The organism is Nocardia sp. NPDC003963 (assembly GCF_053605105.1).
Window position 1 is genome coordinate 1 of the sequence record NZ_JBSGIP010000037.1, and the last position, 55560, is coordinate 55560.

The following is a 55560-nucleotide window of genomic DNA, read 5'->3' on the forward strand; positions in this document are numbered from 1 at the left end:
CGTGGTGTTCCTGGTTTTCACCATCCGGCTGCTCCTGCTCAAACCCGCGATCGAACAGATCCGCACCCCCGGCAGATGGTGAGTCGTCGGCCGAAGGCGAACCTCCGGCCGAGGGCGAACCATCCGGGGAAGGTGAGCCCCCCGCGGAAGATCCCGGCACCAGCTCGGGGCAGGGGCTGTAGGAAGAGCCTTGGGCCGAATCCGCGCACCGCACACATCGGCCTGCGCGGATCGACCGGCTGTTCGTCGTGAGTGTGGAGATCGTCGGGTCGACGGATGCCGCCAGCGGCTCTCGGGTAGCGAGCGGGGAGGTCGCGGTCGGGGCGCAGGTGATGCTGCGTGCCTGGGAATCGCTCGACGGCGCCCGGCGTCGATCCGCGAGGGTCGGCCGTGTAGCGCCGAGCCGACCCGATGGCGCGGCAGCCGCGGCGGTTGTTCCGCCGGTCGTATCGGACGCGCGTTATCGATGACCGCCGCCGGCGGCGACGGCCACGCGGTGATCGCGAAGTCGGCAATCGCTCGCGAGCGGGCGGTGATTCACTGTGCGGGGCACGCCCAGCCGGGCCGGCGTCTGCGGGACTCCGATGCCCGGGCGAGCTACGATGGTGTCGCGCGCTGAACGGTTTGCCGGCTGGACGGTCAGCGGCGACGGCCCGCGCAGGGGGCGGCCTTGGCGGTTTTCGCCTGGTCGACCTCGTCGTCGGTGAGGGCGCGGACCGGGAGTTCCTGGCGGGCGACATTGTCGGCGCGGATGCCGTTGAGGGTGATCGCCATATAGCGGCGCCAGATCTCCGGGTTGATCGGTTTGGCGAATTCGGCCAGGCCGTCGACCATATGGATCATCGCGAACAGGTCCGACGGTTCGATATCGGGTTGCAGGACCCCGGCCTCGCGGGCGCGGTCGACGATCGCGGCGACGGCGGGTTTGATCCGGTCGCGCAGGCCGTGGAAACGTTCGGTGTCGAGGTCGAGTTCGAGGATGACCTCGCTGAAGCCGCGGTTGACGGCGAGATGGCGGCAGGCGTATTCGACGAACTGGACGAGGCCCTGCCAGGGATCGGGGTCGCGCAGGCTTTCCTCGGCGGTATCGGCGAATGCGCCGAGACTGTGTTCGAAGACCTCGGCGATGAGTTCCTTCTTGTTCGCGAAACGGCGGTAGACCGTGCCGACGCCCACGCCCGCCTGTTCGGCGACGTCGTCGAGGGTGATCTCCAGCCCGCGGTCGGCGAACAGTTCGCGGGCCGCCTCGACGATGCGTTGCTGATTGCGTGCGGCGTCGGCGCGCAGACGCCGGGGTGCGCGCAGGGTCGTGGCGTGTTTCACATCGGCATTCTATCAATGACGGGATTAAGTGGAGGCTATTCCTCCGTTATTGTGTTAGCGTTCATACAAGCGGAGATGATACCTCCGTTTCTCTTTCTTCCTCCCAATCCAACCTTCTTCCAAGGGGCGAGATGACTACCACGATCGATCGCGGTCCATCCGCGCAGGAAATACCGTCGGGAAGGCGCGGTTCGCATGCGCTGCGGTGGTGGGTTCTCGCCGTGCTCGGCGTCGCCCAGCTCATGGTCGTACTGGATGCGACGGTAGTGAACATCGCGCTACCGGAGGCCCAGCGTGACCTGGGGTTCGACGATGCGAGCAGGCAATGGGTCATCACCGGCTACGCACTGGCCTTCGGCAGTCTGCTGCTGCTCGGCGGCCGGCTCAGCGATCTGTTCGGCAGGCGGACCACCTTCATCGTCGGCCTGATCGGCTTCTCGGTGGCCTCCGCCATCGGCGGGGCCGCCGTCAACTTCGAAATGCTGGTCGCGGCACGAATCGGCCAGGGTGTGTTCGGGGCGGTGCTCGCGCCGGCCGCGCTGTCGCTGTTGACCGTCACCTTCACCGAACCGTCCGAACGGGCGAAGGCCTTCGGTATCTTCGGCGCGGTCGCCGGCACCGGCGGAGCGATCGGGCTGCTGCTCGGCGGTGCGCTCACCGAATGGGCCTCGTGGCGCTGGGTGATGTTCGTGAACCTGGCGTTCGCCGCTGTCGCGCTGGTCGGGGCGGTGCTGCTGCTGGCCAAACATGTCGCCACCACGCGACCGAAACTCGACCTCCCCGGTACGGTGGTCGTCACCGCGGCCCTCTTCGGCATCGTCTACGGGTTCTCCCACGCCGAGAGCGACGGGTGGACCGATCCGGTCACGCTGACCTTCCTCCTCGGCGGCGCGGCACTGCTCGGACTGTTCGTCTGGCTCGAGACGCGGGTGGCGCACCCCCTGCTGCCGTTGCGCATCGTGCTCGACCGCACCCGTGGCGGGGCCTACCTCGCGGTATTCGTCATGGGAATCGGGATGTTCGCGATCTTCCTGTTCCTCACCTACTACATGCAGCTGACGCTGGGCTACTCGCCGATCATGACCGGGGTGGCGTTCCTGCCGATGGTCGCCGCCATGGTCGTGTCCTCCACCACCACTCCGTCGCTGCTGCTGCCGAGGTTCGGCCCGAAAGTGATCGTCAGCACCGGATTCGCGATCGCCGCGCTCGGGATGGCCTGGCTGACCCGGATCGGTCTCGACACCGGGTACGCCTCGCATATCCTGCCCGGACTGATCCTGCTGGGCCTCGGCCTCGGTGGGGCGATGTCGACGGCGTTCCAGAGCGCCACCGCCGGAGTGAAGCACGACGACGCCGGAGTGGCGTCCGCGATGATCAACACCAGCCAGCAGGTGGGTGGTTCGATCGGGACCGCGCTGTTGAGCACCATCGCGGCCTCGGCCGCGAGCGACTATCTGGCCGGCCGGACGCCGAACCAGATCACCGTCGCGCAGTCGGCCATCGAAAGCTACACCACCAGTTTCACCTGGGCCGCAGGCGTTTTCGTCGTCGGTGCGGTAGTGCTGGCGCTCCTACTGCCGAATACGGTCCCGGCTCCGGCCGAAGGAGAACCGGTACTCGCGCACTGAGCCCCGCACAGCGAACCGCCCGCCCCCGCGATACGCGGAGGCGGGCGGTTCTCGTATCGGAGCCGGTCGGCGGCGAATCTTCGGTACATCCGAAGCCGGGGACTACCCGCCGGGAATGCTTCGCAGGGACCGGGTTCCGGGATATGGTGCCGGTCGATCTACTACGGGCTCATCCGGCCGGACGGGTGGCCCGCCGCGGACGCCGCCGGCTCCCCGCCGAGTCGAACTGCCCGGCGGCGGGCTTCCCGCCACCGGACCGGGCCGCACCCGTACCGCGGTCGGCACCGGATACCGGCTGTTTCCGCGCCGAGCCGGCGGACTGCCGGGCTTCGTGGCCCGATGCGGTGGTCCGGTTCCCGGCCCGCCCGGCGGCATTACCGCGCCGGCCGCTCGATCCCCGGGCACCGGCGTGTTCGGCGGCGCCCGAACGTTCGCCCTGCCTCGATCGTTTACCGGCGCCCTCCGGCCGGTTCCGTTCGCCGACCGTCTCGCGGCCGCTCGACCGCGTCGCGGCCGTGTGGTCACCGGCGCGGGCACCCGATCCGCCGCGTCGGCCGCGTTGTCCGCGCCGGCCACCGCTCGCGGTCCGCGGCGCCGCGGGTTCGGCGGTGGTCCGGTGCGGCTGAGTGGGTGCGGGCCCGGCGGATACGGAGTAGTCCGCGAGACCGGCGAGAACCGGTGAATCGGGGGTCACCGGCCGCGGGCTCACATCGATACCGGCCTTGCGCAGCAGCGCCGCGACATCCTTGCGCTGCTCGGGCAGTACCAGCGTGACCACGGTGCCGGCGGTGCCCGCGCGGGCGGTACGACCGGAACGGTGCAGATACGCCTTGTGTTCGGCGGGCGGATCGACATGGACGACCAGCTCGAGATCGTCGACGTGGATACCCCGGGCCGCGATATCGGTCGCGACCATCACGCGGGCGGTACCCGCGGCGAAGGCGGCGAGGTTGCGGTCGCGCGCCGGCTGGGAGAGGTTTCCGTGCAGGTCGACGGCCGCGATACCGGCGCGGGTCAATTCGCCGGCGAGCCGCCGGGCATGGTGTTTGGTACGCATGAACAGAATGCGCCGGCCGCCACCGGCCGCCAGGGCCCGGACCAGATCCTTCTTGGCCGCGGCACCGTCGACCTCGAAGACGTGATGTTCCATCTTCGGCGGCGGTGCGGCCGCATCGTCGACCGAATGCTCGACTGGGGAGTGCATGAACCGGTCGACCAGTTTCCCGACGCCGTTGTCCAGCGTGGCCGAGAACAGCAGGCGCTGACCGTCGCGCGGGGTCGCGTTGAGGATCCGGGTCACACCGGGGAGGAACCCGAGATCGGCCATATGGTCGGCTTCGTCGAGCACCGTGATCTGTACCGCGTCCAGTGACAGCGCGCGCTGCTTCATCAGATCTTCGAGCCGGCCCGGGCAGGCGACGACGATATCGACACCCTGTTTGAGAGCCTTGATCTGCCGGTTCACGGGTACGCCACCGAATACGGTGGTGACCCGCAGGCCGTAGACCTCGGCCAGCGGGGCGACGGTGGCGGCGATCTGGGTCGCGAGTTCACGGGTGGGTGCGAGGATCAGCCCGGTCGGCAGACCCGGCGCGCGCCTCGCGTCGGCGAGCAGCGCGACCACCGGAATACCGAACGCGAGGGTTTTCCCGCTCCCGGTCTTTCCGCGGCCGAGGACGTCCCGGCCGGCGAGGGTCTCGGGCAGGGACGCGCTCTGGATGGGGAAGGGCTGGGTGATACCGCCGTCCGCGAGCGTGCGGACGATATCCGCGGGTACGCCGAGTTCGGCGAAGGACTGCGCGGCAGCAGTGTTGGCAGGCATGAAGATATGGGCGCCTTTCGGCATCGGAGGTGATACCGCGACGTCCGTTCGGACCGTCTGTCCGCGCCTACTCGAGGTGGCGGCGTCGCGGGTCCCGACGCGAAAGGCTGTAATCCGCGACGGAGAGTACGTCTGTGCGCAGCTGGCCCAGGTACTACAGAGACACTACCGTACCGCGCGTTCCTGTCCGGTGCGGTGACCTGCGGCACGTTGTGACACATCTCCGTCCGGTCCGCCGGTGCGCGGGAGTCGGTGGCCGGCGGCGTTCAGGGGTGGGGCCGTAGTGCGCTGAGGAGTGTGTCCACCGTTCTGTCGGCGAGGTCGTCGGTCACCGGGAGATGTCCGAACAGCGCCCGGAAGTAGATCGGCGCGGCCACCGCGTCGAGGGCGAAATCGATATCGGCGGTCGCGTCGATCTCCCCGCGATCCATCGCCGAACGCAGGGCGCGCGCCGTGCTGTCCCGGCGCGGGCCGAATACGGTGGACCACAGCTGTTCACGCAACTCCGGATCGGCGGCGAGGTCGGCGACCAGCGCGGGAAGTACCCGGCCCAGCGAGGTATCGCGTAACGCGGCGACCAGCTCCCGCATGGAGCGCACCAGATCCGCGCGCAGATCGCCGGTATCGGGGGTCGGGGCGAGTCCGAGCAGATCGGCGACCACCTCGACCACCAGATGCCGTTTGGAGGGCCAGCGCCGATAGATCGCCGGTCGATGGATACCGGCGGCGGCGGCTACCTGTCCGATGGTCAGTCCCGCGTAACCCGCCGAGTCGAGCAGGGACCGCGCGGCGGCGAGTACCGCGGTGTCGATCCGTTCGTCGCGGGTGCGGCCCGCCATCAGAACACCGGCCGCGGGACGAGGACGACCTGCCAGCCGTCGGGATCGGGGAAGGCCAGGGCGCCGTGCGCGGCCCAGTACGGGTTCTCGGTGGGCTCCGGTTCGGCGCCGAACTCGCCGAGCCGGAGCACGGTCTCCGACATCCGCTCCGCGGATTCGAAGTACAGCACCAGCAGGTTCTCCTTGCTCGGCGCGTCGCCCGGGCTGCCGTCGGCACAGGTGGTGAATTCGAGGTGGTAGTCGGTACCGGGGAGGCCGAGCATCACCCCGTCGTAGCCGGCGTGGTTCTCGAACCGGTACAGCTCGCGCAGGCCCAGGCCTTCGACGTAGAACCGGGTCACCTCGTCGAGACGGTCGGTGGGGCGGGCGAATCGGATCTGGACCACGCCCAGGTTTCCGGGCCGATCGGTGTCTGCGCTCATACGATAACAGTACAGTACGTACCGTATCGAATTCCGCCTCGGCCGAGCCCGGGGAGCCGGCTCGCGGCCGCCGGGACTTTCTCCGGCCGGGCTCCCGATACCACCTGTCCGGTCCGGACCCATGAAAAGTCAAAGGGCGCCGTATTTTTGGATATCCCGCCGTCGAGCACGGAAAATTCGAATCGGGTGCGGGCGAGCCGGACAATCGGGTGCGGCGCTCCAATTCCATCGTCTCGCCCGGCGTGGTATATCTCTGCTGCGGCGCCCGGCCGGGCTCCGTCGAGATCCGTCGAAGAAGAGTGTGCGCGTGTCCAACCCAACCGAACCCACTCGCGGGCCGATCCCGCGCCCCAATTCGCTCGCGACCAACGCCGAGCCCGGTAAGAGCGCCCGGGGCACAGAGCGTGGGATAGTGCTCGTATCGGGAGCGGGTGTCGTGCTGGCGGTGGTCGGTTTGGTGGTCTCCCTGCTCGTCGGGGCGGGTTCCACGGATGCGGAATCCGATACCGCACAATCGATTACGACCAGTGAAAGCCCCGCCACGCCGGCCGCCGCGGTCCCGCCGCCGGCCGCCCCGCTGCCCAAGCAGTATCTGGCGGATATGTCGCCCACCAGCGGAACGGCATATACCGGAACGATGCCGGTCAACGGCGCCTCCTATCCGCATTCGATCTATCAGCAGTTCAGCGGATGCGATACCGAAGTGAGTCATACCTACAACCTGAGTCGTGAATGGTCGCGGTTCTCCTCGACAATCGGCATCGCCGACGGCGGCAATTCCCAATCGGTACTCCAGTTCGAGGTGATCGCCGACGGGAAGTCGATCTATTCCTCCGGCAACGTTCCGGTGGGACAGTCCCCGGCAGTGGATGTATCAGTCGCGGGGGTGCAGAACCTGACGATCAGTTTCCTGTTCGTCGGCGGGAATCTGGAGAGCTGCAGTCAGGCGGGCAACGGTGTGTGGGGAGAAGCGGGGCTCACGAAATAGACCCGCGCCGGGCGGTGCGCGCCGCGGATGCGCGGCGCCCGCTCGGCTCTCTGCCCCGCGACGGTTTGCCGCGACGCGCGGCGGCGGTTTTCGAATCGGCCCGCGCACGGCCGCAATCGGGTACCGGACCCAGTGCCGCCAGCAATTCCGCGCGGCGGGCGGAGGAGACGTAGCGGTAGTTGCTGCCCGAGATCGCGCAGTCCATCGCCCACAGCATGCGGGTGTCCGGGTCCGCCCCGGCCGCCAGCATCCGGCGGTAGGCCTCGGCCGCGCCCATCCGCCGCAGATCCTCGAACTCGCGCACATCGGCCTTCGCGAGCAGATCGGCGGCGTACCGGCCCACTCGCCACTGCCCGTCCCGCCATTCGCAAATCTTCAGATGTGCCCGGCCGCGGAAGGCATCCGCGACCTCCCAGATCTCCGAGCGCAGCGAGCCGGGATCAGCGGCGGGGCCGGCGCGGTGCAGAACGACCCCGCGGGCCCGCCGGGCCGTCCCGACCATCTGCCGGAACCGGCGGAAGGTCTGGACCTCGCCGCTCACCCACCCGCTGTGGTGGTCGAGGTAGTTGTAATCGGTGCCCGCCGAGCCCGTATCCATGGCCGCGGTACTCAGCGCCCAGTCCCGGCATTCTCCGGGGGACGACGGTGTCACCACGATCGCACCCCGTACCCGTTCGGTGCGGCCGCGCCCGCGCTCCCAGTGCGGTGAACCGGCCGCGTCGGCGGCGGTGGTCAGTCCATGGGTCCGCCAGCGCACCGTGCCGTCCGGTCCGTCGCGCAACGGCAACCGGCGCAGCAGGTCTCGGGTGGCCCGCGGAGTGAGCCGGGTACACCAGCCGGGGACCAGCAGGATCGGGTCGGCGGGGTCGGCCTCGAAGGGAGTTGGGATGAGGAACGGCCGGTCGATCACCAGTACCGTCCCGGGGCGCGCCTGATAGGCCAGTCCCCACAGCAGGGTGGCCAGCAGCCGGGAGCCGTGGTCGTCGGAGAGCAGATGCCAGGTGCCGTGGAAATAGTTGGTGCTGAAACGGGCGGTCGTACCGGGGCGCAGTGAGATCACGGTGTGGATACGGTGATCCAACCGCAGCGACCGGCGGTGCAGTTTCAGTCCGTCGCCCACGAAGCGCGCGGTGCGCGGATACTGCTGTCTGGCTCTGTTCATCGCCTTTCATGAAGCCGCATAACGGCATCCGGACTCAACCGATTTTCCGCCGACGGTCCGGTGGCACCGCCGGGTACGTCCCGGAATCGGATGGTGCGGGGACGGTCGCCGGGGTCCGCTATCGTTCCCGGGGAGAACCAGTGGGGGCGTATGCGACCGGATCGGTGCGAATCGGCCTCCGTATACGAGGAGTCGCAGGTGGGGAAAGTTCCGTTCGTTCGTCCGGCGATTCTGGCCGTCACGTTCCTCGCGACAGCGGCCGGCTGCTCCGCGGAGTCACCGGAGTCGCCGGAACGATCAGCGGGGCCCGCGACGGTGACCGTGCGGAACGAGTCGCCATGGTATTCGCCGCCCGTGGCATTCGAGCAGCTCGATCCGTGTTCGCTCGTGGCGGCGGCCGAGGTGGCCGCGCTGACCGGGCAGCAGACCACCGAGGCGGCTCGGAACCGGGGGCTGGAACCCGATATGTCGATCGCCGGGAAAGCCGATATGTGTGAGTGGGGTGCGGCCCCGGCCCCGCTGTCGGTGATGCTGTGGGCGAACGACGATTCCACCGGCAATGTAGAGCAGCAGTCGAATCCGGTGTCCGAATGGATGGCCGGGCAACTCGGGCATCCCGCGAATCTGACCTACGACCTGTTCCAGGGTCAGGACGGGGACGGTTCCGAGGTCGCTGTCGAGGACTGCACCGCGTTCGTGGGGTTCGGCGCCCACCGCAGCGTCCGGGTCGGACTGCAGGCCCGGCGCCCGCTGGATACCGCCGAGCCGACCGATACGGAGAACCTGTGTCAGCGGTACCGCGACACCATCCACATGATCTACTCCCGGGTGCCGTGGAAATGATCGCGATACCGGCGGTGCGAATCCACGATCCGGTCGGTGATCTCCCGGTTGTCACGGCGGCAGGATGGTCACCGCGGCTTGCCATCTGCTCCCGTCCGGCCGCAGATCGCTGAGATCGAAATCCAGCTCCCGTGCGACAAGGAGCTCCGCCTCTTCGGGGGTGGCGGAAAGGTCGCCGACGTAGAAGGCGGGCGTCCCGGGCGGTACATCGATGGCGACATCGACATTCCGGCCCTCGACATTCTTCAGGCCGTTCACTCCGTCGGGATACATCGAGGTGCTGACGAAATCGCGGAAAGTCCCCCGGTACCCGGGGGTGACGTCGGCGATATCGCGGTCGGGGACGAGTCGGCGGGCCTGGATGGTCTTGGTGACCCGGATCCATTCGGGAGTTGTTCGCATCCGCACGATCTCGTCCAGGCCTTCGGCCTGTCCCCGGGGCCCGGGGCCCAAGGGGAACCCCTCGCGGAGAAAATCGTTGATCAGAGTGCTGTCACCCCGGGTGTAGTTCCAGAGCAGCTCGCGCTGCGCGGGTGTGAGGCGTGCGGCTGTCGCGCCCCAGATCCTGGTGCCATACGCGTGTGCCTCGTCGGCGGTGGTGAAAAAACGCGGCGCAGCGGTACCGGACCCCGACGCGCTGACAATTCTCGGTGCATCCGTGCCATCGGGAACGAGGAGTCTGCTTTCCCGGTCGGCGCCGGGGATCGTTCGGGGAGCTTTGTGCAGTGGAACATCGGCGATTCCGTGGATGTGCGCGGCGTCGACGGCCCCGAATTTTTCCAGGTCGCTCGCCAGCTTTTCGGCCAGGCGGCGTAGCGCAGCCGCCATCTCGTTGTGCGCGCTGTGCACTCGGTACCTGTCCTGCCTCTGCCGCCCGGGGTGTCACGCAGAGCTCGGCCGGTGACGTCTGTGGCAAATTATGGCAGGCGGTCTCGCGGTCGTGCCAGTCGCGACGATATCCCGGCCACCATCCGTGGGAATGCTCGACACCCGAGGCCTGTGCGCAGGATTTCGACGATCTCGTGCGTACCGTGGCCGAACCCGTGTAAATCGCTGGGGATTTCGCGTAGTAATTTCATGCAAATACTTTCACGCGTGCGTCGGCTGCAGTGAGCCGGAGCTCGGGGCAATTCGACAGAGAGTTTTCCAGGGCCGATCCGCCCACGGGCTACTGGTTTCGGATGGACCTTCCGGAACTCGGTCGAACCTCTGTGACTTGCCGGTTCATTCGAGTTTCTCGCGAATCGACACGCCGACAGGCGAGTCCGTATCGAGGATGCGCTCTGTTAATCTTCCGCCCATGAAATCTCCCGCTAAAAGGCTTCTGCCGGGTGTTCTGGGGGCAGGATCTCTTATTCTCTCTATTATTTCCACCGCACCCGCGGCGAGCGCGGAGATGGTCTATATGGCGTCGCACGAGAGAACATTCGGATCGGCAGGGGGACCGGCGTTCGTCGTGGGGCATTCCGGTGAGACGGTGAACAAAGTCCCGCCGTTGAATGCTTCGGGAACCGTCCGTGAGGTTTTCGTCTCCGGTACCGCCTACAGCAGTGTCGGCGAGGGTGGTGGCGGTGAACTCCATGTGGGCTATCACGTCGGATGCGCGGTCGAGCTCACCGGAGCCTCCGGGGGAGCGGGAGTGACCTACGATTCCCCGGGCTATTCCATCGGGATCGCGCCCGGCGAGGTCGTCGATGTTGCGTTGGTGGACAAGGACATCGTGCCGGGAGTGCCCGGCAGGGTGGTCTACCACGATGTCCATCTCGTCATCAACGGATGTATCGGGCCGGCGGTGATCAGGCAGTACACCGAGATCCAGATGAAATCGGACGCGGTGGACGAGCGGGGCATCGTCTACGGGGATCCGCTCTGGATCTGATCGCGCGCTGCCTCGTACGCATGTCCTCCGTAATCGGCCGGAGCCTCCGAATTTCCGGGACCTGCCCGGCGAACCGGCCGAAGTGGGCGCCGCGGGCCCGGGGGTTCCCATAGACTGAGGGCCTCCTTATCGATGCAGTGGGATCTACGTGCAGTTTCGTCGGCGGAGGACCGGAATGCTGGGCCGGATCGTTTCCGAGATGCACCGGCGGGTCCGCAATGTCATCGCAGGTGCCGGAGACGTTTCCGAACGACCCTTGCGGAATACCGGTGAGCGGCTCGGCCGGATCGCCGACGACAAAGCGGATATCGATCAGCGGATCGGGCAGGATTTTCCTGGGCCCGAGGGGGCCGGTCCGGGATCCGGCGGCGCGGAATCGGCCGGCGATCTCGACGCCCCACTGGTCGTAGCGGATACGCTGCACCGGATCCATCTGTCCGGTGCGCAGGCGATGTGGGCGAACTTCCTGCCGAGATTCTGGCCCTATCGCAGTTTCGAGCGCTGGGCCCTGGCGAAAACCGAGGGCCCACTGCCTCGGCTGGGACCGCGATCCGCGATGAACTGCCGGGAGATGATCATGTGGGCGGCGGCCGAGTCGAAAGTACTCACCCATGCGCAGATCCGCGCGCACTATCGGTCGATCTCGGGACGTAGGGCGCAGCGTGCCCGGCAGCGAGGTTTCCTGCCGCACGATTTTCCGCAGCAGATGCAGCAGGCGACTCTGCCGCACGGAACCCGGGATCTCGTCATGGCCGAACCCGATGGGGCACGCCCGGAGCGGGGTGACCTGATCATGTGGGACGGATGGGGGGAGGGGAACGCGCATACCGCCATGGCGACCGGGCGGCTGATCGGACCGGACCGGGACCCGGAGGTGTACTCGTTCTGGCCGCCGCCGAAAGGCCGGGATATTCCCGGAGCCGTGACCGATGCCGTCCAGATCACGACGGTCGGCGCATTGACACCGTTCGTATCCGGTCCCGATTCGCCCGCCCTGCCGATCCGGTACGGCCGGGGCCCGTGGTGACCCTCGACCCACGGCCCGGCCGCCGCCGGTGTCGGGACAATTCCGTCAGCGCGGAGTGAAGGTCAGGCAGCGGGCGGAATGGACGGCGTCGCCGGGGCCCACCCGTATCTCGCCGGCCGTACATTCGAGGTCGGTGTTGTGGGTGCAATCGGCGCGCTGGCAGGCGCCGACCATACTCGTGACGGTGTCCAGGCCGCCCCGGACCGCCAGCGGGATGAAGGTCGCGCAGTCGGCACCGTCGTACTGGCCGGTGACACTGATGGCGTAGGCGTGGCATCCGTCGTGGTTGTAGGAACAGCTGTTCACTGTGCATTCGCTGACGTGCGGCATTTCCATGGTGGTCATATGCTTCGTCCTCCGGAGGGGTCGGGAGTCTTGCTCATGCGGCTACCGCGGTCGGACTTTTCATGGACTGAACACTCGAGTATGCGGTGCTGACCGGTGTCGGCGCAGCTCGATGTGGGCAGGCGGGGAAAAGTAGCGAAAAATTAGCCTACAGGTCACGATCGGATGGCTGCGCTATTTTGTGAACGTCATTTACTAAAACCTGTTCACAAAAGCTCTGTGGTGTGGTTCACTCTCGGTGATGCGATACCTCCGCCTTCCCCGCGGGCCGCGGGGATCAGCTTCGGCAGGAGGGCCGCGCGGCGATCTCCCCACGGTCGCCACCGCCGCCGCGGATCAGATGTACCGGCTTTGTAAGGAGCACCGATGACCACGTCTCTCTCGCACGAGTTCGACTTCACCGATCCCGATCTGCTGGCGACCCGGCTGCCCATCGAGGAATGGGCCGAACTGCGCCGCACGGCTCCGGTGTGGTGGGTCGACCAGCCGGACGGGGTGAGCGGGTTCGACGACGGCGGCTACTGGGTGGTCAGCAAGCTCGAACACATCAAGGAGATCTCGAAGAATTCCGAGGTCTTCTCCACCAACGCCAATACCGCGGTGATCCGCTTCAACGGTGAGATCACTCGCGACGAGATCGATATCCAGCGCGCCATGCTGGTCAACACCGACCCGCCGGAGCACGACAAACTGCGCCGCATCATCTCCCGCGGCTTCACCCCGCGTGCGGTGCAGAGCCTGCGTGAGGCGCTGCACGAACGGGCCGAGCGGATCGTGCACGAGGCCAAGAAGACCGGCGGTGGCGATTTCGTCGAACAGGTGGCGTGCGAACTGCCGCTGCAGGCGATCGCCGAACTGCTCGGTGTGCCGCAGGAGGACCGCGGCAAACTCTTCGAGTGGTCGAACCAGATGATGGGCTACGACGACCCGCAGTACGCCGACAGCTACAAGATGGCCAACGCGCAGGTCATGGGTTACGCCTGGAATCTGGCCGAAGAACGCCGCGGCTGCCCCGCCGACGACATCATCAGCCAGCTGCTCAGCGCCGATATCGACGGTGAGGCGCTGAGTTCGGAAGAATTCGCCTGGTTCGTCATCCTGCTCGCGGTGGCCGGGAACGAGACCACCCGCAACGCCACCACCCACGGCATGAAGGCCTTCGTCGACAACCCGGAACAGTGGGAGCTCTACCGGGCGGAACGCCCGCGCACCGCCCCCGACGAGATCGTGCGCTGGGCCACTCCGGTCATCGCCTTCCAGCGCACCACGCTGCAGGACACCGAAATCGGCGGACAGGCCATCGGCAAGGGGCAGCGCGTCGGCCTGTTCTACGCCTCCGCCAACTTCGACGAGGACCACTTCACCGAGCCGTTCGAGTTCGACGTCACCCGCAATCCGAATCCGCACGTCGGTTTCGGCGGCACCGGTACCCACTACTGTGTCGGCGCGAACCTCGCCCGCCTGCAACTCGACCTCATCTTCAACGCGATCGCCGATGTGATGCCGAACCTGCGTCAGATCTCCGAACCCGTTCGGCTACGGTCGGGTTGGCTCAACGGAATCAAGAACTGGCAGGTCGCCTACGAATGACACCACCCGCGCGGCGGGGCCGGATGCCCGCGGTCAGCGATGCGGACATCCGGCGCGTGGCCGCGGAACTCCTGGTCGCCCAAGGCGCCGAGGCGCTGACCCTGCGCGCCATCGCGCGTGCGCTCGGCATCACCGCCCCAGCTCTCTACCGCTACTACGCGTCCCGGGAAGAGCTACTGGCCGCCCTGCGCCGTGATATCTGCAGACGGCTGGCCGACGATCTCGCCGCGCAGGTGGCCGAACTCCCCGACGACGGGGTGGTCCGGCTCTTCGCCATCTGCCGGGCGTTCCGGCGCTGGGCACTGGACCACCGGAACGAGTTCACGCTGGTCTTCGCGTCGCCCGCGGCGGGCGGGCCGGATACGGTGCGGCGGTTCGACGAATCGTTCGGGCTGGTCTTCCTGGAAGCCGCCGGTAAGCTGCTGGCGGCCTACGATCTGGCGACCCCGCCGGTCGAATCCATTCCGGAAGCGCTGCGCACGGACCTGCTGGCGTTCCAGCGGGAACTGATGGCGCTGCTGGCGGGGTCGGATCAGAAGTTTCCGGCCGAGAAGTTCGATCTCGGGGTGGCGTATCTGATGATGACGGTATGGGTCCGGCTCTACGGCCATGTGACGCTGGAAGTGTTCGGGAACTACCCGATGCCGGTGAGCGATCCGGACGTGCTCTTCGACGCGGTACTCACCGACCTCGCCGCCGGGATGGGTCTCACCACGGGCGGAGCCGGGTAGGTCCCGTTCGTCCGGCGGTCAGGCCATTTCCGGGACCCGCAGGTGGGCGAGTGCCAATTCGAACTCCCGCACATCGAGCGCTTCGACACCGGTGCGCCGGGCGGCATCGACCCGTAGTGACGCGGACTGTTCCCGCCCGGCCCGCATCGTCTCGGCGCTGTCGTAGCTGGTGCAGGATACGGCGCGGCCGGACCTCCGGTTGATCATCAGACTCGCGCTGCAGAATCCCGGCAGGTCCTCCATGGCGGGCAGGGTGCCGGCCTTGTAGATCTCGACGGCCGTATCGAGACGGCTCGGATCGGTCTTGACCCAGGTCGCGCGGACGCAGGCACCCTCGCGCGCGTGGTGGGCCCGATGCAGGCCCGCGATCTCCCATTCCTCGATCTGGGCGCCACCGCCGAACTCGGCGAGCGCGCGCTCACGTATCGGGCCGACCCGTTCCGCGCTGTCGTGCATCGTTTCCGCGGACTCCCACGCGCTGGTGGCGATACAGTGTCCGGTATCCCGGTCGACCAGCAGCGATATCCCGATACATCCCGGAATCTCGTGTAGCGCGGGCAGAACGACATCTCGTATATGCGCAATCCCGGTATCTATCGCCGCGGGTTGCGCCTGGATAGTGGTAGATCGCGCGAACACGATCCGCCTCCTCTCTGCTCGAGGCGGCGCCCCGGCGGCGCCACCGGTGTCTTTCACCCTGCTCTCCCGAGGTCGCGGTGGCAAGAGGATCGGAGTCCCGCCACTGGGCCTGGCCTCCGGCCGATCGGTGACGAGATGGTTTCCGTACCTGCTGGAGGCCGCCGCGCCGAGTCCGTCACATCCTTCGGGTTCCGTCGTCCGCGCGTAACCATCATGTTTCCTCCTTGCTCGATCCCCTTCCCCGGCTCGCCACCCTGTGTTAGAACTCATGTCAGTTGTCATACAAATTGGAGGCACTGTGCAGGCTGCTCTTCTGATCACGGACGTCGATATCGTCGACGAGACCGGCGTCCGGACCGCTGATGTCGCCGTCGAAGGGGATCGGATCGTCGCTGTGGGTCCGCGGCTGCCCATCGAGTCGGCAGGAGAGCGGATCGACGGCGCCGGGCGATTGTTGCTGCCCGGGTTCGTGGATCTACATGCGCATTCCGCGCTGCGGGTATTCGACGAACCGCTGCTCACACCGAAGATCGGACAGGGGTTCACCACCGAACTGATCTGCCCGGACGGGTTGGGGCCGGCGCCGGTGACCGATGTGACGGTGGAAAGCCGACGACGGTATCTGCAGGGGCTCGAGCCGAGCGTCGGGGCATCCTGGCAGTGGCGGTCGATGGGCGAGTTCCTCGACGCGCTGGCGGCGGCGCGGCCGGCCGCGAATATGGTCGCCTGCGTTCCGCACAGTGCCGTGCGGGAAGCGGTGATGGGGAACGCCGACCGCCGGCCGGACCGGCGGGAGATGGCCGCGATGCAGGATTTGATCGAGGAATCGCTGGCGGCGGGATGCCGGGCGGTGTCGTTCGGGATGATCTACGCGCCGGGGCTCTACGCCGATACGGCCGAACTCGTCGGAATCGCGGAGGCGGCGGCGAAATTCGATGTGCCGCTGGTACCGCATGTGCGGAACGAGGCGGCGGGGGTGCTGGAGTCGATCGGGGAATTCGTGCGCGTCGCCGAGCTCACCGGAGCGCCGCTGCACATATCGCATGTGAAGTTGGTGGGGGTCCCGGAACTGCTGGCCGACCTCATCGACCTGCTCGGCCGTGCGCAGGACCGGATCCGGCTCAGCTTCGATCAGTACCCGTACGGGGCGGGGAGCACGCTGTTGAGCGCGCTGCTGCCGCCGTATGCGTTCGACGGGGGACCGGCGGCGACCCTGGAACGGATCCGCGATCCCGCCGAACGGGAGCGGATGGCACGCGATATGCAGCGCGGGCTGCCCGGGTGGGAGAACCTGTTCGGCGCGTGCGGGCCGGACAACATCGTGATCACCCAGGCAGCGGGGGCCAGGAGCGCGGATATGAGCAAGACGGTCGCGCGGATCTCGGCGGAGACCGGCGCCGATCCCGCGTTCGCGGTGCTGGATCTGCTGTCCGATACCGACCTGGATGCCGCCATGATCGACCACTACTCCGCGGAGGAGGTGGTGCGGGAGATCTTCGTGCGGTCGGGGGCGCTGGTCGGGTCCGACGGGGTCTTCAATCCGCATCCGCATCCGCGGCTGTACGGGACGGCGCCCAGGGTGCTCGGCCGATTCGCGCTGCGGGACGGGCTGATCACGCTGCCCGACGCGGTCACCCGGCTCGCCGCCGGGCCCGCCCGCCTGCTCGGGCTCGACGACCGGGGAGCAGTCGCCGAGGGGCTGCGGGCCGACCTGGTGTTGATCGATCCCGACCGGTACTTGGACAACGCGACCTACGCCGATCCGCATCGCACACCCGACGGTGTGGAACTGGTGACAGTGGGCGGGGAACCGGTCTGGCGGGCGGGTGCAGCCACGGGCCGGCGGCCCGGGACCGTGGCCGGCGGCACCGCGCGGGGCGATTTCCGATGAGCGGCTCAGGGCGAGCCCTGCCCGATCGGATCGATCGGGAAGCATTGTGCGACCTGCTGTTGCGACTGATCGGTGCGCGTAGTCCGGCGACCGCGGAGGAAGCCACGGTCCGGGTGCTGGAGGCGGAACTGCACCGGTTCGGTTTCGAGGTCACCGTCGACGACTGGGGCAATGTGATCGGCACCCTGCGGCTCGGTCCGGGGCCGGTCGTGCTGGTGGATTGCCATCTGGACACGGTGGAGGTCACCGATCCCGGCCTGTGGTCGCACGATCCGTGGGGTGAGGTGGCCGGCGCGGCAGTGTACGGCCGGGGCGCGGTCGATATGAAGGGTGCGCTGGCGGCCTGTGTGCACGGTGCGGCGGCCCTCGCGGACGGCCGCCGCGGCACGCTGGTGATATCGGGAACCGTCTGTGAAGAGCTGGTCGAAGGGCCCGCGCTCGGCCGGGTGATCGAGCAGGTGGACCCCGATATCGTGATAATCGGTGAGCCTTCGGCGAACCGCCTGATGCTGGGCCAGCGCGGACGGGCGGAGGTACGCGTCGAGGTGGCCGGGCGGTCGAGTCATTCGGCGTATCCCGAGGCCGGGGTGAACGCGGCCGAGGCGATGGCCGATGTGATGACCGCGCTGCGCGGACTCGAATTTCCGCAGCACCCCGAACTCGGGGCGGCGATGATGGTCCTGACCAATCTGAAATCCGAACCGCATCCGAATGTGTCCGTGGTGCCGGACCGCTGCGTCGCCGTCTACGACCGTCGAACGGTGCTGGGGGAATCGGCCGCCGCGGTGCTCGAGCCCGTGCGTGCGCTGGCCGAACCCGTCGCGGCCGCGGCCGGAGCGCGGGTCACTGTCGGGTTCGCGCGTAGTGACTTCACCACCTGGACCGGAGTCGAGGTGGGTGCCGAATCGTTCGCCCCGGCCTGGTGTGTCCCGGCGGACCGGTGGCCGGCGGCACCGGCGATCCACGCACTGGAAGCGGCGGGGCTGGATCCCCGGCCGGGCTTTTACCAGTTCTGCACCAACGGGTCGGCCAGCGCGGGCCGGCACGGAATTCCCACGCTCGGTTTCGGGCCCGGCGATCCCGGCCTGGCCCACACCACCGACGAGTCCATCGACCTCGACGATCTGTACCTGGGCGCATGCGGCTATGCCGTCCTGCTGCAGGCACTGCTCGTCGCGGACATCGAAAAGCCTGCGCCCGAGCAGCACTGAACATCTAAGGATCGACGATGAACGCGACCGTTATCACCATCATGGTGGTCTATCTGGCCATCATGATCGGGATCGGCCTGTACGCACGAACCCGGATCAAGGACGCCACCGACTACCACCTCGCCGGGCGACGGCTCGGGGTGATGATGATGGCCGGGACGCTGGCCGCGACCGAGATCGGGGGCGGCAGTTCGGTCGGTGTGGCGAGCAAGGCATACGGCGACTGGGGACTCTCCGCCGGCTGGTACGTCGTCGCGGCCGGAATCGGCATTCTGCTGGTCTCCTTCGTAGCGCCGGCGATGCGGCGCACTATGGCGGTAACGGTTCCGGAAGTGATCGGGCGGCGTTACGGCGCGGCCGCGCAGACGATGTCGGCAGTGCTCGGCAGTGTGGCCCTGGTGGCGCTGACGGCGGTGCAGATCACCGCGACGGCGACGATTGTGTCCACCCTCGGTGGGGTGAATCTGCGCTGGGCGATCCTGTTCACCGGTGTGGCGGTCATCTTCTATACCTGGATCGGGGGAATGTGGAGTGTCACCCTCACCGATTTCGTCCAGTTCTTCCTGATCGTGGGCGGATTCGCCATCGCGGTGCCGTTCGCCCTGCACAATGCCGGCGGCTGGGGCGCCGTGGTGGACAACCTTCCCGAAGGCCAGCTCGGGTTCACGAAGATCGGATGGCCGACCATCATCGGTCTGGTCGTGCTGTATTTCATGACCTTCTCGACCGGGCAGGAGGCGGTGCAGCGGTACTACTCGGCGCGGACGCCGCGGACCGCGGTGCTCGGATCGGTGCTGTGCGGATCGCTGATGTCGGTGTACGCGTTCATCCCGGCCGTTCTCGGATTGATCGCGCTGGCGGTGTATCCGGATATCGACCCGAACAACGCGCTGGCCACCGTCTCGGTCGGGCTGCTGCCGCCGATCATCGCCGGATTACTGCTGAGCGCGGTGGTTTCGGCGACGCTGTCCAGCGCCAGCGGCAATATGCTCGGCTCGTCGACCATTTTCATCAAGGATCTGCTGCCCCGGATGGGCCGCACGGTCACCGCCGACAACGAGGTCGGATACAGCCGGATCGGCGTGCTGGTGGTGGGTGTGCTGGCCACGCTGATCTCGCTCTGGAGCCAGGCCATCATTCCGCTGCTGGTCTTCGCGTTCACCATGCGCTCGGCGGGGCCCTTCTCCGCCTTCCTCTTCGCGCTCGTCCTGAAGAAGACGAGCCGGATGGCGGGCGTCGTCTCGATCATCGTGGGCACGATCTGCGGGTTCGTCTGGCAGCTGGCCGATGAGCCGTTCCAGGTCGCGGCGATCATCTTCGGCAGTGTCTGCGGACTCGCCTCGTTCCTGCTGATCCATGTGATCGACGCGCGGCGCGGGCGATTGGTCGGCGACGCCTACGGTCCGGACGCCGACGAGCAGCCGCTGCCCGCCGAGATCCCGGCGCGCTGACGGTGCTGCCCCGCGGCCGACCGGCCGCGGGGCAGCCCTCAGCTGTCGCGGCGGCGGCGCAGCTGGAAACGGAACGCCTCGGGCGAGAGCCAGGCCTCGCTCCGATTCACGACCGCACCCACCGAATCGCGGGTGAGCTCGCTGAGTTGCAGTAGCGGGCTGCCCTTCTCGCACGCCAACCGCTCCTGCACATCGTCCGCCGCCACCACCGGTGTGAGGGTGGCGTCGGAATACTCGGCCAGCCCCTCGGCGAGCAGCAGATCCAGCACCGAACCGTCGAAGCGGCGCCGGATCAGATCCGTGGGCAGCACCGACTCCGGAACGTAGTCGACGATCAGGGCGACCTTACGGTCGTCGAGGATCTTCGTGCGGCTCACCACGGTGATCGAGCCCGGTGCGAATACTTCGGCCAGTGGGTCGTCGTCGCGGTCGATCACGGTGAATACCAGGTCGCCGGTGCGAATTTCCTTACCGGACCGGGTGGCGAAGGTATCGAAGGAGGAGAGGCGGTCGATACCCGAACTGATCGATTCGGGCAGCGGGAGCACGATCGAACCGGAACCGCGGACGATGCGGATGTACCCCTGATCCTTGAGGCTCTGCAGCGCGGCCCGGATCGTGACTCGGGAGGCGCCGAACAGGCGCGACAATTCGCTCTCCGAAGGCAGCCGGGCGCCGGCCGAAAGCTGTCCGGACAGGATGAATTCGTTGAGGATCGCGTCTCGGATCTCCGCGTGCAATTGGCGCCGGGCCCGGATTCGGGAGATGTCGTCGCCGGTTCGCACGGATTCGCCGGGGGCGCTGGTGGCCATCGCGGAAGCCCTTTCGCTCGGCTGTTCGGAGATATGTCCGGAGACGCTCCGCGCAGCCTATCAGGGCGATTTGGCTTAAGTCACTTGACAGTTGTCATACAAGTTAATACGCTGAGGCCCTCATCAGCCGGCCGGGAGGAACGCAATGTCAGAACCGCGACTGGTACGGAATCCGTTGGTAGCCAAGGACGCCGTGCGCACATTCGGGGACGGGAGCCGGGACTTCCACAGGTCTATGCCGGACTACCGGCCCACCCCGATCTCCGCGCTGCCCGCGGCCGCCGCCCGGCTGGGTGTCGCCTCCGTACACGCGAAAGACGAATCCAGCCGGATGGGTATGCCGTCGTTCAAGATCCTCGGCGCTTCCTGGGCCACCTACCGGACATTGCTCGCGTATCTGGGCCACGGCATCGACAGCCGAATCGACCTCGCCTCCTTGCGAACCGAACTCGCCGACCGGCCGGGACTACGCCTGGTCTCGGCCACCGACGGAAACCACGGCCGCGCGGTCGCCCGGATGGCGGCACTGCTCGGTCTGTCCGCCCATATTCTCGTTCCCGAGGATATGGTCCCGGCGCGGGTCGAGGCCATCGCCGGCGAGGGTGCCGAGGTCGAAATCGTGCGTGGCGGTTACGACGACGCCATCCGGCGCAGCGCCGAACTCGCCGGCCCGCGTGCGCTGGTCGTCTCCGACACCTCGTGGGAGGGGTATACGGAACCACCCTCCTGGGTGATCGACGGATACTCCACGATGATCGGTGAGATCCTGGACGATATCGCCGCCGGAACTCTGCCCCGGCCCAGTATCGTGCTGGCCCAGATCGGGGTCGGGGCATTCGCGGCCGCGGTGGCCCGGGGATTCCGGGACCGGGCCAGGCTGGTCGGGGTGGAACCCGTCGACGCCGACTGTGTGACGGCCAGTATCGAAGCGGGTGGGATCACCACTATCGCGGGACCACAGCGGTCGATCATGGCCGGGCTCAACTGCGGCACTCCGTCGGTCATCGCCTGGCCCGACGTCTCCGCGGGCTACGACACCTTCGTCACCGTCACCGATGCCGCTGCCGAAGAAGCGATGCGTCTGATGTACGCCGACGGTGTGGTGTCCGGAGAAAGCGGTGCGGCCGGACTGGCGGGCGCGCTGAGCCATACCGCCGGATTGGATCTGGGCCCCACGGATCACGTTCTGGTGATCTCCACCGAGGGTGCCACCGATATCGCCAACTTCAATCGCGTCACCGGTGCCGCGCTCGCGGCCCGCTGATCGGAGGAACATATGACCACACCCCCGTCTGCCGTCCGGATCGACGCCGCGCGGCTGTGGCGATCACTCGATGAATTGGGGGAGATCGGCGCGTATTCCGATACCGACACCGGGCTGCGGGGTGTCCGCAGGCTCGCGCTGACCGATGCTGACCGTGCCGGGCGAGACCTGGTCACCGGCTGGATGCGGGAGGCCGGACTGCGTGTCTCGACCGATCGGATCGGCAATATCTACGCGCGCCGCGCGGGCAACGACGAGACGCTCGCGCCCGTCGTGGTCGGATCCCATATCGACACGGTGGCGACGGCGGGCCGGTTCGATGGATGTCTGGGCGTTCTGGGCGGTCTGGAGGTGGTGCGCACTCTGAACGATCACGGGATCACTACCGAGCGGCCGATCGAGGTGGCCGTCTTCACCGAGGAAGAAGGAGTGCGCTTCGGCACCGATATGCTCGGCAGCGCCGTGGCCGCGGGCCGGATCACCCTGGACGACGCCCGGGCCCGTACCGATCCCGACGGCGTCACCGTCGGATCCGAACTCGACCGGCACGGGTTTCCCGGCGCGGTCGAAGTCCCTGTCCGCGCGCCGTACGCCTACCTCGAATGCCATATCGAGCAGGGGCCGATTCTGGCGGCCGAGCAGACCCGGATCGGCGTCGTCGACGGTGTCCAGGCGATCACCTGGCTCGAACTGCAGATCACCGGTCGCGCCGCGCACGCCGGTGCCACCCCGCATCATCTGCGCCGCAACGCCGGCCTGGCGGCGGCACTGATCACCGTGCGGCTGAACGAGATGGTGGAGTCGGGTGACTACGGTCGTCTGCTGGCCACCGTCGGGCGGCAGGTGAACTACCCGAACCTGATCAATATCGTTCCCGAGAAAACGCTGATCACGGTCGACCTGCGTAACCCCGACGCTGCGGTGATGCAACGTGCGGAAGCGGAACTCACGCGGTACGTGGCGGAAGTGGCCGAGCTCGCCGGAGTCACCGTCACCGCCCGCACCACGGCTCGGACGCCGCCGGTGGCCTTCCCGGAACGGATGCGCGACCTCGTCGAGAAACACGCCTCGAACCTGGGGATGAGCTGCGCCCACCTCACCTCCGGTGCCGGTCACGACGCGGGAGAGATCGCGGCCCTGTGCCCGGCGGGCATGATCTTCGTCCCCGGGCTCTACGACGGAATCAGTCACAACCCTCGTGAGTACTCCACCCCGGAAGCCTGTGCCGACGGGATCAACGTGTTGCTCCAGGCCGTACTGGAGCTCGTGGGTGCCGCGGTGGAATGAACTTCCCTGTGTGCCGACGTGGTCCGGTGGCACGGAGGAGTTCTCGTCATGCGGGCTCGGGTTTTCCGACGAGGTAGGCGCAGGGCGTTCTCGAGCGTGTGGACAGGGTTGCGCGGGGTTTGGATCGGGCTGCCGGTAGTGGCCGGATCGCCCTTTCGCCCCGGGCCGACCCGGCTACACTGATCACTCGCGTCACCTGTGCGGCGCTGTGCGCTGTTCGCGCCGGACTGCTCGAATTCGTAGCCATCCGAACCGAGACCGGACAGGGAAACCGATGACCATCATCCGCACTCTGCGTACCGTTCTGCTCGCTGTACTCCTCGCTGTGGTCGCGACCGCGGCCGTCGCGATGCCCGCCTCGGCCGCGCACCGGCCGACCGTGGTGCTGGTGCACGGTGCGTTCGCCGATCCGACCAGCTGGAACGGGGTCGCCGCCCGGCTGCGCGGGCAGGGCTATCAGGTGCTGACGCCGGAGAACCCACTGCGCGGGCCCGCCTACGACGCCGCTGCGATCCAGCGCACCCTCGACACCGTCGAGGGGCCGATCGTGCTCGTGGGCCATTCCTACGGCGGGTTCGTGATCAGCAATGTGCACGACCCGGATGTCGAGTCCATGGTCTATGTCGCGGCCTTCGCGCCGACCCAGGGCGAGTTCGCGCAGCTGGCATTGGACCCGGTGCGGTTCCCGGGCAGTCAGCTGCTGCCTCCGGCGTTGCAGGTGAAAGTCGTCGACGATCCGCAGGGCGTGGCGGGCCGCAACCTCGACGGGTATGTGGCGCCCGAGTACTTCCACGATGTCTTCGCCCAGGACGTCGACGATGCCACCGCTGCCGATATGCTCGCCCACCAGCGGTCGATCGCGCTGAGCGCCAATCTCGAACCCTCCGGCGCGCCGTCGTGGTCGGGTAAGCCGAGCTGGTACCTGGTCTCCGCGCAGGACCGGGTCATCCCGCCCGCCTCGCAGCGTTTCATGGCGAATCGGATGGGCGCGCAGACCACCGAACTCGACGCCTCGCATGCCTCGCTGGTCTCGCGGCCCGGTGATGTCGCCGCGGTGATCGAGACCGCGGCGGGCTGACTACGCCGGGCCGGGGGACCGCCGTAGCGGATCACCCGGCTCGATGCGCGCTCGGACCAGCTGTTCCACAACCGTCGGCGCCAACCCGAGCGCGGTGGTCATGCCGATACCGGAGGTCACCGAGACGACGCGGACGCCGGGTGCGGGCGCGGCCACCAGGAAATCGGTATCCGGTGCGTCCGCGTAGACACCGCGCCACCGTTTCCGTACCGGCAATGTCTCGGTGGCGAACAGCCGGGCGCCTTCGCGCAGCACCAGGTCCGCGATGTCCTCGTCGTCGAAGGGCAGATGGGTGCGGGCGTAGTGGTGGGTATCGCCGAGTACCACCGAACCGTCCGGACGCTGGGTGAGCATGAGGTTCATGACGGCGTCGAGGGTTTCGGGCGCCCGGTCGGTGATCTCGCGCCGGACGGTCGCGGCGGACGCGGTAGCGGCCAGTCCGCCGTAGCGCAGCATGGAATAGCCGGTGAGTACCGCCGGTTCGATGCGGATATCGCCGGGTGGCGCGATCTCCAGCATCTGGAGGCGGCAGCGGCGGACCCCGTGCTCCGCGGCGATAGCGGGGAAGAGCCGGTCGATATCGTGGCCGGCGGCGTGCACGATCGCGGTCGCGGCCAGATCCCCGCGCGCGGTGTGCACGACACCTTCGGCGACGGCGCCCACATGGGTGTGCCACAGGAATTGCGCATCACGCGTGGCCAGCCAGCGGGCCAGTGCCGGGATCGCCTCCCGTGGGTCGACCCGCAGATCGAGTGGAAGGTGCGCGCCGCCGACGATCTCGCTGCCCGGGTCCGCGGCCGGAGTGAAGAGCCGGCCCACCTCGGCGCGGCTGCGCAGGCGTACCTGCTCGGTGCCGCGCTCGGCCGCGAACTCCTCGAGGACACCGAGTTCGGCGTCGGTACGGGCCACCACCAGTGTTCCGGCCCGCGCGATCTCGAACCCGGCCAGATCGGCGAGTCGTAACCACTTCTCCCGGGCGGTCAGGGCGTAGTCGAGGGCGATACCGGTCTGCGGGGTCGCGCAGATATGCCCGAAATTGCGGAGGGAGGCGCCGACGGCCCGCGCGTCCCGCTCGACGACCGCGACGCGCATGCCCCGTTCCACGGCGTCGATCGCGTGGGCCAGTCCGACGATGCCGGCGCCGACGACGGCCAGGTCGACCGGCCCGGTCGGTAGTGCGGGCGGAGCGGGGTCGGTGGTGAGAGCCATGGCCGGAATGGTCGCAGGGCGCTCGCGGTCCGATCAAGATGTTCGCTCAACTTGTATAGATAAGTTCACCGGCTGTTTCTACAGTATGAGACGGATACTTTCCCGAATTCATACCCGACGGTTGCCACTTGTACGATCAACTTGTCCGGACTCCGACCGAAAGGACATCGTGACACCACCCCTGCACGCCCGGGTGTCGGCGGCGCTCCGGGACCGTATCCGGCGGGCCGAGTTCCCGGCCGGGGCCTCGCTGCCGTCGGAGTCGGAGTTGTGCCGGGAGTTCGGGGCGTCCCGGGGCACCGTGCGTACCGCGCTGGCGACCCTGCGGCACGAAGGCCTCATCGACGGCGGCCAGGGACGTCGGCCGGTAGTGCGCGAGACGGCGGTCGGGCAACCCTTCGAAACACTGCTCTCCTTCACCGCCTGGGCCGAACGGATCGGGCGCGTCCCCGGTCAGCGCACCGTCGAGATCGCCCGCCGCGGCGCCGCGGCCGGTACAGCGGCGGCACTGCGTATCGAGGAGGGCGCCCCGGTGATCGAGGTCCTGCGGTTACGGCTGCTCGACGGTGAACCGGTGCTGGTGGAACGCGCCGCCTTCGTCGAGGATGTGGGCCGGTTGCTGTTCGATTTCGACCCGGATACCGCCTCGATCTACGCCCATCTCGCGGATCGCGGGGTGGATCTGCATTCGGCCCGGCACACCATCGACGCGGTCGGCGCCGACGAGACCGATGCGGCACTACTGGCAATCGCCGCGGGTACGCCGCTGCTGCGGGAGCGGCGGCTCACCTCCTCGGCGGCCGGGACCCCACTGGAGTACGGCGAGGACCGCTACCGGCCGGACCGGGTGACCTTCACCATCGACAACTCCCGGCCGGCGGCGCCGGGTTCCGCTGGTGTGCCGAAGGTGCGCAAACACGCGGAACCGTGAGGGGCGGGGCGCCCTGTCCGCACGGCGGAATTACGTTCCGGTACCGCGGAATTTCGGGGCGGGGCAGGATCGGGCCTCCGGATTGTGCGGACCCGGGTGGCGTCCGACACTCGATCCCCGAGCGCACCGAAATCAGGGAGACAGCATGTCCGAGAATGTCATCCAGCTTCCGACTCCCGGCGAGTCGATGTACGAAACGCTCGAGCGGATAATCCGCGCGGGTGAGGTCGTCCCCATCGAACTGCTCGGCGGAGTCGGCGCCTACTTCGCGGTCAGCCACCGTGCCTCCGCCGAGGTACTGGACGACAAGGTCTTCGCCAAACATCCCTCGAACTGCCCGGCGTTGCGGGACGGCCGGATCCCCGCCGATTGGCCGCTGCGCGCGCTGACCGACGCCGAACATATGCTGAACCAGGACGGTGCCGCGCACCGGCGGTTGCGCCAGACGATCAACAAGGCGTTCACGCCGGCCCGGATCGCGGCGCTGGAACCGCGGATCCAGCAGATCGCCGACGAACTCATCGGCAATTTCCCCGATACCGACGAGATCGATCTGGTCTCGAACTACACCGTCCCGTTGCCGGTTCGGGTGATCTGCGATCTGTTCGGGGTGCCGCTGGATGTGCAGTCGCAGCTCAAGGACTGGACTCTGACGATCGTCTCGGCGCACAGCACCGGCGAACAGACCCAGGCGGCGATGGCGGCCATGAGCGGGTACTTCGTCGAACTGCTCGCGCAGAAGCGGGCCGAACCCGGCGAGGATCTGACCTCGGCGCTGTTGCAGGCGAATGCGGCGAACGAGCTCACCGAGGAGGAACTGATCGGGGTGCTGTGGCTGGTCATCGTGGCGGGGCACGAGACTACGGTGCATCTGCTGGGCAACGCGGTGATCGCCCTGCGCGACCACCCCGGGCAGCTGGCGCGGGCGCAGGCCGAGGATCGCTGGGCCGATGTGGTCGAAGAAGCGCTGCGCTACCGCTCCTCGGTGGTCGGGGCGATCATGCGCTACCCACTCCGCGATGTGACGGTCGCCGGTGTCGATATCCCGGCGGGTACGCCGACACTCTGGTGGGGCGGTGCCGACCGGGACCCGCTGCTCGTCCCGAACGCCGAGGTATTCGATATCGACCACGAGCACCGGGACCAGCTCGCGTTCGGTCGCGGACCGCATTTCTGCCTCGGCGCGCCGCTGGCCCGGCTGGAGAGCCGGATCGCGTTGCAGGCGCTGTTCACCCGCTACCCGAAGCTGACCCTGGCCGTGCCGTCCCCCGAGGTCGAGTACACACTGCAGATCAGCACGGTCGGCCCGGAGAAACTGCCGGTGCGGTTGAATCCCGGTTCCTAACCACCGGGCGCGTCCCGCGATTCACATCGTCGGGGAACCCGGCTCGGCGCGTCTGCTGCGCCGGAACTCCCGGGGCGTCACGCCGAATCGTTCCTTGAACGCGGCCGAGAACCAGGTGGGTGTGAAACCACAGCGGGTCGCCAATTCCGCGATGGTCATGGTGGCGCGCGGATCCGCGAGGAGTTCGCGCGCCACCCGCAGGGCCTCTTCGCGGCGCAGGTCCCGGAAGGTCGTTCCGCTCTCGTGCAGTACCGCCCGCAGTTGCCGGGGCGACCAGCCGAGCGCCCGGGCGACCGCGGGCAGGCGTACATCGGATCTGCCGATATGCGCGCGCAGATGGCGCCGGATGCTCTCGGCCACCTGGGCGTGGTGGGACACCTGCGGTGTCGTCTCGCCCACCGCCAGCATGCACAGCAATTCGGTGACCTGATCGCAGACCGCGTTGAATTCGCGTTCGGACAGCCGGGATTGTTCGGCGTGGGTGCCGCGGAGCATATCCGCGGCGATCCGGCCCAGGCCCCGGCTCATATCGAGGACCAGGTTCATATGGCTGCGCGGACGTAGCCGGTGCTCGATCTCGGTGCGCGGCACCTGGAACCCGTAGGCCGCCGAATCGGGAATATGCAACCGGCACGGCACTTCCAGTCCGGCCACGACCGCGTACCCGGTGGGGACCGAGGTCACCCGGTCCGCGAAACGCATCGCGAAATCACCGCGGTCGGGTACGACGATCCAGAAGAAATCGTCACCGGGGATCCGGCGGATATGCCGAGGGGTGCGATGACACAGGCGATTTCCGTGCTGGTCCCAGCGCAGCAGGGTGTAGGTACTCGACTCCTGGGTGGTCAGTCCGGCGTGCCAGCCCGCATGGTCACCGAATTCGTGTGCCATGGGCACGAATCCGTCGGCCAGGGCCGAGAACGATTCGGGTCCGCACGCGGCCACGTCGTACCAGCGCATTGCGACCATCCCCTCGATCAGGATCGGTCGGCCCCTGCTGCCGGCCGATGCGATCAGCGTCACCACGATACTGGGCCCGGCGGGGACGGGTACGTGGCGTCCGCGAATTCCCCTCGCGCAGAGATATGTTCACGACAGGGCGGCCGCCACCCGGCGGTAGCGGGCGGCATCGAGGGGCCGGTCGTCCTCGAGGGACCAGGCGATCTCCTCCACCGCGCGCAGGTATGCCCAGGCGCGGGCCCGGTCACGGTCGACCTCGAGGCCGTCGGCCGCGACGGCCACCATCCGGTGGGCGAGCCGTGGTTCCGGGTCCGCGTACGACTCGACCATCTTCAGGATCAGGAAACCGGCGTCGAAGGCCGCTTCGCCCAGGCAGGCCTTCGGATCGATCAGCAACCAGGGTTCGCGTTCGGCCGCGACGATATTTCCCAGATGCGTATCCCGGTTGACTATCAGTTCCGGCCCGTCCGGCTCCGCCAGTGCGGCGCACCGGTCCCGGGCAAGGCCGGCCAGCTCGTCGGTCAGGTAACCGGTGAGCGCGGGTCCGGTCAGCCGCTTCGACCAGTCCGCCACGATATCGGCGACCAGTGGCAGTGCGGGATATCCCGGGGGCAGCTCAGTGGGTGGACGGCGTAGCCGCCGGTAGAGGGCACAGGCGAGCTGTACCGCGTCGGCGTGCTCCGGCCGGCCCTCCAGGGGGATGGTCGGCTGATCGACCAGCGGGGTGCCGGGCCGGGCCCATTCCAGCAGCAATGCGCGGGTGCCCGGATCGAATTCGTACAGATACGCGGCGCCGTCGCCGCGATAGCAGTACATACCCGCGGCCTCACCGGCGTCTTCCTCGTCGATCACCGGGACCTTCAGCACCGCGACACCGGCGTCGGCCCGGCGCACCGGGGCCACGAAGGAATGGGTCCCACCCGAGAAGGAGGTGCCGATCACCTCCAGTTCCCAGTCACGGCACAACCGGTTCACCGTCGCGGGTAGTTCCGCCAGCCAGCGTTCGCCGCGTTCGGTGAAGATCGTCCGGATGGTGTCCACCACATCGGGTGGGAGGGAGATGGTCACGGAGCCAGCTTGCCGAGACGCCGCGGGCCGGCACAACCCGGTATCGCCGGGTTCGATCCGGCCCGGATCCGGCCACCGGCCCGTACGCTGCGGGAGTGGGCACCGGGTACGGCACCGGTGCGGTGACGAGAGTGTGGATACGGCAATGACGTCGGAGACCGGTTTCCATCCGGACCTGCGCCGCGCGCGCTTCCTGCCCCGTACGGTGGTGTCCCCGCATACCCTCCGGATGATCCGCGCGCTCAGCGGGCGGGCCGGGCGGGCGCGGCCGGTGGGTGGGTCGATCGAGCGGGTAGACGCGGATGTGACCGTCCGGGTGTTCCGTCCCGCCGCGGTATCGCGTCCGGTGCCGGGGCTGCTGTTCGTACACGGCGGCGGATACGTGATCGGCAACGCCGCCATGGGCGATCGTTTCTGCGCGACGGTGGCCGCCCGGCTCGGCGTGGTCGCGGCATCGGTGGAGTACCGGCTGGCACCCGAGCATCCCTATCCGGTGCCGCTCGAGGACTGTTACGCGGGTCTGCGCTGGCTCGCGGAGCAGCCGGAGGTCGACCGGGAACGTATCGCGATCGCGGGGGAGAGCGCGGGTGGTGGACTCGTCGCGGCCCTGGCACTGCTCGCGCGCGACCGCGGCGAGATACAGCCGGTGCTGCAATTGTTGTCCTACCCCATGCTGGACGACCGCACCGCGGCACGTACCGATATCGACCCCCGGTGGTTGCGGATGTGGAGCAACCGCGCGAACAGGTTCGGCTGGAATTCCTATCTGGGCGATCTCGGCGCCGGCCCGGTCCCGCCGCTCGCGGCCCCGGGCCGGCACGCGGATCCGGCCGGGTTGCCACCCGCGTGGATCGGGGTCGGCACCCACGACCTGTTCTACGACGAGGACCTCGCCTACGCCGACGGGCTGCGCCGCGCGGGCGTGCCCTGCAGCGTGTACGAGGTCCGCGGCGCCTATCACGGATTCGATCTGGTCGAGTACGCCGCGCCGGTCTCCCGGGTCTACCGGAATGCCCGGCTGACCGCGCTGGCGGCGGCGCTGGGTGTCGCCGTCCGGTAGCGCCCGGCGCGATCGTGGTCGCACCGGCGCGCCCCCGAAGGTGGCAGACTGCGGATATGAGCACACCGGATTGGGCGGACGTGGACCGGTACGTGGTGGACCGGCTGGCACGGGACACCGAGGCGAGTGCGACCCTGCGGGCCAATGCGGACGCGGGCCTGCCCGCCATCGATGTTTCCGAGGCGCAGGGTAAATTCCTGTACCTGCTCGCCAGGTCCACCGGTGCGAAAAGGGCCCTGGAAGTAGGCACTCTCGGCGGTTTCAGCACGCTGTGGCTCGCCCGTGGTGTCGGCGCCGGGGGCCGGGTGACGACTCTCGAGTTCGAGCCCCGGCACGCCGAGGTGGCCCGGGCGAATCTGGATCGCGCCGAGGTCGGTGACCGGGTGGATATCCGGGTGGGCGCGGCGCTGGACAGTCTGCCGGTACTGGCCGGCGAAGAACCGGACCCCTACGACCTGGTGTTCATCGACGCGGACAAGGTGAACAACTCCAACTATGTGCAGTGGGCACTGCGGCTGGCCCGGGCCGGTGCGGTGATCGTGGTCGACAATGTGGTGCGCGGCGGTGGCCTCGCCGACGCGGGCAACGAGGATCCCGCGGTGCGGGCGAGCCGGGAACTCGTCCAGTTGCTGGCCGACGAACCACGTCTGGACGCCACCGTGCTCCAGACGGTCGGCGCGAAGGGCTGGGACGGGTTCGCTTTCGCTGTCGTGAACTGAACCGGCGGGCGGGCGCGGGTTCCGCCGCGGCGCCGGCGGGTCATTCGGTGCCGAGTGCGGCGGTGATCCTCCCGTCGTCGATCGCCCGGCGCAGTTCCGCGTGGTCCAGGGCGTTCCGGTCGGCGTAGTCCTCGGCGAACTGCGCGATCGCCTCGTCGAATTCGTCGTCGGAGCCGAGGTATCCGGCGATGGCGAAACGGTCGCCGCCGCGGGCGTGTGCCTGGCCGAGCACCCGCGCGCACAGCCTTCCGTAGAGCGCCATGAGATCCGGCGACATGGTCTCGATCACGGCCGAACCCTTGCCGTCGCGGAGCTGGCGGATATAGAAATCGCGGGTCACGCCGTCGGAGTCGGGGTCCGGATGCTGCTGCCAGCCCAGGAAGATATCGCTGGCCGCCTGCATGAGCCGCTGCCCGGTCACCACGCGTTCGCCCTGATTGCCGTACTCGGGACCGTCCAGATAGCGCGACAGTACCGAGGGCTGTGCCTCCTTGGCCTGGAGGAAGAGCGGTTCGTTGCCCGGTCCGCGCAGCAGGATGATCCAGGTGCGGGTGCCCACACTGCCCACACCGACCACTTTGCGGGCGGCGTGCACATAGTCGAAGCGGTCGAGCAGGAACCGGCGGTCGGGTTGCAGAGTGCCGCGATAGTCGGCCAGCCGGCGCATCAGGTTCCGGTGCACCATATCCGCGTCCACATCGGCGTAGAGCTCCTCGACCGGAACGATCAGCGGCGGCATGCTGACGATGCGCGGGGTGCCGTTGCCGGCCGTGGTCAGCTTGGACAGCGCCTGGAAACTGTCACGCGCCCATGCCTTGTCGATCGTCTTCTGGACGCGTTTGCGGATCGAGGAGTCCAGGACATCGCGCAGTTCTTCCATATCCGTGGCGGCATCGATATGGGAGTACCAGACCGCCAGCTCACCGCGCCCGGCCTGATAGCTCATGGTCTCGCGGTACTCGGCCACACAGGCGCGGGTGATCCGCCGCCGCAGCTTCTTCTTGAAACCGTTGTCGCGCCCGGCGATCGCGAGACTGGCGACGAGTCGCTTCACATCCCATTCGAAGGGTCCCGGATAGGTTTCGTCGAAATCGTTGACATCGAAGGCGAGTTTGCGCTCCGGAGTCGCGTAGAGCCCGAAATTGCTCAGATGGGCGTCCCCGCACAGCTGGGTGTGCAGTCCGGTGTTCGGCGACCGTGCCAGATCATCGGCCATCACCAGCGCGGCACCCCGGAAGAAGGAGAACTGCGAGACCGCCATCCGCCCGTAGCGCACCGGTACCAGCTCGGGGACCCGGGTCGGGACCTGCGATTCGAGCAGGGCGAGAGGGTCGCGGTCGGGAGCCGGATCGAAGGCGGCGATCGCGCTGAAGGGGGTCAGGCTCCGCTGCCGGGCACCGTGGTCCATGAGAACGGAACGGGTCGCGGAATCGGCGCCCGGCCGGGGCGGTGCGGTATGCGGTGTGCCCATGCGCGAACGGTAGGGCCGGTCCCGGACTCCTGTCGTCACCCGATCCGGGTGAGGCGGGGCGGCCGCTTCGGATCACGATGCGCTCAACTCGTGGCGCACCGGCCGGCCACTGCCGCGGACTCCGATCTGGTCGTCGTCCTGGGCGGGGGACGACTGCTGGAGACCGGTACGCACGCGGAGCTGCTCGCGCGCGACGGCGGGGCCTACCGGGCGCTGTGGGCGGCCTGTGTGGGGCAGACGGCGGCGGATTCCGTACCGGTGCGGTGATCCGCGTCGATCGGTATCCGGCGCCGTCGATTACGCGGAGGGCTCGGTGGCGATACTGCCGTCGACGACCTCGGCGAGCATCCGTCCCCATTCCGGATAGGTGCGCACTTTCCGCAGATGCAGATCTTCGATCTTCGCGGTCAGTTCGGGATCCGGGTCGTCGGAGAGGCGGACAGCCGACAGTCGCGCGAAATGCGGAAGGATATGCGGATCACCGGCCAGGTGCACCGGGTCGTGCAGATAGCGTTCGAGCGCGGCGAGATCGGCGACGGCGGCGGTGTAGGCATGGGTGAACCCGTCGCGCGGGTCGCCGATATCGCGACCGACGACACCGAACTCGACCGATTCCACGCTCGCGGTCCGGCGCATCCGCTCCAGTACGTCGGCCTGTACGTCCGGTGCGACATCGGTTTTGAAGCTGAACCGCAAGATGTTGACTATCACTCGGAGACCTCCAGATTGAACCAGTGGGTTCAGATTATCTAGCCGACTGGTATTGTCAAGGGTACGAAATATTGAACCGGCAGGTTCAAAGTGGTGGGATGGGCATTAGCATGGAACGATGCGTGCGCGAGTGGAGGGCGGCCCGGTCACCGGGCGTATCGACAAGCGGCGGGCGATCCTGGACGCGGCGTTCACCGTATTCGCCCGCCTCGGCTACGAGCAGGCCTGCGTCCGGGAGATAGCCGCCGAGGCCGGCGTGGCCAAACCCACCGTCTACAACCATATGACCGATAAGGAGAGCCTGCTGCGGGAGGCGCTACTGGCCGCGGCCGACCGCGTGGGCGCCGAATGTCTCACCGCGGTGGAGGGCTTGCGCAAGCCCGGTCCCGATCTCGCCGCGGCGCTGGAGGAGACGGCGCGGCGGCTGCTGCGTATCTGCGCCGGCGACACCTCACACGCATTGCGCCGTCTCGCCGCCGCGCAGGCCAACCGGCTGCCCGATCTGGTCGGCCTGGTCCGGGAGCGCACGGCCACCCGCACGCTGGAGGCGCTCACCGATCGGCTGGGCATGCTCGCATTGTCCGGGCGGCTGCGCACCACCGATCCGGCTACCGCGGCCGAACAATTCCTCGCGCTGCTCACCGGGCCGTTGGAGAACCGGTCCGCCTACGGCACCCGGAAGGTCCCGGCCGCCGAACTCCGCGCCGTCGCCGCCGCCGCCGTGCGTACGTTCCTCGCCGCCTACGGAACGGGCGGCGACTGATCGTGCCCCGCGGCACCTGCCGGTGTGGCCGGGCCGGAATCGCGTAACGGCGGATCGGCGCCGTCGGGTACGCGGAGTTCGTCACCGTGCTCGCGCACCCAGGCGGCCAGCGCGCGCAGCGGTCCGTCCACCAGCCCGGCGCCGAGCGTGGTCAGGCGGTATTCCACCGCGGGTGGTGCGGCCGGGTCCGGACGCCGGGCCACCAGGCCGCGGCCGAGGAGCCGCCGCAGTGTCTCGGTGAGCGATTTATCGCTGATCCCGCCGATCTCCGTGCGCAGTTCGACGCGGCGCCGGGGCCGGTCGGCCAGCGCGGCGAGTACCACCGGGTCCCAGGTGTGGGCGAAAAGGTCCAGTGCCCCGCGCAGCCGGCAATCGGCGATCGGTTCGCTGCCGCGGTAGTCGTATCGGGTCATCGTCCACCAGCGTCTCCGGCCGGTACGCACCGATCGGTGCGTATCACGCTTTCTACGGTAGCCATCGCAATCAAATACGCGAATGTGGAGGAGCCGGCCGTGCGGATCGCAATTCTGGGAACGGGTCATCTGGCCGAAGCGCTCGGCGCCTGCTGGGTGCGAGCGGGCCATGAGGTGACCGTGGCGGGACGGACACCGGAAAAGGCAGCGGCACTGGCCCGCCGGCTCGGTGGTCCGGCACGTTCGGGCACCGCGCGGGAGGCAGTCCGTGACGTGGACGCGGTCCTGCTCGCGGTGCCCTGGGACGCGGTCGGCCCGGTCGTCGAAGCGGCCGGTGGTGGCACCGGGAGTCTGTCGGGTACACCGATCATCGACCCGACGAATCCGGTCGAGCACGGGGTGGGTGTGGTGCTGAATCCACCGGGACTCTCCAATGCCGACCGGATCGCCGGAGCCGCGCCGGGCGGCCGGGTGGTCAAGGGATTCCATCTGGTGCCCTCGACGCAGTGGGGCGGGCCGGATACGACCACCGTCCTGCTGTGCGGTGACGAACCGGCCGCGTTGCGGGTGGTCGAAACCCTGGTACGCGACGCGGGTGCCGACCCGGTCGTCGTGGGGCCGCTGGCGCGGGCGCGGCAGCTGGAGGAGGTGGCCGGTCTGTACATCGCGCTGGCGTTCGCCGGTGTCGACCCCCGGACCGTGGCGCCGACCCGGCCGCCGGTCCGGTCGTGAGCGGCGCCGATCGGGGCCCGGGTCACCGGGCGGTGCGAGCGGCCGCGGAGCCCGGGGCGCTGTTCGTGAGATCTTCCCGGAATGCGCCGAGTATCCGGGCGATCCGCTCGGGATGTGTGAGGTGCGGGTAGTGCCCGGCGCCGTCGATCTCGGTGACCGGTGCGGTAACCGGCGTGGTGAGCGGATCACCCGATCCGGTGACGAGATGGACCGGCACGGCGAGTTCGTCGAGGAGCCGTCGTGCCGCGGCGTGTGCGCGCGGTGTGCGCGCGGCGCGCAGAGCCGCCACCGTGCGCCGCGCGACTCCGGGGCGGCGCAGATTCGCACGCGCGCTGTCGAGCGCCGGTCCGGCCGGGATACCCAGCGCGGTGGCCAGTCGTCCGGTGGGCAGCCGGCGCAGGAGCGCGGCGGCCGGGGGTGTACTCGGGAACCACGAACCGCGGGGTTGTAGGAAGGCCGGGGCCACCAGGACGACACCCGCGACGCGGTCGGGATGGGCTGTCGCGTACCGGAGCACCGGGACGCAGCCCAGGGAATGGCCGACCAGGATCGGGCGGCCGATGACGGGCGCCATGAGGTCGGCGAACCACTGGTCCGGGTCGCCGGTCGCGGGCGCGGAGCGGCCCAGACCGGGCAGGTCGGCGGCGAGGGCCGGCGCGTCGAGTCGATCACGGACTTCCCGCCAGGCCTCGCTGTCGGTGGGCAGGCCGTGCAGCAGTACGAATTCGGGGGACCGCCGTTCGCCGGAGACCCAGAGACCGCGATCGAAACCCGCTGCCGGATCGGCCTCGACCGCACCGAATCGACTGCTCACCAGGTGATCCGCCCAGGTGCGCAGCACTGTATCGGCCGCGGGTGCGGTGAGCCCGGCACGGGCGGCCACCGCGTCGGCCGGGGAGGTGTCGTAGCGGTCCCCGGCGACGAAGGCCAGCCGCTCCCGGTCCACCCCGGTCAGGCTGCGCGGCAGCCGTGCCACCAGGGACAGCGGGATGGTGAACCGTGGGGCGCGGACGTGCAGATGGCGGGCCAGCAGGCCGATCATCTCCGGCAGCGGCGGGCTCGCCGGGTCGAGCACGGTATAGGAAGTGCCGGCGGTATCCGGATCCTCCGGCAGCAGGGTGAGGAAGTCGACGAAGTAGTCGAGATCCAGGATCGGGAGCAGGGTTTCGGCGTCACCGGGTAGGGCGGGCAGCGCGCCGTTCCAGAGATCGCGGACCAGTTCGGCGAGACCGATGTACTGGCCCGGTCCGAGCACGCTGCTCGGGTTGGCGATGGTCAGCGGGACCGCGATGGCTGCCGCCTGCTCCTGTAGTACGGCGTCGGCTTCGAATTTCGAGGCGCCGTAGGCGCCGACCGCGTAATCGTGTTCGGCGGATCCGGGCACGGTCACCCGGTATCCGGTGATGTGGACCAGCCGGCGCAACCGGGGACGGTTCGCGGACCAGCGCAGGATGTGCACGGCCCCGTCGATGTTCACCGCCCGGGCGACCGCCGGGTCGAGTCCGAAAGCGAATCGAGCGGCGCAGTTGTAGATATCGCGCACTTCGTCCAGCTGCGCTTCGCCCACCGCGCCGAGCCCGGGATCGGTGATATCGCACTCGAGTACCGTCAGCCGGTTCCGGTCGTGCCCGTGGTCGTCCAGCCAGGAGTGGAGCCGGGCCGCGGAGCCGGGGCGGACGGCGGCGGCGACGGTGCGGCCCTGTTCCAGGAGCCGGGCGACGAGCGCGCGTCCGATGAAACCGGCCGCGCCGAATACGACTGTGTCGGGAGTGCTCATAATCCATTCCTAACTGGACTGGTCTACATATTCTGAGGTCAGTTAAGTGCCCCGCCCGGTGCGGACGGGGTCAGAGCAGGGTGCGGGCGACGCGCGCCGCGCGATCGAGCGGATCGCGGCTGCGGTGGGTCCGGGCGAGCAGGAGTGCCCCCTCGACGAGAGCGAGCAGTGCGACCGCGAGATCCTCGGCGGTGTCGTGATGCCCGGCGGCGCGCAGCACGATACGCAGCGCCTCGGTCCAGCGGGCGTACACCTGCGCGCAGGCCTGCTGGACCGTATCGTTGCTGCCCGAGACCTCGAGCGCCACGGTCGCGACGGGGCAGCCGTTTTCCCAGCCGGAGGCCTCGAGCCGATCGGCGAGCAGGGTGATCAGCCCGTCGACCGCGCCGGCCGGATCGGTGAAATCCGCTGCATCGAGCGCCGCGTCGATCAGTCCGCAGGCCTGGTGTACGGCCGCGGCGACGAGTTCGTCCTTACCGCCGGGGAAGTGGAAATAGAGCGAACCGCGCGGGGTTTCGCTGTCGGTGAGGATCTGGTTGAGCCCGGTGCCGAAGTAGCCTCGACGTTCGATCGAGGATCGTGTCGCCTCGATCATTCGCTGCCGGGTTTCGGCTCCTTTGGCGCCCATGGGTCAAAAAGTAGACCGGTCATCATAAAAATGTCAACCCGGAGGGCGGAGGTCGTCCGGGTCCCGCGGGCGCGACCGGGCGGCCTTGTTCCGGTACATGGCGATATCGGCGGCCTGCATCGCCTCGTCTATCGCCGCCGGCGCGTCCTCGAGATAGACGGTGCCGATACTGGTGCCGATACTGATCGTCTGCTGCCGGACGGCCATCGGGGCGGTGAGTGTGGCGAGCAGATCCGCGTGCATGGCAGCGAGCTGTTCGGTCCCCGAGCAGTGCTCGATCATGGCGATGAACTCGTCACCACCCAGCCGTGCCGCCACCCCGCCCGCGGCGGTCACGATGCCGTGCAGCCGCACACCCACCGTGCGCAGGACCTCGTCGCCCACCGAATGACCCCAGCGGTCGTTGACCTCTTTGAATCCGTCCAGGTCCAGATAGGCCACCCCGACCGGCGGGGTCGCCGCGGCGAGCCGGTCGAAGAAGTATCCGCGATTGGGCAGGCCGGTGAGTTCGTCGTGGTTGGCGTCGTACCAGAGCCGCCGGGCCAGCTCCCGGCGCTCGGTGACATCGACAGCCACTCCGATCAGGAAGCTGATCCGGCCGAGATGATCCCGGACCGCCGACATCGACAGATCGATACCGGCGGTCGAGGCGTCGGGACGCCGGTAGTCGATCTCGAGCCGGAACCGGTCCACAGTGCCCGCGAGCAACTGCGTCATCCGGGTGTAGGCGGCACCGATATTGTCCGGGCCCAGCAGTTCGCTCACCGGCCGGCCGGGCATCTCGCCGACCTCCAGGCCCAGCATTTCCGCGAACGCGGTATTGGCCTCCAGGACCCGCCCTTCGAGATCGACGGTCCCGATACCCACCGAGGCACCGGCGAACACCGCGGCGAAGCGGGCCTCGGACAGTTTCCGGCGCCGCTCCGCTTCCTGGGCGGCGGCCAGCGCCGCGGCCAGCGTGGCCTCCTGCTCGGCCAGGGCGACCGAGCGCAGCGTGGCCGTATAACCCGTGGCGAATTCGGCGGCGACCAGGATCGCGCGGTCGCGTACCGCGGTCCGGCCGGGCTCGGTGCGGCTCAGCCGATCGGCCATCGCCCCGCAGATCACCGCTACGGTACGGCCGACCACCTGCGGGTCGCGGTAGTTGGCTTCGGCGAGCGCCGCCGCGGCGGCCCGCGCGATCCCTGGTTCGCGACGACCGCGCAGCGCGTCCAGGAGCCGTGCCGTCCAGTCGGTCAGCAGATCCTCGATCCGGTCGCGGGTCAGCGTCGGCGCGACTGTGCCGTCGAGTGCGTCTGCCCAGGCGACGGCGAGTTCCCGTACGGTTACGCCCGCGTCTTCCACTGTTCCGGGTGGTTCAGGCTTTGTACGCCACGCCGGCCAGGCCGAGTGACCGGCCGGGCTCTTCGTGCCGGTCCCGCTCCGATTCCGGACGCCACAGCGGCAGTTCGACCACACCGGGTTCCACCAGTTGCCAGCCGTCGAACATTCCGGAGATGGCCGCGCGCGAACGGAAATGGATACCCACCCCGTTACCGGCCGCCGACGAGGCGCCCAGCTGGGCGGCGTCGGTGGGGCGCTGCGCCGAGGTCAGATGGGAGAGGGCGAGATAGCTGCCGGCGGCCACCGACTCCCGCAGCGCGGCCACCTTCGCCGCGGGCCGATGGTCCTCGGAGAGCAGATGCAGTACCGCGAACAGCAGTATTCCGACGGGCCGGCCGAAATCGACGAGACCGGTATCGCGGACCCGGCTCAGCAGGTCGGCCGGATCCCGGAGGTCGGCTTCGATGGCCCCGTACCGTTCGTCGCCCACCAGGATCGCGCGGGAATGCGTGACCGCGATGGGATCGATATCCACATAGAGGACGCGGGCCGGTGAACCGCATTCCTGCACGATCTCGTGCACATTACCGGCGGTGGGGATGCCGGAACCGATATCGATCAGCTGGGTCACGCCCTGGCCCACGAGGAAACGGACCGCGCGGCGCAGGAAGGCCCGGTTGCTCAGGGCCAGCCGGGGCAGATCGGGTACCAGCGCGCTGCCGCGCTGGGCGGCGCGGCGGTCGACCTCGAAATTATGCGATCCACCGAGCAGCGCGTCGTACATCCGCGCCGGGCTCGGCTGACCCATGTCCACACCCTCGGGTGCCCATGCCGGCCTGTCCATCTCATCCCCTCTGCGCTCGACACCGCGCGCGTGCGCGGTGTCGGCCTACCGGTCGTGCGCGGATCCCTGCGTCGCACCTCGGATCGTCCGCGGTACGGACGTCCGCCGCTCCGGCGGTACTACCGCCCGCCGGTCGCCACTGTGCGAAATACTAGCCCGTACCGCGCCGGACCCGGTCCGGCGCAGCGTCGCGTGCGGTGGATGCGCGTCGGCGGATTCGACATAATGCGCTGTTGCGCAACATGTTCGGATATGGACGCGGCCGGATCGTCGAATCGCCCGTCGCCCGGCTGCCCGCATCCCGGTCGTTCCGCTCGAGGACCGGCCTGTTCGCGAGCTTCCGCTCGCGGACCGGCAGGTTCGCCCGAATGCGGTGCCGTCGTGACGAACGATCGCCCGTCAGGAGTCGGCGCGCGTCCCGTCGAGACCGGGGACGACTCCGCGCGGCCGGATGAGCGGTAGGTCGTTGTAGGTGACGATGCCGGGCGCGGCGGCGACCACGGCGGGAATCGCGTTGATCACCGGCATGGCGGTCATGATGTGCCCGAGGGTCATGAAATCGGCGATGGTCTCGGCCTGGAAGTCCGGTGGCGGCAGAAAACTCACCACATTCTTCACTGTCGGGCGCCCGTCCACCTGGAGGATCCAGCCGTCCTGGTCGATCTTCCAGTCCGGTTCCAGCGTCGGTCCCTTACGCCAGCGCACAGTCAATTCCACCAGAGTGCGCCCCGCGACGAGCCCTTTCCAGCTGGCGAACACCCCTGCTACGCAGCCTGCGGGAATGGTCCACGAGCCCAGGTCGAGATCGGCGGTGGTCTGCGCGAACTCGGCATCGCAGCGCACCTCGTCGAGTTCCACGCCCAGCGCGTCACCGATCATTCGTACCGCCTCGCCGAAAACCGCTGTCCCCTCGGCTGCCATCTCCGGCAGCGCCGGATCGTCGATCGGCCGCCCGAAACCCACCGGGCGCTCTGTCGCGGGTGAGTCGTAGAAGGTGGTGTCGGCCGCCTCGCTGACGGTCACTTTGTCGACCCGGTCGCAGATGCCCGCCGATACGATCGCCAGCAGATCGATGAACCCGGGGCTGATACCGGAGCCGAAGATGGTCGAACCGCCCCGGCGGCAGGCCTCGGCGATGCGGTCGCGCCCCGGCCCCTGCCGGTGTCCGGTGATGAAGGACGCCGTGGTGACCACGTCGATACCGGCCGACAGGATGCGGACGAGTTCGTCCACATCGATCCACATGGGGTTGTAGACGACACAGTCCGGTTCCAGGGCGAGTAGTGCGTCGATATCGCCGGTCGCCTCGATGCCCAGTGGTTCGATTCCGCACAGGTCCCCGATATCGCGCCCGGCTTTCGCCGGTGCCCAGGCGTAGCAGCCGACGAGTTCGAGAGTGGGGTTCGCGACGATGGCGCGTACCGAACTCTTCCCGACATTGCCGGTCGTCCACTGGACGACCCGATACCGATCACCTTCGAGCACCCGCTCAGGATAGGGCGGTTCGCGCATTTACGGAACGAATACTCTGAATTTTGGAGAATGAAATTCTCGTGCGGTCGCCGGTCGGATCCGGGTGGGTATCGGATCGTGCGGTGATCGCGTCCACGGTGGACGGCGGGCCCGATTCCGGCCGGGTGGCCGCCCGGTTCGTTACATCGAGGTATCCGTCGGGACGAGGTATCCGTCACAGCCGGTATCGCGTGCCGGGGGTCCCGAAATGCGCTCGGGTCGAGCATTGTGCGGATCGGGTACGGCCGCGGTCGTCCGGGTCGAAATCGCGGTAAACCCTTGGTGACGAACCATGTTCGAGAGGGGCGGAATTGCGCGAGGGCCCTTGTCGGCGGCGAGTTCGACGCCCTGCGTGGCACTGCCGGATACCACCCTCCGGGGGTATGACTTCGGTCAATACGCTGTCATCCGATGGTCACGGCGCGGTAATATCGAAGGGCTCGCCTGCGGCGTGATCGTGGCGAGTCCGCCCGATCGAAGGTTGGTGAAACCGGCACATGACGGTATCCATGTTCGACGAGACCCTGCCACGTGGCGAGCGGGACGGGGTCGGACTGCGGGTGGGCGCGATAATCGACCGGGGTGGGGAAGTCCTGTTACTCGAACTGCCCAGCAGTGGTCCGATACGTCCCACTCTGAAATTGCCCGGCGCGACGGTCGAATCCGGTGAGTCGGTCACCGGCGCTCTCATTCGTGGTGTCCAGGAGGAGACCGGGTTGACGGTCACCGATATCCGGCACCATATCGGCGATTTCGATTACCTGTCGCCGGCCGGTAAACCGGTGCGGCGGTTGCATTTCGCTGTAGAGGTGGCGGCGACGGGGCCGATCGTGCTGAGCGCGCACGCCGCTTACGAGTGGTCTCCGCTCAACGCGGATCTGCACGTGACGTCCTCCATCCAGGGGATTCTCGACAGTTACCGCGAGCTGGTCTATCCCTGATCGGCCGGCGCCGTCGGTCCGGCGGGGTGATCGGCTCGGCGCGCTGTGCCCGGCCGGGGAAGTCACCGGCGGGGATTTCCGCATCAGAGGTCGACGACCAGCGTTTCGCCCGCCGCGCGCGAAACGCAGGGAAGCATATGCGTGGCGCGTTCGGTAGCGGGCAGCGCCCGATCCCGGTGTTCCACTTCGCCGGCCAGTACCGCCGTCCGGCACGTGCCGCAGAAGCCCTGGCGACACGAGTAGGCGGCATCGGGTACCGCTCGGCCGATCGCGGCGAGCGCTGTTTCCTGCGCGCCGACCCGGAGCGTGCGGCCGGACCGCGCGAGAACGAGGTCGAACTCTTTTCCACCGACCACCGGGGGCGCGGAGAACTGCTCGGTGTGCAGTGACCCGGTGGGGTCGATCTCGAATCTGCTGCGCCGGGCCGCGGCCAGCATCGGCGGCGGGCCGCAGACATAGACGGCCGCGCCGCGTGGGGCGGCCGCGATCAGTTCCGGGATATCCGGTGGACCGTATTCGTCGTCGGGCCGGATCGTGGCGCCGGGTAGATCCGCGACGAACGGCATACTCGCGCGCGAGCGTCCGGTATATGTCAGCCGGCCGCGTCCGCCCGCGGCGCGGACCATCGGCAGGATCGGCGTGATGCCGATACCGCCGGCGACGAACAGGTACGCCGGCGCCGCCACGAACGTGAACGCGTTGCGCGGGCCCCGGGCGCGCAGGGCATCGCCGGGGCGGATATCGCGATGCAGTTCGAGGGAACCGCCGGCACCGCCGACGATACGCCGTACTGCTATCCGATAGCGGAATCGTTCCTGCGGGTTACCGCACAGCGAATACTGCCGCTGCCGTCCGGAGGGCAGGAACAGATCGAGGTGGGCGCCCGGCCGCCAGGCCGGTAGCGGGCCGCCGTCGGCCGCGCGCAGATCGAATCCGCGTACCTCGTCGGCTTCCTCCCTGATATCGGCCACGACGAGGCGCAGGTCGAATCCGCCGCGGCGCACCGGATCGGGACGGGACAGCAGCGCGGCCGCGGGCCCGGAGACGAAAATCCTCCGGTAGGTGTCGAATACCGCACCGAGTGCCCGTAATGCCCGGGGCGGGAAGAAATCCGGGGTGGTCACGGCGTGCTCCGACTGGACATGGCGGCCAGCTTACAAAGCGGCAGATCAGCGCGCGATGCCGAAATGCGGAACGAGACGGCGGGCCGGCTGCCGGGTCTCCGCGCGGTGACGATGCCACCGCGCGGAGAATCCGGCTACTCGTCGGTGTCTCCGTGCGGGACGAGTTCCAGCCCGATGACCGCGACGACGATTCCGGTCAGGCAGATGAGCTTCGCGACGGTGACCGCCTCGGCGCCGGTGACCATGGCATAGGCGACGGTCAACGCGGTGCCGACGCCGGTCCAGACGGCATAGGCGCTGCCGATCGGGATATCCCGGACCGCCCGGCCCAGCCCGAGCATGCTCGCCGCCAGCGCGACGAAGAAGACGGCGCTCGCCACCGGTTCGGTCAGCCCGGCCGATCGTCCGAGCGCGGTCGCCCAGACCGCCTCGCAGACGGCGCTGGCCAGCAGAATGATCCACGCCATGGTCAGCTCACCGCCTTCAGGCCCACGACCGAGACGATGAGCAGGGAGATCAGCAGGATCCGGGCGGTACCCGCGCGCTCCCGCCCGGTGACGACCGCCCATACGACCGTCAGCGTGGCACCGGTGCCGACCCATACCGCGTACGCGGTACCGGTCGGCAGATCGATCATCGCCCAGGCCAGACCGGCCATACTCAGGATCAGGGCGCCGACGAAAAGGGCGGTGGGTTTCCAACGACGGAAACCGTGTGACGCGGACAGCGCGGCGGCCCAGACGGCCTCCAGCACTCCCGACAGCAGTAGGACGAGCCAGGACATGACGAACCCTTTCGAGTCAGTCTTGTCGCGATGCGGGTACTGCTCCCTCGTCCGCGAGCCCGATCGCCGGACTCCACCCCTCCAACGTACAGTGCCGGTGCGGGATTCCCGGTGGTGAGCGGAACCACCACCTTCACCGGGGCGCCGGTACGGTCTCCGGTCGGCCCGGTGATCGCTGCGGGTGCCGCGCGCTGGCTTCGGTATCCGGTTCAGCGCCCGTCGCCGCGGCGGGTGCGGATCGCCCGAGCCGGGTGCGGACGGCGATCCCGGCGCAGGCGATGATCGCGAGCGCTCCCGCCGCCGTGGGCCAGGTCAGCGATTCGTGCAGGAGCAGTGCGGCCCAGCTGAGCGTCAGTACCGGCTGGACCAGCTGGATCTGGCTGACCTGTGCCATCGGGCCGTGGGCGAGTCCGCGATACCAGGCCAGGAAGCCGAGGAACATACTCACCACACCGAGGTAGGCGAACGATGCCCACTGGGCCGGTGATCCCGTGGGCGGCTGCGCGGCGATCGCCACACCGCTGAGCGCGAGCATGGCCGGTGCGGACAGCACCAGTGCCCAGGAGATGGTCTGCCACGGGCCGAGTTCGCGTGCCAGCAGACCGCCTTCGGCGTAACCGGCGGCGGCCGCGCCGACCGCGCCGAACAGCAGTAGATCGGCCCAGCCCGGCGCGGCGAAACCCCCGCCGCGGTAGGCGGCGAAACCCACGGCCGCCACCGCTCCCGCCGCGGCGGTGCACCAGAACGCGCGGGGCGGTCGTTCGCCGCCGCGCCACACCGCCAGCACCGCCGTGGCGGCCGGGAGTAGCGCGATCACCACCGCGCTGTGGCCCGCGGACGTGGTGGTGAGGGCGAATGTGGTCAGTAGCGGGAAGCCCGCGACCACGCCGCCCGCGACGACGCCCAGCCGGATCCATTGCCGCCGGCCGGGCAACGGCTGCCGGGTGATCGCCAGCGCGGTGGCGGCGAGGACGGTCGCGACCACGGCGCGCGCACAGGCGATGAACAGCGGTGACATTCCCCCGTCGGCCACGGCGATCCGGGTCAGCGGGACAGTGAGCGAGAACGCGGCGACCCCGAGCAGTCCCCAGGCCGGCCCGACCAGCGCGGGGGATAGCGGTGCGCGCCGATTTCGAGTAGCGCTACTATGTTCCTTCATGTCCGACGATAGCAGCTCTCGGATCGTGGCGGATCTTCGTGACTGGATAGCGACCGCCCCTTCCGGTTCGAAACTGCCTTCCACCCGCACTCTGGTGGCGCGCTACACGGCGAGCCCGGTCACGGTGCAGAAGGCCCTGCGGGCGCTGGTCGCCCAGGGGCTGGTGGAGAGCCGGCCGGGCGTGGGGACCTTCGTCCGGGCGGTCCGTACCGCCCGCCCGGCCGATTACGGTTGGCAGACAGCGGCTCTCGGCATCCGAAGCGGTCGGCGGGCCCGGATGTTCTCATCGTTGCGCACCGTGCCCAACGACAAGATCGCGCTGCACTCCGGTTACCCGGACCGCGATCTGCTCCCCGTGCGCCTGGTCCGGGCCGCCTTCACCCGGGCCGCCCGCAGCGACGCGGTGCTCGAACGTCCGCCGACCGCCGGTCTCCCGCAGCTCCAGGCCTGGTTCGCGACCGAACTGGCGACCGTGGCCCCGGCCGCGGTGATGCCGCCGATGCCGAGTGACGTGATCGTCTTCGCCGGCAGTCAGAGCGGTTTGAACACGACCTTCCAGGCGCTGGTGGGCCCGGGCCGGCCGCTGCTGGTGGAATCGCCGACCTATTGGGGTGCGCTGCTGGCCGCGGAGCGGGCCGGAGTCCGGGTGGTGCCGGTGCCCAGCGGCCCGCACGGCCCCCGGCCCGAGGAACTGGTCCGTGCCTTCCAACAGACCGGCGCGCGGGCCTTCTACGCGCAACCCCATTTCGCCAACCCGACCGGTGCCCAGTGGGCTCCGCGCGCGGCCGAGCGGGTGCTCGAGGTGGTCCGCGAGCACGGCGCGTTCCTCATCGAGGACGACTGGGCGCACGATTTCGGGATCGAATCGGCGCCGGTCCCGCTGGCCGCGCGGGACGACAGTGGACATGTGATCTACCTGCGGTCGCTGACCAAGAGCGTATCGCCCTCGGTCCGGATCGCCGCCGTCGTCGCGCGGGGGCCGGCCCGCGACCGCATCCTGTCCGACGCGCAGGCCGAATCGATGTATGTGAGCGGCCTGCTCCAGGCGGTCGCGCTCGATATCGTGACCCAGCCGGGGTGGCACACCCATCTGCGTGGGCTCGGGCAGCGACTGGCGAACCGCCGGGATCTGCTGCTGACCGCGCTGCGCGAGTTCGCACCGGGTGTGGTTCCGGAACTGGTGCCCCGGGGCGGGCTCAACCTGTGGGCCCGGCTGCCCGAGCACACCGATCTGGCGCAGTTGGTCCGGGACTGCGAGACCGAGGGGGCGATCGTCGCCCCCGGCGACGAATGGTTTCCCGCCGAACCGCCGGGCGCTTATCTGCGGTTGAACTACTCCGGCCCGAACCCCGGTGCCTTCGGCGACGGCGCGCGCATCATCGGGCGGGCGCTGGCCCGGCAGCATCCGCGATAGCGCGGATGCTGCCGGAGTGGTTCAGGCCGGCCGGATCGAAACGGTGCCGCGGCACACCGCGGCCTGGGGGTTGAGGAACCACCAGCCGCCGCCGGTCCGGGCGGTGACGGTGAACGACACCGTGCCGACGCCGGGCCAGGCCCGGTTCACCGGGATACCCGGCTTCTGCTTCAGCATCTCCTCATCGCTGAACGCCGTACCCGAGGCGCCGGTCGTCTCGTTGTGCCAGTCGACCTGGACGCGGGTGCCGTAGGGGGTGGTGCCGAAGATCGGGAACAGGCTCGCGGGCGGGTCGGGTAGATCGTTGCCGCCGCTGAGCAGTAGTGAGGGTTCCAGAACCGAGCCGCCGGGCGGCAGGCTCGCGCCGGAGCTCGCTCGGATCTGCCAGGTGAACGGTGGTGCCCACGGCAGCGGATTGGCGCTACCGCAGGTCATATCGGTGGAGGACGGGGGCTGGGCTGCCGCGGTACCGGCGCCGGCCGTCACGAGCGCGGCCGCCGCGAGAACCGCGGTGGTGGGGGCGAGGACTGCGGTGACGAACTTTCGTACACGAGGCAAAGGTGCTCCCAGGGGCCGGTGGTGGATGTATGGGATACGACAGTAGCGAGCCGAGTGCGGCGGTAGGCCGATCTCAGCGATACCGGGCCAGCCGCCGCGCCAGCTGCCGGCCGTCACGGCCCACGCCGTGCACGGTGCCCGAGAGAATGGTCCGCTGGTATTCCAGCCCGAGGAACGCCAATCCCGGACAGTCCGTGGACAGCCCACCGTGATGTGCGGGGAATCCGTTGTCGTCCATGGTGACCAGGCCGCGGAGATACCGCAGGGCCGGTCGGTATCCGGTGGCCAGCAGTACGGTGTCGGCCTGTGCGCGATATCCGCCGGGCCACTGCAGGACAGTACCGTCCGCGCCGGTGAACATGGGCCGTACCGCGGGGTTTCCACTGTCCAGCGCGGCGCGGTATCCCGCCGTATCGATGACCGGGATCGAGCCGCTGTGGAACAGCCGGCCGGCGGGTAGCCGTGCGGCGGCCGAGAGTACGCGCCAGAAGCGGGAATCGCCGGGTATCGGTTCGGTCGTGGCGTAGCGCGGCGGTGTGCGGGCGGCGAGCGTCACCTGGGCGACGGCCGCCAGTTCGACGGCGATCTGGACCGCGGAGTTGCCCGATCCGACCACCACGATCCGGTGCCCGGCGAACGGCGCGGGGGAGCGGTAGTCGGCCGCGTGCAGGACCTCGCCGGTATAGCCGGGGCCCGGCAGCGGCGGTCGGTGCGGTTCGCCGAAACTGCCCGTGGCCGAGACCACTACCGGTGCGGTGTACTCCGCACCGGTAGTGGTCTGGACCCGATAGCCGCCGTTCGCCCGGGTCACCGAGCCGACCCGACGGCCGGGGTGGATCTCGCCGTCGACCTCGGCCGCGCAGGCCCGCAGGTATCCGGCGACTTCGTCGCGGCCGGGGTAGCGGTACGGGTCGCCGGGGAAGGGCAGACCCGGCAGGGCGTTCATCCACGCGGGCGTGAACAGGCGCAGGCTCTCGTAGTACTGCGGCCAGGATCCGGCCGTATCGGATCCCGCCTCCAGGATCTGCGGGTCGAACCCGCTGTCCCGCAGTGCGAACGCGGCCGCGATACCGGCCTGGCCGGCGCCGATGATGATCGCTGGAGTACTCATGATGTTCGCGATCGTGACATTTCGGGCAGGCTGTGCCAATCGGATTTCCGATGCCGGGGGCAGTGGCTCAGCCGGCGGCGCGGTCCTCGGCGAAGACCTTCCGGCAGGACGGTGCGCAGAAGGCGTAGTCGACGCCCTCGTGGGTCATGGTGAACTGGGCAGTGGCCCATTCCACCACCATTCCGCAGGTCGGATCGATCGCGCAGCCCTCGGGGGCTTCCGGTAGCCGCCCGGAATCGCGGAAGTCCTGGGTCATCAGGCGGGTGAGTTCGGTGCTCGTGGTCGACCGGCCGAGCGTGCCGACGCAATGTTCGCGCAGACCGACGATCTGCACCACACAGTGGGGTTCGCGGCGAAGTCGCCCGGGATCCGGTTCGGTCGCGGCGACGGCGTCGGTGATCATCGGGATGATGTACCGGCCGAAGTCGCGGTCGTTGCTCCAGGACTGCGGCACCGTGAGCCGGACCAGATAGCGTGGCGCGGCTTCGATCTCCGGGCCGCCGGTCACCCAGGTGCGCGGCTGTCCGATGAGTACATGGGTGAATTCGCGCGCGCGGCGCATGGTCTCGTCCGGTGCGGATTCGGCGGCGGCGAGCGTCGCCAGTACGCGTTCGGCGAGGTCGCGTTCGGCCGCCGCGTCGAGGGCGCGGCCGGCGACGGATATCTCGAGGGTCATCATGATCGGTTCTCCTTCGGGAGTGCGGATGCGAGTGTTCTCGCGCGGTCGTGACCGGCGGCCAGGGCGAGCAGCTCGTCGACCGACCACTGATCGTCGATATGGGCCGCGTACTTCGCGGCGAGCACCGTGCCGTCCGCGGCGATGAGGAAATCCGCGGGCAGGCCCAGCCGGCCGCCCGCGGGGTGGCTCGGCGGCGCCGGGCGACCGGCACGCCGCCCGGTCGCGGCCAGTTCGGTGCCCACGGCTCGTGCGATGGCGGACCATCCGCGCGGGTCCAGGAGGGCCCGCCCGCCGGATTCGACACCGAATTCGCGGTAGAGCACCCGCTCCGGATCGGCGATCACATCCAGCGGTAGCTCGGCGGTGTACTTGCGCAGTTCGGCGGCGGTGGAGTGGAAGACGGCCGCCTCCCGGATGCCGGCGGCTCGTATCTCGTCCAGCCGGGTCACCACCGAACGCAGATGCAGATTGCAGACCGGACATCCGGCGAAACGCCGGAACTGCAGGTGGAGCAGCCCCCGGGACCAGGGGATCGGGAGTTCCGCGCCGGCGACGGTGGTGAGGGTGCGGGCGGGTACCGGATTCGGTGGCGACACGATCTCTCCTTTGGAGTACTAAGTACGCTTACGTTTCAGTATGCGCGTAACCAGTACGCTGTCAATCCGTGCCCAGACCCCGTTCGCTCACCGACGACCAACTGGTCGGTGCTGCCCTGGCGGTGATCGATCGCGAGGGATTCACCGCGCTGACCATGCGTGCGGTCGCCAAGGAACTCGGAATGGCCACCATGGGGCTGTATCGGTACGTCGCCGACCGGCAGGCGCTGGAGATCCTGGTGGTGGATCACGTTTTCCGGTCGGTCGATCTCGCCCTGCCCGCGGCGCACTGGGCGGACCGGGTCCGCGTCCTGATGAAGCGGTTGCGTGTCGCGGTCGCGAAACATCCCGCCGCGGTACCGCTGGTACTGCGCCACCGGCAGGCCGCGCCGGGATCGCTACGGTTGATCGACACCATGCTCGCGGTACTCACCGACGGCGGATTCACCGGCGCCGACCGGGTGGTCGCGCAACGTACGCTGATCGGCTACCTGCTCGGGTTCCTGCAGAACGAGTACTACGCGGCGCTGTCGGGGCCGGGCACGATCACCATGTCGGAACTCCCGGCCCAGGAGTTCCCCTTTCTCGCCGCTACCGCGAGCGACGCGCGATCGGTATCGCCGGACGAGGAGTTCGGCCGCGGGCTCGATATCGTGCTGCGCGGCCTCGTCGCGGGCTGATCCGCGAGGGTTACCGCGGGTGCTCGTCCGCGGGGTCGTCCGCGCCCTCTTCGGTTCTCTCGCCGGCCAGGACCGAGCCCAGCCGGGCCCGCTCCGGGGAGCGGGTCACGACTTCCTCGAGAATGGCGAGTATCTCCGCCTCCGTACTGCGGCCGTGGTTGACCGCACGGATCCGCAGGGCGCGGTACACCGCGTCCGGTACATGTCGAACAGATAGCGTCACCATGGTGGGCGTCTTTCGTCGACAGTGGTCGGTATCCCGATTATATTTCCCGCCCCGGCAAACTTCCGGCGCCGGGGGCGTCTCGTTCTGATATCGCCGAATCCGGCGGCCGGGCGGACCGGCCGAGCGTTCCGATATGCGCGCTCCGTAAAGTAATCGGCCGAAAGTCATTCCGGCACTGAGAATATGGCGCAAGATCGGGGATCGTCGGTGCGATGGAAAAGTCCGGACCGGACGGTTCGGCACGGTGCGCGTGGTCTCGCGCGCATCCGGAAAGTGAGGCGGAAATGAATCACAAACTCTGGTTGCTCGGCCGGCTCGTCGCAGTGGGCGCGCATATCGTCGGCGAGAAACTCACCGGTCATCGGGCCCGCGCGATCGACGATGTGCCCGCGTCCGGCGCCGCGCTCACCACGGATTGGCTGACCGCGGTGCTCTGCCGGGAGACCCCGGGCGCCGAGGTCCTCTCCTTCGAGACGACCGGCGGCAGCAGCGGTACTTCCACGCGGGTGGCCATCCGGGTGGAGTACAACGAGGCGGGCCGGGCTGCCGGGCTGCCGACGGCATTGTTCGCCAAGACCACGACCTCGCTGAGCCAGCGCATTCTGCTGGGTGGCGGCAAGATGATCGACGGCGAGACCAGGTTCTTCCGGGATTTCCGGCCGAAATTGGAAATCCAGGCACCGCTGGGCTATTGGGGGGCATCGGATGCGGCGTCCTGGCGGTCGATCGCGCTCATGGAGGATATCGCCGCGACGCGCGGCGCGGTGTTCAGCGAACCGACCGCCCCGATCGGCCGTGCTGAGATGGAGGATCTGGTCCGCAATCTCGCCCGGTTGCACGGCACATTCTGGGAAGACCCGTCGATCGAGGTGCTCAAGACCACCAACGAGGCCTTGCAGGCATATCTGGCGGCGATCGATATGAAGACCCGCTGCGCGGTCGGACTGGAACGGGCCGCCGAAGTGGTTCCGGAGAATCTGCAGGGCCAGGCGGACCGGCTGTGGGCCGGGGTCGAACGCGCCGTGGACCTGGCCACCACCGCGCTGCCGCATACGCTGCTGCACGGTGACCCCCATATCGGCCAGACCTACCGGACGACCGAGGGGCGGATGGGATATGTGGACTGGCAGGTCGTGATGCGCGGCGGCTGGGGGCATGATTTCGCTTACACCGTCAACTCCGGATGTGAACCGGAGGATCGCCGGGCCTGGGCCGAGGATCTGCTCCGGGCCTATCTGGAGGAACTGGCCCGGGCGGGCGGCGCGGCGCCCGCTTTCGAGGATGCCTGGCTCATCTATCGCCAGCAGTCGATGTTCGCGTACGCGGCGTGGGCGTTCACCATCGGCCGGGCCGCGTATCAGCCCGAGATGCAGTCGCGCGAAACCTGTCTGACGCTGCTGCGGCGGATCACTTCGGCTATCGACGACAACCGGTCATTGGAGGCGCTGGAGGTCTGAGAAGTATTGCGGGGCCGGGCTTTCGATGCGTCGAGCCCGGCTGCCGCGTATGTACGCGATAATTCGGAATTGTGCGGACTAGTCCTACGAAATCGTGAAATGAACGGCCGTACAACATGATTCGAAATCGATCAGTTGTAATGACCATGTCGTACCATCGCCTGGTTCCGGGTCGAGTCGGATATTTCGGCAGGAGGAGACTCGAACCGCGAATCGGCCGGTGGAAAACCAGCGGCCCCACAACCAGACGGCATGGAGTTCGTTCTTGACTACCTCGGACCACCGAAGACAGGCACAAGCCCATGTGCACGGTTCGCCGATCGATTCCGACGATCCGCGCGTGCCGCTGTACCTGCCGGAATTCGCCGCCGACCCGCACCGGGTGTACAGCGAGCTGCGTGCCCGGTACGGATCGCTGGCGCCGGTCGAACTGGCGCCCGGCGTGCCCGCGACCCTGGTGATCGGGTACAGCACCGCCTTGCGGGTACTCAACGATCCGGACCGGTTCCCCGCCGACCCCCGGATCTGGCAGAAGGATATTCCGGCCGAATGCCCGATCCTGCCGCTGCTGGAATGGCGTCCGATGGCCAGCCGCTGTGCCGGTCAGGAGTTCACGCGCTACCGCCAGGCCATCACCGCGAGTATGGACGAAGTGGATCTGTACGCGATCCACACGGTCGTCGAGAACATCGCGGGACCGCTGATCAACTCGTTCTGCCAGGACGGCCAGGCGGAACTGATCCAGCAGTACGTGTTCCCGCTGGCGTTCCAGGTGATCAACTATCTGCTCGGTTGCCCGCCCGAGATCGGCCAGCAGGTCGCGGCCGGGACCGCCGCGCTGCTCGAGGGGGTGGACGCCGAGGCGGGCAGCCGGATGCTGGGCGAGGCGCTGATGAATCTGGTGCTGCTCAAACGAGAGTCGCCGAGCACCGATATCACCTCGGTACTGCTCCAGCATCCGGTCGAGCTGACCGAGGAGGAGGTGTCCCATCACGTCTCGCAGGTGTACGGCACCGGGATCGAGTTCGAACTGAACCTGATCGTCAATACGCTGCTGCTGATCCTCACCGACGAACGATTCGGCGGCAGCGTGCTCGGCGGCAACCTGACCTCGCGGGACGCGCTGGACGAGGTGTTGTTCAACGATCCGCCGCTGGCGAATCTGCTCATCACCTATCCGCGGATGCCCATTCTGCTCGACGATGTGTGGTTGCCCGCGCACCAGCCCGTGGTGATCAGCATGGCCGCCTGCAACAACGATCCCGCCATCCGGACCAACGAGTTGACGGGTAACCGCGCTCATCTGGCCTGGGGTCTGGGGCCGCATGCCTGCCCCGCCCAGTCGCTGGCCTATATGGTCGCCGAAGGCGCCATCGACCAGCTACTGGACGCCCTGCCGGAGATGCGCGCCGATTTCCCCGACGGCGAACCGGTCTGGCGGCCGGGTCCGTTCCACCGCTCGCTGGCCGGGCTGCCGGTGACCTTCCCGCCCGGTACGCCGCTACCGGGTTACGCGGACGCCTCCGCGCGTCCCGCCGTCCGCGCCTGACCGTAGGCGCCCGGCCGCAACGGGTCCGGAACTCGTTGCGGCCGGGCCGGCAGCGCTGGCCGCAGGGCCGCGCGGACGCCCGCGGCGGGATCGGTGAGTAGGTCGCGGCCTCCACGCTCCTTTCCGTAGTGCCGGATGTTGCTGTCCGGCACCCGGTATGCGGCCCCGTCCGCAGATATTTGAACGTTAGTTCTAATTGTACTATCGTTCAAATATCTTGTGTGGAGGAGGCCGATATGACGGATGTCGCGACCCGGCGGGCGGGCGCACGCGAATGGGCGGGCCTGGCAGTGCTGGCACTGCCGACAATGCTGCTGGGCCTCGATGTCACCGTGCTGTACCTGGTTCTGCCCAGCATGGCCGAAGCATTGGAACCCTCCGCGACGCAGACGTTGTGGATCATGGACGCCTACGGGTTCTGCATCGCCGGATTCCTCATCACCATGGGAACGCTGGGCGACCGGATCGGCCGGCGCCGGCTCCTGGTGATCGGCACGACGGCGTTCGCGGCGGTCTCGGTATTCGCCGCTTTCGCCCCCAGCGCCGAACTCCTGATCACGGCCCGAGCGCTCCTGGGCATCGCCGGGGCGACCTTGATGCCGTCGACGCTGTCGTTGATCTCGAACATGTTCGCCGAAGCGCATCAGCGCGCACTCGCGATCGGGATCTGGGCCACCGTGTTCGCGCTCGGGATGGCTGCCGGGCCAGTAGTCGGTGGCGCGCTGGTGGGCGCCCTGTGGTGGGGTGCGGCGTTCCTGCTCGCCGTCCCGGTCGCCGGTGTCGTGCTGGTCGGGGCGCGGACCCTGCTGCCCGAATACGCCGAACCGGGCGCGCGGCCACTGGACTTCGTTAGTGTCGCCCTGTCGCTGACCGCCATCCTGCCGTTGATCTACGCGGTCAAACACACCGCCGCCGACGGTCCCGGACTCGGTACGGTGGCTCTCTCGGTCGTCGGTGTCGGTGCCGGCCTGGCGTTCGTGCGCAGACAGCGTCGACTGGCCTCCCCGCTGCTGGACGTCACCCTGTTCACGAATCGCGCACTCTCCGCGGCACTTGCCGTACTGCTGATCGGACTGATCGGAGTCGGCGGGACCATGTACCTGGTCACCCAGTATCTCCAACTCGTCGAAGGCAATACACCGTTCGCCGCGGGCCTGTGGATGGGTCCGCCCGCCCTGGCGATGTTCGCCGCCGCCATCGCGGCACCGCTGATCGCCAGGCGAATACGTCCCGCCACGGTCATGGCCGTTGTGCTCGGGCTCTCGGTGATCGGCTACGCACTGCTGGCCCTCGCGGGCACCGGTGACGCCGTGCAGGTGGTCGCGGGCTTCGCGTTCGTCTATCTCGGTCTCGGCGCGATAGCCGCCCTGGGCACGGATATGGTGATCGGCGCCGCGCCACCGGCGAAATCCGGATCGGCTGCCGCACTGTCGGAGACCGTCCAAGAGCTCGGGATGGCCGTCGGTGTAGCCGTTCTCGGCAGCCTCACCGCCGCGATCTACAGCGCCCGGGTAGCGGTACCGGCGAATGCCGCCCCGGAGGTCGGGGACCGACTCACCGAAAGTCTCGGCGGCGCATTGTCGG

55 protein-coding genes and 1 riboswitch (1 of these 56 only partly in view) are annotated in these 55560 nt (G+C 68.6%); of the genes, 26 read left to right on the plus strand and 29 right to left on the minus strand.

Annotated elements, in window-relative coordinates; translation table 11 throughout:
- Positions 1–639: 639 nt before the first annotated feature.
- Positions 640–1323 carry a TetR/AcrR family transcriptional regulator gene (locus tag ACWEWT_RS31065; protein ID WP_452564332.1) on the minus strand — a complete coding sequence of 228 codons (684 nt, stop codon included), beginning with the start codon at positions 1321–1323 and terminating at the stop codon, positions 640–642.
- Between the two features lie 131 nt (positions 1324–1454).
- On the opposite strand from ACWEWT_RS31065, the gene ACWEWT_RS31070 reads away from it, so the two are divergent.
- Positions 1455–2951 carry an MFS transporter gene (locus ACWEWT_RS31070; RefSeq protein ID WP_452564334.1) on the plus strand — a complete coding sequence of 499 codons (1497 nt, stop codon included), beginning with the start codon at positions 1455–1457 and terminating at the stop codon, positions 2949–2951.
- A gap of 169 nt (positions 2952–3120) precedes the next feature.
- On the opposite strand, the gene ACWEWT_RS31075 is transcribed toward ACWEWT_RS31070, so the two are convergent.
- The 3 genes from ACWEWT_RS31075 to ACWEWT_RS31085 form a co-directional block, all read right to left on the minus strand.
- Positions 3121–4773, minus strand: a complete 1653-nt coding sequence (locus ACWEWT_RS31075) for a DEAD/DEAH box helicase (RefSeq protein WP_452564335.1) — start codon at positions 4771–4773, stop codon at positions 3121–3123.
- Between the two features lie 266 nt (positions 4774–5039).
- On the minus strand, positions 5040–5612 hold the full coding sequence (locus ACWEWT_RS31080; protein ID WP_452564337.1) for a TetR/AcrR family transcriptional regulator: 573 nt from the start codon (positions 5610–5612) through the stop codon (positions 5040–5042).
- Entirely contained in the window at positions 5612–6034 is a 423-nt protein-coding gene (locus ACWEWT_RS31085) for a VOC family protein (protein ID WP_452564338.1), read from the minus strand. The genes ACWEWT_RS31080 and ACWEWT_RS31085 overlap by 1 nt, the downstream gene beginning before the upstream one ends.
- Before the next feature lie 307 nt (positions 6035–6341).
- Between ACWEWT_RS31085 and ACWEWT_RS31090 the strand changes: the two genes are divergently transcribed.
- Positions 6342–7022, plus strand: coding sequence for an NPCBM/NEW2 domain-containing protein (locus tag ACWEWT_RS31090; protein WP_452564339.1), 681 nt, complete (start codon positions 6342–6344; stop codon positions 7020–7022).
- Here ACWEWT_RS31090 and ACWEWT_RS31095 read toward each other — a convergent pair.
- Positions 7012–8184, minus strand: a complete 1173-nt coding sequence (locus ACWEWT_RS31095; RefSeq protein ID WP_452564341.1) for a TfoX/Sxy family DNA transformation protein — start codon at positions 8182–8184, stop codon at positions 7012–7014. The genes ACWEWT_RS31090 and ACWEWT_RS31095 overlap by 11 nt on opposite strands.
- A gap of 150 nt (positions 8185–8334) precedes the next feature.
- Between ACWEWT_RS31095 and ACWEWT_RS31100 the strand changes: the two genes are divergently transcribed.
- Positions 8335–9027, plus strand: a complete 693-nt coding sequence (locus ACWEWT_RS31100) for a DUF3558 family protein (protein ID WP_452564342.1) — start codon at positions 8335–8337, stop codon at positions 9025–9027.
- A gap of 51 nt (positions 9028–9078) precedes the next feature.
- On the opposite strand, the gene ACWEWT_RS31105 is transcribed toward ACWEWT_RS31100, so the two are convergent.
- Complete coding sequence (locus ACWEWT_RS31105) at positions 9079–9876, minus strand: ADP-ribosyltransferase (RefSeq protein WP_452564343.1); 798 nt, start codon at positions 9874–9876, stop codon at positions 9079–9081.
- A gap of 556 nt (positions 9877–10432) precedes the next feature.
- Here ACWEWT_RS31105 and ACWEWT_RS31110 point away from each other — a divergent pair.
- Entirely contained in the window at positions 10433–10906 is a 474-nt protein-coding gene (locus ACWEWT_RS31110) for an MspA family porin (protein WP_452564344.1), read from the plus strand.
- A 175-nt stretch (positions 10907–11081) separates the two neighbouring features.
- Positions 11082–11933 carry a hypothetical protein gene (locus tag ACWEWT_RS31115; protein WP_452564345.1) on the plus strand — a complete coding sequence of 284 codons (852 nt, stop codon included), beginning with the start codon at positions 11082–11084 and terminating at the stop codon, positions 11931–11933.
- A 45-nt stretch (positions 11934–11978) separates the two neighbouring features.
- On the opposite strand, the gene ACWEWT_RS31120 is transcribed toward ACWEWT_RS31115, so the two are convergent.
- On the minus strand, positions 11979–12278 hold the full coding sequence (locus ACWEWT_RS31120; protein WP_452564346.1) for a DUF1540 domain-containing protein: 300 nt from the start codon (positions 12276–12278) through the stop codon (positions 11979–11981).
- A 366-nt stretch (positions 12279–12644) separates the two neighbouring features.
- Between ACWEWT_RS31120 and ACWEWT_RS31125 the strand changes: the two genes are divergently transcribed.
- Both ACWEWT_RS31125 and ACWEWT_RS31130 read left to right on the plus strand, forming a co-directional pair.
- The gene (locus tag ACWEWT_RS31125) at positions 12645–13868 is read left to right on the plus strand and encodes a cytochrome P450 (RefSeq protein WP_452564347.1); all 1224 of its coding nucleotides are present in this window, start codon (positions 12645–12647) and stop codon (positions 13866–13868) included.
- A complete protein-coding gene (locus tag ACWEWT_RS31130; protein WP_452564348.1) occupies positions 13865–14599 on the plus strand; it encodes a TetR/AcrR family transcriptional regulator in 735 nt (244 codons plus the stop codon). The genes ACWEWT_RS31125 and ACWEWT_RS31130 overlap by 4 nt, the downstream gene beginning before the upstream one ends.
- A gap of 18 nt (positions 14600–14617) precedes the next feature.
- Here ACWEWT_RS31130 and ACWEWT_RS31135 read toward each other — a convergent pair whose 3' ends face one another.
- Positions 14618–15238, minus strand: a complete 621-nt coding sequence (locus ACWEWT_RS31135) for an antibiotic biosynthesis monooxygenase (RefSeq protein WP_452564349.1) — start codon at positions 15236–15238, stop codon at positions 14618–14620.
- 298 nt (positions 15239–15536) lie between these two features.
- On the opposite strand from ACWEWT_RS31135, the gene ACWEWT_RS31140 reads away from it, so the two are divergent.
- Genes ACWEWT_RS31140 through ACWEWT_RS31150 form a run of 3 tightly spaced genes read left to right on the plus strand, consistent with a single transcriptional unit; the run spans position 15537 to position 19791 of the window.
- The gene (locus ACWEWT_RS31140) at positions 15537–17129 is read left to right on the plus strand and encodes an N-acyl-D-amino-acid deacylase family protein (protein ID WP_452564350.1); all 1593 of its coding nucleotides are present in this window, start codon (positions 15537–15539) and stop codon (positions 17127–17129) included.
- Positions 17126–18340, plus strand: coding sequence for a YgeY family selenium metabolism-linked hydrolase (locus ACWEWT_RS31145; protein ID WP_452564351.1), 1215 nt, complete (start codon positions 17126–17128; stop codon positions 18338–18340). Before ACWEWT_RS31140 ends, ACWEWT_RS31145 begins: the two co-directional genes overlap by 4 nt.
- 17 nt (positions 18341–18357) lie before the next feature.
- A complete protein-coding gene (locus tag ACWEWT_RS31150) occupies positions 18358–19791 on the plus strand; it encodes a sodium:solute symporter family transporter (protein ID WP_452564352.1) in 1434 nt (477 codons plus the stop codon).
- A gap of 38 nt (positions 19792–19829) precedes the next feature.
- On the opposite strand, the gene ACWEWT_RS31155 is transcribed toward ACWEWT_RS31150, so the two are convergent.
- Positions 19830–20603, minus strand: a complete 774-nt coding sequence (locus tag ACWEWT_RS31155; RefSeq protein ID WP_452564353.1) for a GntR family transcriptional regulator — start codon at positions 20601–20603, stop codon at positions 19830–19832.
- Between the two features lie 145 nt (positions 20604–20748).
- Here ACWEWT_RS31155 and ACWEWT_RS31160 point away from each other — a divergent pair, with 145 nt between their 5' ends.
- The 3 genes from ACWEWT_RS31160 to ACWEWT_RS31170 all read left to right on the plus strand — a co-directional run bounded on the left by ACWEWT_RS31160 (position 20749) and on the right by ACWEWT_RS31170 (position 24232).
- On the plus strand, positions 20749–21867 hold the full coding sequence (locus tag ACWEWT_RS31160; protein WP_452564354.1) for a diaminopropionate ammonia-lyase: 1119 nt from the start codon (positions 20749–20751) through the stop codon (positions 21865–21867).
- A 12-nt stretch (positions 21868–21879) separates the two neighbouring features.
- The gene (locus tag ACWEWT_RS31165) at positions 21880–23154 is read left to right on the plus strand and encodes a Zn-dependent hydrolase (protein WP_452564355.1); all 1275 of its coding nucleotides are present in this window, start codon (positions 21880–21882) and stop codon (positions 23152–23154) included.
- A 274-nt stretch (positions 23155–23428) separates the two neighbouring features.
- Positions 23429–24232 carry an alpha/beta fold hydrolase gene (locus tag ACWEWT_RS31170; RefSeq protein ID WP_452564356.1) on the plus strand — a complete coding sequence of 268 codons (804 nt, stop codon included), beginning with the start codon at positions 23429–23431 and terminating at the stop codon, positions 24230–24232.
- On the opposite strand, the gene ACWEWT_RS31175 is transcribed toward ACWEWT_RS31170, so the two are convergent.
- The gene (locus tag ACWEWT_RS31175; RefSeq protein WP_452564357.1) at positions 24233–25441 is read right to left on the minus strand and encodes a TIGR03364 family FAD-dependent oxidoreductase; all 1209 of its coding nucleotides are present in this window, start codon (positions 25439–25441) and stop codon (positions 24233–24235) included.
- Positions 25442–25610: 169 nt separating this feature from the next.
- Between ACWEWT_RS31175 and ACWEWT_RS31180 the strand changes: the two genes are divergently transcribed.
- The gene (locus ACWEWT_RS31180) at positions 25611–26372 is read left to right on the plus strand and encodes a GntR family transcriptional regulator (protein WP_452564358.1); all 762 of its coding nucleotides are present in this window, start codon (positions 25611–25613) and stop codon (positions 26370–26372) included.
- A gap of 145 nt (positions 26373–26517) precedes the next feature.
- Positions 26518–27717: a cytochrome P450 family protein gene (locus ACWEWT_RS31185; protein WP_452564359.1), complete on the plus strand. Its 1200-nt coding sequence runs from the start codon at positions 26518–26520 to the stop codon at positions 27715–27717.
- 21 nt (positions 27718–27738) lie between these two features.
- On the opposite strand, the gene ACWEWT_RS31190 is transcribed toward ACWEWT_RS31185, so the two are convergent.
- Both ACWEWT_RS31190 and ACWEWT_RS31195 read right to left on the minus strand, forming a co-directional pair.
- A complete protein-coding gene (locus tag ACWEWT_RS31190; protein WP_452564360.1) occupies positions 27739–28740 on the minus strand; it encodes an AraC family transcriptional regulator in 1002 nt (333 codons plus the stop codon).
- Between the two features lie 66 nt (positions 28741–28806).
- On the minus strand, positions 28807–29745 hold the full coding sequence (locus ACWEWT_RS31195; RefSeq protein WP_452564361.1) for an aminoglycoside phosphotransferase family protein: 939 nt from the start codon (positions 29743–29745) through the stop codon (positions 28807–28809).
- A 145-nt stretch (positions 29746–29890) separates the two neighbouring features.
- Here ACWEWT_RS31195 and ACWEWT_RS31200 point away from each other — a divergent pair, with 145 nt between their 5' ends.
- Positions 29891–30805: an alpha/beta hydrolase gene (locus tag ACWEWT_RS31200; protein WP_452564362.1), complete on the plus strand. Its 915-nt coding sequence runs from the start codon at positions 29891–29893 to the stop codon at positions 30803–30805.
- A gap of 56 nt (positions 30806–30861) precedes the next feature.
- The gene (locus ACWEWT_RS31205; RefSeq protein ID WP_452564364.1) at positions 30862–31524 is read left to right on the plus strand and encodes an O-methyltransferase; all 663 of its coding nucleotides are present in this window, start codon (positions 30862–30864) and stop codon (positions 31522–31524) included.
- A 40-nt stretch (positions 31525–31564) separates the two neighbouring features.
- On the opposite strand, the gene ACWEWT_RS31210 is transcribed toward ACWEWT_RS31205, so the two are convergent.
- A complete protein-coding gene (locus tag ACWEWT_RS31210) occupies positions 31565–32995 on the minus strand; it encodes a DUF2252 domain-containing protein (RefSeq protein ID WP_452564366.1) in 1431 nt (476 codons plus the stop codon).
- A 90-nt stretch (positions 32996–33085) separates the two neighbouring features.
- Between ACWEWT_RS31210 and ACWEWT_RS31215 the strand changes: the two genes are divergently transcribed.
- Positions 33086–33262, plus strand: coding sequence for a hypothetical protein (locus ACWEWT_RS31215; protein WP_452564367.1), 177 nt, complete (start codon positions 33086–33088; stop codon positions 33260–33262).
- Between the two features lie 30 nt (positions 33263–33292).
- On the opposite strand, the gene ACWEWT_RS31220 is transcribed toward ACWEWT_RS31215, so the two are convergent.
- Positions 33293–33706: a Dabb family protein gene (locus tag ACWEWT_RS31220; RefSeq protein WP_452564369.1), complete on the minus strand. Its 414-nt coding sequence runs from the start codon at positions 33704–33706 to the stop codon at positions 33293–33295.
- A gap of 118 nt (positions 33707–33824) precedes the next feature.
- Here ACWEWT_RS31220 and ACWEWT_RS31225 point away from each other — a divergent pair, with 118 nt between their 5' ends.
- Complete coding sequence (locus ACWEWT_RS31225; protein ID WP_452564370.1) at positions 33825–34469, plus strand: TetR/AcrR family transcriptional regulator; 645 nt, start codon at positions 33825–33827, stop codon at positions 34467–34469.
- Here ACWEWT_RS31225 and ACWEWT_RS31230 read toward each other — a convergent pair.
- Positions 34448–34882, minus strand: a complete 435-nt coding sequence (locus tag ACWEWT_RS31230) for a winged helix-turn-helix transcriptional regulator (protein WP_452564372.1) — start codon at positions 34880–34882, stop codon at positions 34448–34450. The two genes, ACWEWT_RS31225 and ACWEWT_RS31230, sit on opposite strands and share 22 nt — an antisense overlap.
- 99 nt (positions 34883–34981) lie before the next feature.
- Between ACWEWT_RS31230 and ACWEWT_RS31235 the strand changes: the two genes are divergently transcribed.
- Entirely contained in the window at positions 34982–35614 is a 633-nt protein-coding gene (locus ACWEWT_RS31235; protein ID WP_452564374.1) for an NADPH-dependent F420 reductase, read from the plus strand.
- Between the two features lie 22 nt (positions 35615–35636).
- Here the strand turns inward: ACWEWT_RS31235 and ACWEWT_RS31240 are convergent, their stop codons facing one another.
- From ACWEWT_RS31240 to ACWEWT_RS31260, 5 genes are all read right to left on the minus strand, one after another.
- Positions 35637–37391, minus strand: coding sequence for an alpha/beta fold hydrolase (locus tag ACWEWT_RS31240; protein WP_452564375.1), 1755 nt, complete (start codon positions 37389–37391; stop codon positions 35637–35639).
- Positions 37392–37461: 70 nt separating this feature from the next.
- Positions 37462–38019: a TetR/AcrR family transcriptional regulator gene (locus tag ACWEWT_RS31245; protein ID WP_452564377.1), complete on the minus strand. Its 558-nt coding sequence runs from the start codon at positions 38017–38019 to the stop codon at positions 37462–37464.
- Between the two features lie 33 nt (positions 38020–38052).
- Positions 38053–39363, minus strand: coding sequence for a diguanylate cyclase domain-containing protein (locus ACWEWT_RS31250; protein ID WP_452564379.1), 1311 nt, complete (start codon positions 39361–39363; stop codon positions 38053–38055).
- 13 nt (positions 39364–39376) lie between these two features.
- Entirely contained in the window at positions 39377–40186 is an 810-nt protein-coding gene (locus ACWEWT_RS31255; RefSeq protein ID WP_452564381.1) for an SAM-dependent methyltransferase, read from the minus strand.
- Positions 40187–40585: 399 nt separating this feature from the next.
- On the minus strand, positions 40586–41671 hold the full coding sequence (locus ACWEWT_RS31260; protein ID WP_452564383.1) for an NAD(P)H-dependent amine dehydrogenase family protein: 1086 nt from the start codon (positions 41669–41671) through the stop codon (positions 40586–40588).
- Between the two features lie 524 nt (positions 41672–42195).
- On the opposite strand from ACWEWT_RS31260, the gene ACWEWT_RS31265 reads away from it, so the two are divergent.
- Complete coding sequence (locus tag ACWEWT_RS31265; protein WP_452564385.1) at positions 42196–42639, plus strand: NUDIX hydrolase; 444 nt, start codon at positions 42196–42198, stop codon at positions 42637–42639.
- 83 nt (positions 42640–42722) lie between these two features.
- On the opposite strand, the gene ACWEWT_RS31270 is transcribed toward ACWEWT_RS31265, so the two are convergent.
- The 4 genes from ACWEWT_RS31270 to ACWEWT_RS31285 form a co-directional block, all read right to left on the minus strand.
- Positions 42723–43763 carry a PDR/VanB family oxidoreductase gene (locus ACWEWT_RS31270; RefSeq protein ID WP_452564386.1) on the minus strand — a complete coding sequence of 347 codons (1041 nt, stop codon included), beginning with the start codon at positions 43761–43763 and terminating at the stop codon, positions 42723–42725.
- Between the two features lie 134 nt (positions 43764–43897).
- The gene (locus ACWEWT_RS31275) at positions 43898–44230 is read right to left on the minus strand and encodes a DMT family transporter (protein WP_452564388.1); all 333 of its coding nucleotides are present in this window, start codon (positions 44228–44230) and stop codon (positions 43898–43900) included.
- 2 nt (positions 44231–44232) lie between these two features.
- Positions 44233–44547: a DMT family transporter gene (locus ACWEWT_RS31280; RefSeq protein WP_452564389.1), complete on the minus strand. Its 315-nt coding sequence runs from the start codon at positions 44545–44547 to the stop codon at positions 44233–44235.
- Between the two features lie 10 nt (positions 44548–44557).
- Positions 44558–44624, minus strand: a riboswitch (guanidine-III (ykkC-III) riboswitch).
- A 56-nt stretch (positions 44625–44680) separates the two neighbouring features.
- Complete coding sequence (locus ACWEWT_RS31285) at positions 44681–45706, minus strand: DMT family transporter (RefSeq protein ID WP_452564391.1); 1026 nt, start codon at positions 45704–45706, stop codon at positions 44681–44683.
- On the opposite strand from ACWEWT_RS31285, the gene ACWEWT_RS31290 reads away from it, so the two are divergent.
- Positions 45705–47120, plus strand: a complete 1416-nt coding sequence (locus ACWEWT_RS31290) for an aminotransferase-like domain-containing protein (protein ID WP_452564393.1) — start codon at positions 45705–45707, stop codon at positions 47118–47120. The two genes, ACWEWT_RS31285 and ACWEWT_RS31290, sit on opposite strands and share 2 nt — an antisense overlap.
- A 21-nt stretch (positions 47121–47141) precedes the next feature.
- Here ACWEWT_RS31290 and ACWEWT_RS31295 read toward each other — a convergent pair whose 3' ends face one another.
- The 4 genes from ACWEWT_RS31295 to ACWEWT_RS31310 all read right to left on the minus strand — a co-directional run bounded on the left by ACWEWT_RS31295 (position 47142) and on the right by ACWEWT_RS31310 (position 50064).
- Complete coding sequence (locus ACWEWT_RS31295; RefSeq protein WP_452564394.1) at positions 47142–47678, minus strand: hypothetical protein; 537 nt, start codon at positions 47676–47678, stop codon at positions 47142–47144.
- A gap of 73 nt (positions 47679–47751) precedes the next feature.
- Positions 47752–48789 (minus strand): flavin-containing monooxygenase, encoded by a 1038-nt coding sequence (locus ACWEWT_RS31300; protein WP_452564395.1) that lies wholly within the window; start codon positions 48787–48789, stop codon positions 47752–47754.
- 67 nt (positions 48790–48856) lie between these two features.
- Complete coding sequence (locus ACWEWT_RS31305; protein ID WP_452564397.1) at positions 48857–49468, minus strand: ATPase; 612 nt, start codon at positions 49466–49468, stop codon at positions 48857–48859.
- A complete protein-coding gene (locus ACWEWT_RS31310) occupies positions 49465–50064 on the minus strand; it encodes a peroxiredoxin-like family protein (RefSeq protein WP_452564399.1) in 600 nt (199 codons plus the stop codon). The genes ACWEWT_RS31305 and ACWEWT_RS31310 overlap by 4 nt, the downstream gene beginning before the upstream one ends.
- Before the next feature lie 68 nt (positions 50065–50132).
- On the opposite strand from ACWEWT_RS31310, the gene ACWEWT_RS31315 reads away from it, so the two are divergent.
- Positions 50133–50744, plus strand: a complete 612-nt coding sequence (locus tag ACWEWT_RS31315) for a TetR/AcrR family transcriptional regulator (RefSeq protein ID WP_452564400.1) — start codon at positions 50133–50135, stop codon at positions 50742–50744.
- Between the two features lie 10 nt (positions 50745–50754).
- Here the strand turns inward: ACWEWT_RS31315 and ACWEWT_RS31320 are convergent, their stop codons facing one another.
- Complete coding sequence (locus ACWEWT_RS31320; protein ID WP_452564402.1) at positions 50755–50970, minus strand: FitA-like ribbon-helix-helix domain-containing protein; 216 nt, start codon at positions 50968–50970, stop codon at positions 50755–50757.
- Positions 50971–51254: 284 nt separating this feature from the next.
- On the opposite strand from ACWEWT_RS31320, the gene ACWEWT_RS31325 reads away from it, so the two are divergent.
- The 3 genes from ACWEWT_RS31325 to ACWEWT_RS31335 form a co-directional block, all read left to right on the plus strand.
- Positions 51255–52427 (plus strand): aminoglycoside phosphotransferase family protein, encoded by a 1173-nt coding sequence (locus ACWEWT_RS31325; RefSeq protein ID WP_452564404.1) that lies wholly within the window; start codon positions 51255–51257, stop codon positions 52425–52427.
- A gap of 265 nt (positions 52428–52692) precedes the next feature.
- A complete protein-coding gene (locus tag ACWEWT_RS31330; protein ID WP_452564406.1) occupies positions 52693–53976 on the plus strand; it encodes a cytochrome P450 in 1284 nt (427 codons plus the stop codon).
- Positions 53977–54212: 236 nt separating this feature from the next.
- A protein-coding gene (locus tag ACWEWT_RS31335; protein ID WP_452564408.1) for an MFS transporter crosses the window boundary here: on the plus strand, positions 54213–55560 show its 5' portion. The gene runs 182 nt beyond the window's last position; only the first 1348 of its 1530 coding nucleotides appear in the window; the start codon lies at positions 54213–54215; its stop codon lies off the right edge, out of view.

Bases quoted from the DNA above. Each gene is read 5' to 3' on its own strand.
- ACWEWT_RS31255 (WP_452564381.1), bottom strand. From the start codon at position 40,186: ATGGACAGGCCGGCATGGGCACCCGAGGGTGTGGACATGGGTCAGCCG.
- ACWEWT_RS31300 (WP_452564395.1), bottom strand. From the start codon at position 48,789: ATGAGTACTCCAGCGATCATCATCGGCGCCGGCCAGGCCGGTATCGCG.
- ACWEWT_RS31240 (WP_452564375.1), bottom strand. From the start codon at position 37,391: ATGAGCACTCCCGACACAGTCGTATTCGGCGCGGCCGGTTTCATCGGA.
- ACWEWT_RS31075 (WP_452564335.1), bottom strand. From the start codon at position 4,773: ATGCCTGCCAACACTGCTGCCGCGCAGTCCTTCGCCGAACTCGGCGTA.
- ACWEWT_RS31205 (WP_452564364.1), top strand. From the start codon at position 30,862: ATGAGCACACCGGATTGGGCGGACGTGGACCGGTACGTGGTGGACCGG.
- ACWEWT_RS31125 (WP_452564347.1), top strand. From the start codon at position 12,645: ATGACCACGTCTCTCTCGCACGAGTTCGACTTCACCGATCCCGATCTG.
- ACWEWT_RS31200 (WP_452564362.1), top strand. From the start codon at position 29,891: ATGACGTCGGAGACCGGTTTCCATCCGGACCTGCGCCGCGCGCGCTTC.
- ACWEWT_RS31110 (WP_452564344.1), top strand. From the start codon at position 10,433: ATGGCGTCGCACGAGAGAACATTCGGATCGGCAGGGGGACCGGCGTTC.
- ACWEWT_RS31100 (WP_452564342.1), top strand. From the start codon at position 8,335: ATGCGACCGGATCGGTGCGAATCGGCCTCCGTATACGAGGAGTCGCAG.
- ACWEWT_RS31115 (WP_452564345.1), top strand. From the start codon at position 11,082: ATGCTGGGCCGGATCGTTTCCGAGATGCACCGGCGGGTCCGCAATGTC.
- ACWEWT_RS31275 (WP_452564388.1), bottom strand. From the start codon at position 44,230: ATGGCGTGGATCATTCTGCTGGCCAGCGCCGTCTGCGAGGCGGTCTGG.
- ACWEWT_RS31085 (WP_452564338.1), bottom strand. From the start codon at position 6,034: ATGAGCGCAGACACCGATCGGCCCGGAAACCTGGGCGTGGTCCAGATC.
- ACWEWT_RS31305 (WP_452564397.1), bottom strand. From the start codon at position 49,468: ATGATGACCCTCGAGATATCCGTCGCCGGCCGCGCCCTCGACGCGGCG.
- ACWEWT_RS31080 (WP_452564337.1), bottom strand. From the start codon at position 5,612: ATGGCGGGCCGCACCCGCGACGAACGGATCGACACCGCGGTACTCGCC.
- ACWEWT_RS31160 (WP_452564354.1), top strand. From the start codon at position 20,749: ATGTCAGAACCGCGACTGGTACGGAATCCGTTGGTAGCCAAGGACGCC.
- ACWEWT_RS31225 (WP_452564370.1), top strand. From the start codon at position 33,825: ATGCGTGCGCGAGTGGAGGGCGGCCCGGTCACCGGGCGTATCGACAAG.
- ACWEWT_RS31285 (WP_452564391.1), bottom strand. From the start codon at position 45,706: ATGAAGGAACATAGTAGCGCTACTCGAAATCGGCGCGCACCGCTATCC.
- ACWEWT_RS31095 (WP_452564341.1), bottom strand. From the start codon at position 8,184: ATGAACAGAGCCAGACAGCAGTATCCGCGCACCGCGCGCTTCGTGGGC.
- ACWEWT_RS31320 (WP_452564402.1), bottom strand. From the start codon at position 50,970: ATGGTGACGCTATCTGTTCGACATGTACCGGACGCGGTGTACCGCGCC.
- ACWEWT_RS31185 (WP_452564359.1), top strand. From the start codon at position 26,518: ATGTCCGAGAATGTCATCCAGCTTCCGACTCCCGGCGAGTCGATGTAC.
- ACWEWT_RS31070 (WP_452564334.1), top strand. From the start codon at position 1,455: ATGACTACCACGATCGATCGCGGTCCATCCGCGCAGGAAATACCGTCG.
- ACWEWT_RS31170 (WP_452564356.1), top strand. From the start codon at position 23,429: ATGACCATCATCCGCACTCTGCGTACCGTTCTGCTCGCTGTACTCCTC.
- ACWEWT_RS31130 (WP_452564348.1), top strand. From the start codon at position 13,865: ATGACACCACCCGCGCGGCGGGGCCGGATGCCCGCGGTCAGCGATGCG.
- ACWEWT_RS31175 (WP_452564357.1), bottom strand. From the start codon at position 25,441: ATGGCTCTCACCACCGACCCCGCTCCGCCCGCACTACCGACCGGGCCG.
- ACWEWT_RS31325 (WP_452564404.1), top strand. From the start codon at position 51,255: ATGAATCACAAACTCTGGTTGCTCGGCCGGCTCGTCGCAGTGGGCGCG.
- ACWEWT_RS31120 (WP_452564346.1), bottom strand. From the start codon at position 12,278: ATGACCACCATGGAAATGCCGCACGTCAGCGAATGCACAGTGAACAGC.
- ACWEWT_RS31280 (WP_452564389.1), bottom strand. From the start codon at position 44,547: ATGTCCTGGCTCGTCCTACTGCTGTCGGGAGTGCTGGAGGCCGTCTGG.
- ACWEWT_RS31265 (WP_452564385.1), top strand. From the start codon at position 42,196: ATGACGGTATCCATGTTCGACGAGACCCTGCCACGTGGCGAGCGGGAC.
- ACWEWT_RS31150 (WP_452564352.1), top strand. From the start codon at position 18,358: ATGAACGCGACCGTTATCACCATCATGGTGGTCTATCTGGCCATCATG.
- ACWEWT_RS31155 (WP_452564353.1), bottom strand. From the start codon at position 20,603: ATGGCCACCAGCGCCCCCGGCGAATCCGTGCGAACCGGCGACGACATC.
- ACWEWT_RS31230 (WP_452564372.1), bottom strand. From the start codon at position 34,882: ATGACCCGATACGACTACCGCGGCAGCGAACCGATCGCCGATTGCCGG.
- ACWEWT_RS31165 (WP_452564355.1), top strand. From the start codon at position 21,880: ATGACCACACCCCCGTCTGCCGTCCGGATCGACGCCGCGCGGCTGTGG.
- ACWEWT_RS31245 (WP_452564377.1), bottom strand. From the start codon at position 38,019: ATGGGCGCCAAAGGAGCCGAAACCCGGCAGCGAATGATCGAGGCGACA.
- ACWEWT_RS31290 (WP_452564393.1), top strand. From the start codon at position 45,705: ATGTCCGACGATAGCAGCTCTCGGATCGTGGCGGATCTTCGTGACTGG.
- ACWEWT_RS31210 (WP_452564366.1), bottom strand. From the start codon at position 32,995: ATGGGCACACCGCATACCGCACCGCCCCGGCCGGGCGCCGATTCCGCG.
- ACWEWT_RS31145 (WP_452564351.1), top strand. From the start codon at position 17,126: ATGAGCGGCTCAGGGCGAGCCCTGCCCGATCGGATCGATCGGGAAGCA.